Source organism: Halopseudomonas sp. MFKK-1 (assembly GCF_027474385.1).
Classification (GTDB): Bacteria; Pseudomonadota; Gammaproteobacteria; order Pseudomonadales; family Pseudomonadaceae; genus Halopseudomonas; species Halopseudomonas aestusnigri.
On sequence record NZ_CP114836.1, the window covers coordinates 2,912,561 to 2,970,231 of the forward strand.

The window sequence follows — 57,671 nt, forward strand, 5'->3', positions numbered from 1 at the left end:
TCGACCCTCAGGAAGAGGCGCAGGAACAGGAGCTGCAGCCGCAGGCTTCAAAGGGGCTGAACAGTCTTCTGGTCCACGTCAATCCCATTGACCGGGAAATTCTGGTGTTGCGCTTTGTAGCGGAGCTGGAATTTCAGGAAATTGCAGACATTATGCACATGGGATTGAGCGCGACTAAAATGCGTTATAAACGCGCGCTGGAAAAACTGCGAAACCAGATTGACAGTCCTTTTATATAGGGCTTGTATAGTTGTTAGCAGGATTCAGTTATACTGTCGCGGAGTTTTGCGCAAGCTTAACGTCTTAATGGATTTGATGGGGATTCAAAGATGAAATTGAAAAACACTGTGGGTCTCGTTGTTGGTGCTGCTATTGCTGCGTCCAGCTTTTCTGCCATGGCTGCCGGCAAAGCCGGGTCGGTCGAGGTTGAAGCCTTTGCTGACCGTTACTTCACCGACAGCATGTATGGTCTGAACGATGGCACCCTGGTGGGTGGCAGCATTGGCTATTTCGTCACCGAGAACGTACTGCTCAACGCTGGTCTGGGTAAGTACCGGAACCTGGAAGTCGATGACGTCGCCAATGAAGATGTCGACGGCAAGCTGGCTCAGATCGAAGCGGTTTACCACTTCGGTACCGGCAATGTCCTCCCCTATATCTCTGCCGGTCTGGCTCACCAGGAGCTCAAGGCTGACAGCGACAACACTGATGATCGCACTACCATGGCCATGGCCGGTGTCGGTATCAAGAACTACCTGAACGAAAACTTCTTCGTCAAGGCTGGCGTTGATGCGCTTTACGGTTTTGACCACGGCAATACCGAATGGCAGGCAGGTGTAGGCCTGGGTATCAACTTCGGTGCCAAGTCCGCACCGGTTGCCGAGCCGGCTCCGGCGCCTGCTCCGGTAGTGGCTCCGGCTCCTGCTCCGGCTCCCGAGATGCAATCTGTTCGTGTTGAGCTCGATGTGCTGTTCGACTTCGACAAGGACACCATCCGTCCTGAATACCGTCAGGATATTCAGAGCCTGGCCGAGTTCATGAAGACCTATCCGTCGGTTACTACTACCGTTGAGGGTCACACTGACTCCGTCGGTAGCGATGCCTACAACCAGAACCTGTCCGAGCGTCGCGCCAATGCGGTCCGCGAAGCACTGATCAGCGAAGGTGTTGATGGCTCTCGCGTCAGCTCTGTCGGTTACGGTGAAGCCCGTCCGATCGCAGACAACAGCACTGACGAAGGTCGTTCGATGAACCGCCGCGTTGAAGCTGAAGTTGAAGCCCAGGTTGAAGTGAAGTAATTCACTTTCCAGGGAACAAAAAACCCGGCCATCGGCCGGGTTTTTTATTGTCTGAAATATCAGGTTTCGCTGCTTTCCGGTTCGATTGAATTGACGCCGGGGAAGCGCAGACGGAAATCTTCCGGCATTGGACGAACCTTGCCGGTCGCAAAATGGAAAAACACAAAACCGGATTTTGCCAGTGCAACGAGTTCGCCGTTGCTGGCCTTGCTGATGCGAAAGATGATGTCGCCGCCGTACTTGTTCAGGTCCATCAGGCCGACTTCAAAAATCAGTGCGTCGCGGGCGAAGGCTTCACGAAGATAGGTGGTGGCAAGGTCGGTAACGATAATGCCAACGCCTTTCTCGCTCACTTCTTCGATACCGAACTGATACAGAAACCGCGCTCTGGCCTCGGAGATCATCGAGATCATCGAATCATTGGCCAGGTGGTTGGCGCCGTTGATGTCGGTGATACGAACTGTGAGCTGCGTGGTGAAGTAAAACTGGTTCTCGGGAAAGTCGAGTTGCAGACGTGCCATAACTGATAAAGCCTTGTTGCGTGAACCATAGGGCAGAAGTGGTGCGCATTCTACCTGAGAGGGTTGCTGCTTGATAGAAAAAAGGGGCTGCCCATGGCAGCCCCTTTCTCACACCGGAGTCTTGCGACTCTGAATCAGTGGCCTATCAGCCGAACTGGTTCATGGTGTTGTCTTTACCGCCGGCTTTCAGAGCAGCTTCACCAGCGAAGTACTCTTTATGGTTGTCGCCGATGTCGGAGCCAGCCATGTTCTGGTGCTTGACGCAGGCGATACCCTGACGGATTTCCTGACGCTGAACGCCCTTGACGTAAGCCAGCATGCCTTCCTTGTCGAAGTAGCCTTTTGCCAGGTTGTCGGTGGACAGCGCAGCAGTGTGGTAAGTCGGCAGGGTGATCAGGTGGTGGAAGATACCTGCTTCACGGGACGCATCGGCCTGGAAGGTACGGATCTTCTCGTCAGCCAGTTGAGCCAGTTCGGTCTCATCGTACTCAACGCTCATCAGCTTGGCGCGGTCGTATGCAGAAACGTCCTTGCCTTCTTCAACCATGGCATCGAATACCTGCTGGCGGAAGTTCAGAGTCCAGTTGAAGGACGGGCTGTTGTTGTAAACCAGCTTGGCGTTCGGTACGACTTCGCGGATACGGTTAACCATTTCGGCGATCTGACCAACGTGCGGCTTCTCGGTTTCGATCCACAGCAGGTCGGCACCGTTTTGCAGGCTGGTGATACAGTCCAGAACAACGCGGTCAACACCGGTGTCCTTGCGGAACTGGAACAGGCCGGAAGCCAGACGCTTGGGCTTGAGCAGTTTGCCATTGGACTTGATTACAACGTCGCCGTTCTGGATGTCGTCAGCGCTGGTGATGTAGTCACCGTCCAGGAAGCTGTTGTACTGGTCGCCCAGGTCGCCCGGCTCGTTGGTGACGGCGATCTGCTTGGTCAGGCCGGCGCCCAGGGAGTCGGTACGGGCAACGATGACACCGTCGTCAACGCCCAGCTCGAGGAAGGCGTAGCGAACAGCGTTGATCTTGGCGAGGAAGTCGGAGTGCGGAACGGTTACTTTGCCGTCCTGGTGACCGCACTGCTTCTCGTCGGAAACCTGGTTTTCGATCTGGATGCAGCAGGCACCAGCTTCGATCATCTTCTTGGCCAGCAGGTAGGTCGCTTCGGCGTTACCGAAACCAGCGTCGATGTCGGCGATGATCGGCACTACGTGAGTTTCGTAGTTGTCGATCTGGGACTGGATTTCAGCAGCCTTGGCCTGGTCGCCAGCTTCGCGAGCAGCGTCCAGAGCGGTGAACAGCAGGTCCAGTTCACGGGCATCAGCTTGACGCAGGAAGGTGTACAGCTCTTCGATCAGAGCGGCAACGGAAGTCTTCTCGTGCATGGACTGGTCAGGCAGCGGGCCGAACTCGGAACGCAGGGCAGCAACCATCCAGCCGGACAGGTACAGGTAGCGCTTGTTGGTGGTCTTCAGGTGCTTCTTGATGGAGATCAGCTTCTGCTGACCGATGAAGCCGTGCCAGCAACCCAGGGACTGGGTGTAGACAGAAGAGTCGGCGTCGTACTCAGCCATGTCTTTGCGCATGATGGCCGCGGTGTACTTGGCGACGTCCAGACCGGTCTTGAAACGGTTCTGCGCGCGCATGCGAGCGACGGACTCAGGGTTGATAGCGCTCCAGCCACTACCTGCTTTTTCTTTCAGCTCGGCAGCTGCTTTGATGTCGTTTTGATAAGCTGACATGGTCAATCCTTCAAAGTTTTCGTTAGGTTCAGCACGATTTGTCGACCCAATGCTCCGCTGCTGCGGTTACGCTCAAAGGACAGTATGAAAAGGAGGAGACTGGCATGGTGCCAAGAGGAGAGGAGGTGACAGTCTTGCGAGCGCTAAGCCATCGATAATGGCGTTTGCCTGCTGGCGTAAACTGTTCAGCTTTAATTGCTTCCCCGTCCCTCAGGACAACTTGGTTCCAGTCGCCACCTCGTCATTCGGCCTTGTGGGCTGTAAAGACACGCATCGAACCGTTGGTATGGGTGCGAAGCGGAGACCTTGAGGTCTCTGGCTAGCGGGAGCGACGCAATGATGGGACTTCGAACCTGATAAGTCAATGCCGTTTGTAGTGATTTTTAATCGGCACTACAAGGTTCAGGGCGTGACGCATCAGTCAAGTCGGTCTACTTTCAGGCGCAGCGTTCCGCTCTCCACTCGCTGGGTGCTGATCCGGCGGCCGAGGTCACTGTCATTGCCACCGTTCGACTCGTCGATTCCGCCAATGGATACCCACTCTCCCAGCCGAGCGGTGACTACGGTATCGGCTTGCTGCACGTCTATTACGCCGCTGTGCTGCGGATTGAGCCGATTATTGTTGGCGCTGATGGTGATGGTCGCGAGGTCGCCGCTGAGGCGAACGGTGGCATAGAAGCCCTGCGTCACGTCGCGGTACTGGGTCTGTTGAACAAGCTGGCCGTAGACGTTGGTGGTCGTGGTTGTGATCGGTACGCTCTGGCCGCCCTGAATCAGAACCGGGTAGCCTTCATTGGCGGTGATCTGGCGTACACCGTCGTTAGCGCCTGTGGTGCGACGGTTGATGATACGGGCGGTATTACCGTTGCCATCCGGCTGGCCGACAATGATCTCGACCGGTCCGGTATCTGCACTGCCGTCGACGCGGTAACCGCGCTGGCTGCCACTGCTGCTGCCGCTGCTGGCAACGCTGATCAGCAGGCGGGAGGGTTGCTTGTCCAGCTGGGCGATCAGCGCTTTGATCTCGCTGATGCGATTTGGCTCGGCTCTTATCAGGAGCTGGTTGCCGTAGGCCGAAACGCGCTCATTGGATTGCAGCATCGGCTGCAGGGCAGGGATGAGGTTTTCCGCAAGGTTGTATCCCAGCGGAACGATCTCGGTCGTGGGGGCCGCCTGCAGCGGGCTGGCTGCCAGACAAAGCAGGCAGAGCAAGGTTGCCAGGATGCGATGTTTCATAGCAGAAAACTCCTGATGGCCGGATCGGTCTGGCTGCTGTTCCAGCGCTCATCAAAGGTATCGCTCCAGCGCTTGACCTGATCCCGCGAAGTCTGGCGGACAAAGCCCTCGCGCTGGCGTGCTACGGGCAGCATCAGAAACCCCTGTTGGTCAATCATGGCCTGCGCATAGCTTTGTCTGGGCAGGTCAGGATGCTGCTTGCGTACCTGGCAGAGGCTCGGGAAGCGACGGGCAAGGCCCAGCAGGGTATGACCGCTGAGGAAGTCGTTACTGACTTCCTGCAGCAAGACCTGAATGCGTGCCTTGGGATTGCGGGCAATCAGACGCCCGCAGGCCTGCAGTATGGCCTTGCGGTTGAACAGCCACAGCGCCTGCTCGGGAGCGAAGATGCGCACGCTCTGCAGGCAGCCGTCAAGCAGTTCGATCAGTTGCTCCTGCGCGTTCTGCTCGGTGATCGGGATCATATCCGGATCGCTGTAGTCCGGTTTCGCTGGGGGCTCTTCGTCTGGATTGTGGATGGTGAAGCGACCCGGCGACACAAACTCGATGTGGGGCAGGTGGTCGGATTTCTGTGTGTCATCGCTCCAGCGCATGTCCTGATGTTCGATGCCGGCATCAAGATAGATGTCCGAGCAGACTTCAAAGCCCAGGCGCTGATAAAAGGGAACGGCGTGGGTTTGCGCTGACAGGAGCAGCGTGTGCATGCCCTTGTCGATGGCGTGCGCCATGATGGCCCGCATCAGGCGCTCGCCGAGGCCAAGGCCCCGGTGTTGCGGCAAAATGGCGATACGGCCAATATGGCCGTCCTTCAGCAGTCTGCCGGTGCCGACCGGGTGGCCGGCACGCAGCAGCAGGAAGTGGGTTGCGCCTTCATCCTGCGCGTCCCACTCCAGGTCTTCCGGGACCTGTTGCTCATCGATGAATACCCGTTGACGAATGTCGCGCAGGGCCTTGCCTGCCTGCCAGTCAACGGTTGTCACGACGACATCACTCATCCTGCCTCTCCATTAGCAAAAAGCCTTTCTCCACCAGCTGTTCAAGCAGCTCCTGGGCGTCTTCCTCGCTGGTCCAGCCGAGCAGTAACTCGGCCGGCAGTGAACGCTGATTACAGATTAGCTGAACCAGCGGAAGCAGCGAGCTGCCAACGACGCAGTGTTCGCCGTTGGCAAACAGTCGCAGGCTGCCATCGTTGGCCTGCCAGTAAGCCAGGCGGACTGCCGGGTTGGTGCACAGGCCAATGCCGTCATTGAGCGCGTCCATCAATGGTTCCGGCTCTCCAGCATAGGCCTGGGCCAGCTCCGGATACTTTGCTTCGGTCATGTGTCGACCGAACCAGGTTGCCAGTGCCTCTTTATCTGAGACCAGTTCCAGTACGCTTTGTTGCAAGCGGTCGATCGCTGCCTGATCGATGGCGGCCGGGTCCTGGGGCTGGCTGATACCAGCATCGGTGTAGCGCTCGTCGTCACTGAGCAGGTGGGCAAGATAATCCGTGAAGTGCACCAGCACTTCCTGATGGCTCGGGGCGCGGAAGCCGACGGAGATAGTCATGCAGCCGGTTTCGGCGATGCCATCGTGGGCAACCCCCGGGGGAATATAGAGCATGTCACCGGGTTCCAGCACCCACTCGTCCTGGCAGTCGAAGTCGGCGAGGATGCGCAGATCCGGGTGGTCGAGCAGCGGACTGTCGACGGTGCAGTGCTGACCAACCCGCCAGCGGCGCTTGCCGTACCCTTGCAGCAGGAACACATCGTAGTTGTCGTAGTGCGGGCCCACGCCACCGCCGGGTGCGGCGTAGCTGATCATGATGTCGTCAATCCGCCAGGTCGGCAGGAAGCGGAACCGGTCGAGCAGGTCCGCGACCTCCGGAACGAACTGATCCACGGCCTGGACCAGTAGTGTCCAATCCCGTTCAGGCAGCCTGGAGTAGGTGTCATCAGGGAAGGGGCCGCGCTGCAGTTCCCACGGGTGAGCACCGTCCTTGATGATCAGCCTGGACTCAACTTCCTCTTCCAGCGACAGGCCAGCAAGTTCGTTTGGCTCAATGGGGCTTTCAAAGTTGGGGAAGGCCTGGCGGATCAGCAGCGGTTTGCGTTGCCAATACTCGGCGAGGAAGCGTTCTACGCCAATGTCGCCAAACAGCGAGTCGAATTCAGTTGTCATCATTCTGGCTCCAGAATAGACAACGCCCGGTCAATCCGGGCGCTGGGGAAGGTTTGCCGGCCCCCACGGGGCTGGCAGATCAGATGCGTTTTGCTTGTGCCACGGCATTGCCGATGTAGCTGGCCGGGGTCATCGCCTTGAGCTCGACCTTGGCTTGCTCCGGAATCTCCAGGCTATCAACGAAGGCTAGCAGGGCGTCGGGGGTAATGCCTTTGCCGCGGGTCAGGTCCTTGAGTTTTTCATAGGCGTTTTCAACGCCGAAACGGCGCATGACGGTCTGAATCGGCTCGGCCAGGACTTCCCAGCAGTTGTTCAGATCCTCAGCCATGCGGGCCTCGTTCAGCTCCAGCTTGCCGATGCCCTTGAGTGACGATTCATAGGCGATGACGCTGTGGGCAAAGCCGACGCCCAGGTTACGCAGTACGGTCGAGTCGGTCAGGTCGCGCTGCCAGCGGGAGATCGGCAGTTTGCTTGCCAGATGCTGCATGATGGCGTTGGCGATGCCCAGGTTGCCTTCGGAGTTTTCGAAGTCGATCGGGTTGACCTTGTGCGGCATGGTCGAGGAGCCGATTTCGCCGGCAACGGTCTTCTGCTTGAAGTAGCCCAGCGAGATGTAGCCCCAGATGTCGCGGTCGAAGTCGATCAGGATGGTGTTGAAGCGAACGACCGCGTCGAACAGCTCGGCGATGTAATCGTGCGGCTCGATCTGGGTGGTATAGGGGTTGAACTGCAGGCCCAGCGTCTGCTCGATGAATTGCTTGGCGTTGGCTTCCCAGTCCAGCTCGGGGTAAGCCGACAGATGAGCGTTGTAGTTGCCGACGGCACCATTGATCTTGCCCAGCAGCGGGATGCTCTCGATTTGGGCGATCTGGCGCTCCAGACGGTAAACCACGTTGGCCAGTTCCTTGCCGAGCGTGGTCGGGGAGGCAGGCTGGCCGTGGGTGCGCGACAGCATCGGTACGGCGGCATGCTCAATGGCCAGGGCGCGAATGGCGGCGGCAATCTGGCGCATCAGCGGCAGCAGCACTTCATCGCGGCCGGCACGCAGCATCAGTGCGTGGGACAGGTTGTTGATGTCCTCAGAAGTGCAGGCGAAGTGAATGAATTCGCTGACTTTTTCCAGCTCCGGAAGCTGCTTGGCCTGCTCCTTGAGCAGGTACTCAACGGCTTTCACGTCGTGGTTGGTGGTGCGCTCAAACTCCTTGACGCGTTCGGCGTGGGCCATGTCGAAGTCTTCAGCCAGGCGATTCAGGATCGCATTGGCTTCGGCGGAGAAGGGCGCGACTTCGCTGATGCCCGGGTGAGCGGCGAGGCACTGCAGCCAGCGCACTTCGACCTGTACACGGAAGCGAATCAGACCATATTCGCTGAAAATAGAACGCAGGCTGGCGGTCTTGCTGCCATAGCGGCCATCAACCGGGGATACGGCGGTCAGGGAAGAAAGTTGCATAGTTCTCTCGTCGAGCTGCTGGCGGAAAAGGGCCAAATCATACACCAGCCGGGCGGGTTTTGCCCGACTTGGAGGGCAGATACACGCTGATCAGGCTGGCGGCGAAGATCAGGCCGGCACCGGCCCATGATGACCAGCCCGGCACCTCACCCCACAGTGCCCAGGCAAACAGACCGGAAAACACGATAGCCAGGTAGCTCAATGGCCCGATTTTGCCGGGCGGAGCGAGGGCGTAGGCCTTGGACATCACCAACTGGCTGACGGTCGCAACCAGCCCGACAGCAATCAGCAGGCCGACTTGTTTCAGCGTCAGCGGTTGCCAGGCCCAGGTCATCGGGATGGCGGACAGCAGCGCCGAAAACGTCGAAAAATAAAACACGATACGGGTCGCAGGTTCACTGTTGCTCATCGCCCTGATGGAGACGAATGCGCAGGCCGCAAGCAGGCTGGCGGCGACGCCGGCGAGGGCCTTGGGGTCAAACAGCGCGCCGCTGGGCTTGGCGACCAGGATAACGCCAACGAAGCCGATGGACACCGCCAGCAGCATGCGCCCGGTCAGGCTTTCCTTCAGCCACCACCAGGCCAGTACGGGAGTAAAGACCGGTGCTGCGTAGGTGAACACCATGGCATCGGCCAGCGGCAGATGGGCAATGGCGTAGAAGAAGCAGTACATCGCCCCCAGGCCATAGAAGGTACGCAGGAAGTGGTTACCAAGGCGGCTGGTACGAAAAGGGCCAAAGCCGCGCACCAGAATGATGGGGATGAAGAACAGTACGCCGATCAGGTTGCGGGCGAAGACGACGGTTTCGTTATTGACGCCCTCTGACACTTCGCGGATCAGCACCCCCATGCAGGCGAACAGCAGAGCCGACAGCGCCAGCAGCATGGCGCCGGCGCGGGGCTGGTCCTGGCGGACCAGTTCAACCACGCAGCACCGCGCGAGTGGCGTCCAGCAGCTTCTTGCGTTGAAACAGCAACTGCCAGCGATGACCGCCAACCTGGCGCCAGAGCGTCGCAGAGCGAATGCCGGCCAGCAGCAGCGTGCGCACCCGGTTGGCGACCTCCGGCTGCTGCAAAAAACGCATGTCACCATGGACCTGAATGCGCAGGCGCAGCGTGCTGATGGTGTCCTGGTAGGTGCTTCCGAGCGACGCCATGACGTTGTCGTGCAGCAGGCCAAAGTGCTCGACCTGGTTTTCGGCCTGGGCAATACGCTGGCCGAGTACCTGCAACATGTCCTCGCGCTTGGCCAGCTGACGCTCAAGGGAGAGCAGGTTCATGACGTAGCGCAGGGCATCGCGCTGGAGGGCTCCGGTATCGCGCTCGAGCATGGCCTCCAGTGCTTGCAGGCCGCTGCGAATCTGGTGCGGGCTGCCGCCGTAGACATCAATGACGTTATCCGGTGAGCGCTTGAGGATGCTGGCTACCAGGCAGGAGCCCGGGCCCTCAGCCAGCTTTCCGCTGCGCGCCAGGCGGTCGACCTGAATGCCGGCCTCAAAGGTGGCGCCTAACGCAATGACCTGATCGGTGGCGCGGCTCACGGTGCTTCTCCGCTGGCAATGGCGGTCTCGATCACGCCACCACCCAGGCAGATGTCGCCGCTGTACAAGACCAGCGACTGGCCGGGCGTTACCGCGCGTTGTGGTTCGTCAAAGCGAACCAGATAGCCGTCTTGGGTCTTCTCCAGCGTGCAGGCCTGGTCGGCCTGCCGGTAGCGGACCTTGGCAGTCAGGCGCAGAGGTTCGGTGATCTCGATCGGGTTTACCCAGTAGATTGAGGAGCAGGTGAGGGCGTCGGAGAACAGCCATGGGTGGTTGTTGCCCTGGCCGACAATCAGCACGTTGTTGGTCAGATCCTTGCGCAGCACGTACCAGGGTTCATCACTGGCACCCTGAAGGCCGCCAATGCCCAGTCCCTGACGCTGGCCGATGGTGTGGTACATCAACCCGTGATGCCGACCGATCACGGTGCCGTCGGTGGTTTCGATATCGCCCGGCTGCGCTGGCAGATATTGCTTGAGGAAGTCGCTGAAGCGGCGCTCGCCGATAAAGCAGATGCCCGTCGAGTCTTTCTTGCGGGCGGTGGCCAGCTCGTAGCGTTCGGCGATGCGACGCACTTCGGGCTTTTCCAGTTCGCCAACCGGGAACAGGGTGCGGGCAATCTGCTCGGCACCGACGGCATGCAGGAAGTAGCTTTGGTCCTTGTTGTTGTCGATCCCGCGCAGCAGAACGGTCTGACCATCGCGCTCTGCACGGCGTACGTAATGACCGGTTGCGATCAGGTCGGCGCCCAGCGACAGGGCATAGTCCAGAAACGCCTTGAACTTGATCTCGCGGTTGCAGAGGATGTCCGGGTTGGGAGTGCGGCCGGCCTTGTATTCTTCCAGGAAGTGCTCGAAGACGTTATCCCAGTACTCTGCGGCAAAGTTGGCGGTATGCAGCTTGATGCCCAGTTTGTCGCTTACAGCCTGGGCGTCTGCCAGGTCTTCCATCGCAGTGCAGTACTCGGTGCCGTCGTCTTCGTCCCAGTTTTTCATGAACAGGCCTTCGACCTGATAGCCCTGTTCCAGCAGCAGTGCGGCTGAAACGGACGAGTCGACACCGCCGGACATGCCGACGATGACGCGAGTTTCGGAGTTGGGCGTGTTTGGCTGGGTAGACATGTCAGCGAATCAAATCCAGTGAATAGTGCGGTTTATTCAGATAATCCTGCACGCAGCCCAGAACCAGATGGCTGCGCAGATGTTCAGTATTGTCGACAAGTTCGTCGAGCGACATCCAGCGCGCGCGAATAATACCTTCGTCCAGCGTTCGTCCGGCGTCATGACTGATAGGCTTGGCACTGAAACAAACGCGCTGATAGGTCTCGCCGTTGGCCGCCTGGAACAGATAGATGCCGACGACAGTGGTAAGCTCGACGTGCCAGCCCGTTTCTTCCAGGGTTTCCCTCAGGGCGGCCTGGAGCAGGGTTTCGTCGGCCTCAAGGTGGCCAGCGGGTTGATTCAGGACAATACGCCCATCGCGCTTTTCCTCGACCATCAAAAAACGCGACTGATGTTCGATAATGGTGGCGACGGTGACGTGGGGTAGAAATCGCATCGCGGCTCCTCGGCAGGTGCGATAGGGTAGCGCAAACCACCGATTCGGTGAACCTCCGCTGCCGGCTTTGGTAAAGCGGAGGAAAACGGCTAGGATTCTGAGTGGTCGTGTTTTGTAGTGTGGTTGTAGTGTTACTACATATTGTCGACTGATCATCCCTCATTGATAGCTCAAATGGCGGTGGAGGGCGGCAGGTCACGAGATTGTAGACAAAAGTGCGTGACATTCTGTAGGAAAACTACAACAATAGCGCGGCTGAAAATCCGTATTCATGGGATGTTGGGGGTTACCCGCCTGCCGGCATCGCCTGTGGCAACGACAACATAAACGGAGTCAAAGATGGGATACCAAAAGATCAAGGTGCCGGCCAGCGGCGACAAAATTACCGTTAACGCCGACCTTTCCCTGAACGTACCCGACAACCCGATCATCCCCTTCATCGAGGGTGACGGCATCGGTTTCGATATTTCCCCTGTCATGATCAAGGTCGTCGACGCTGCTGTTGAAAAAGCGTACGCCGGCAAGCGCAAGATTTCCTGGATGGAAGTCTATGCGGGCGAGAAAGCCACTCAAGTCTATGATCAGGACACCTGGCTGCCGGCTGAAACGCTGGACGCCATCAAAGAGTATGTTGTTTCCATCAAAGGCCCGCTGACTACTCCGGTAGGCGGTGGTATCCGCTCCCTGAACGTTGCCCTGCGTCAGGAACTCGACCTCTATGTCTGCCAGCGTCCTGTTCGCTGGTTCGAAGGTGTGCCGAGCCCGGTCAAGAAGCCGGGTGATGTTGACATGGTCATCTTCCGCGAGAACTCCGAAGACATCTACGCGGGTGTCGAGTGGAAAGCCGGCAGCCCGGAAGCTGAAAAGATCATCAAGTTCCTGACCGAAGAAATGGGCGTCAAGAAGATCCGCTTCACCGACATGTGCGGTATCGGTATCAAGCCGGTTTCCGAAGCAGGCACCAAGCGTCTGGTTCGCCAGGCTCTGCAATACACCGTCGACAACGACCGTGACTCCCTGACCCTGGTTCACAAGGGCAACATCATGAAGTTCACCGAAGGTGCCTTCAAGGACTGGGGTTACGAAGTTGCTCGCGATGAATTCGGTGCCGAGCTGCTGGACGGCGGTCCGTGGATGCAGTTCAAGAACCCGAACACCGGTAAGAACATCGTAGTCAAGGACGTCATCGCTGACGCCATGCTGCAGCAGATCCTGCTGCGTCCGGCCGAGTACGACGTTATCGCTACCCTGAACCTGAACGGTGACTACCTGTCCGACGCGCTGGCCGCTGAAGTAGGCGGTATCGGTATTGCTCCGGGTGCCAACCTGTCCGACTCCGTTGCCATGTTCGAAGCGACCCACGGTACTGCGCCGAAGTACGCTGGTCAGGACAAGGTCAACCCGGGTTCGGTGATCCTGTCTGCTGAAATGATGCTCCGCCACATGGGCTGGGTTGAAGCGGCCGACCTGATCATCAAGGGCGTTAACGGTGCCATCGCCAACAAGACAGTGACTTACGATTTCGAGCGTCTGATGGACGGTGCGAAGCTGCGCAAGTGCTCCGAGTTTGGTGACGACGTCATCGGCGCCATGTAAGCGCAAAGATGCGGGTCGTGTTGAGCGATCCGCATTGGCTGAAAACAACAAAGCCGGCGAAAGCCGGCTTTGTTGTTTGCGTGATCTGAATGGTCACTCAGTCATGCATGAGGCTCGTTGCGCCTTCATTTTCCACCTGTTTCTTGCTAGGTTGCTCAACGGTGGACTGGATGTTGATGGCGTGCAAGCCCTTGGGGCCCTGGATAATGTCAAACTGAACCGGCTGACCGGCCTTGAGCGTTTTGTAGCCGTCCATGTGGATGGCGGAATAGTGCGCAAAGAGGTCTTCGTCCCGCCCGTTCGCTACGATAAATCCGTAGCCCTTGGCATTGTTGAACCATTTGACCTTACCGTTCTCCATACTACGTCCCTCTGATAGCTTGTCACATCATGTGAGTGGTGTGGTTCTTGCTGACCAACTGGGTGTTCGGGATGTAAATGGTGACTGGTCAGTCAAGCACTATTACACTTTTAACATCGAATCGGGGCAAGTCAAGCAGCCCCCAAAGTAAGCTGTGTACCAGTACGCAGTTTTGCGATGAGCGGCATCTTTTCTGGCTTCCAGCGGTGATACGGCAAATGTTTTCAATGACAGATTTTCAACTAACCTTAAATCACGGGTCGGGTGAGCCCGAACATGAGGATGATCACGGCCTGGCGGTCGAGACCAGCAAGCCTCAGCTCAAGCCCCCGTCCCGCTATAAGGTCATCATGCTGAACGATGACTACACACCGATGGATTTTGTTGTGGAGGTTCTGGAGCGTTTCTTTGCCCATAACCGGGAAAGTGCCACACAGATCATGCTCAAGGTGCATACTGAAGGTAGAGCGGTCTGCGGCATCTATACCCGGGATATAGCCGAAACCAAGGCCGCGGACGTCAACGACTACGCGAGGGAATGCCAGCACCCGTTGATGTGTCAGATTGAACGGGAAGCGTAACAAGGCGAATAGCATCGCATACGAGGTGGCAACATGCTCAATAGAGATCTCGAGATCACCCTGAACCTGGCGTTCAAGGATGCGCGCAACAAGCGGCATGAATTCATGACCGTTGAACACCTGTTGCTGGCGCTGCTGGACAACCAGGCCGCGATCGAAGTGCTCAACGCCTGTGGTGCGGATCTGGAACGCCTGCGGCGAGAGCTAACCGAATTTATTGACTCCACCACGCCGCTGATCCCGAAGCAGGATCAGGAGCGTGAGACCCAGCCAACGCTGGGCTTTCAGCGCGTGCTGCAGCGCGCGGTATTCCACGTACAGAGCTCCGGCAAGGGCGAGGTGAGCGGAGCAAATGTTCTGGTCGCGATTTTCAGCGAGCAGGAAAGTCAGGCTGTGTTTTTCCTCAAGCAGCAGCAGATTGCGCGTATCGACATCGTCAACTTCATCTCGCACGGCATTTCCAAGGTTCAGAGTGATGCCGAGCAGCTCGGTGACGAGCAGGAGTCCATGGATGAAGAAACTGCAGAGGGCGCTACCGCCAGCAATCCGCTGGAGGCCTACGCCAGCAATCTGAATGAGATGGCGCGCAAGGGCCGGATCGATCCGCTGGTTGGGCGTGCCTCGGAAGTCGAGCGCGTTGCGCAGATTCTCATGCGTCGCCGCAAGAATAACCCGCTGCTGGTTGGTGAGGCAGGTGTTGGCAAAACGGCGATCGCTGAAGGGCTCGCCAAGCGTATCGTTGACGGCGAAGTGCCGGATACGCTTTCCGAAGCAGTGGTCTACTCGCTGGACCTGGGGGCGCTGTTGGCCGGTACCAAATATCGCGGTGACTTTGAGAAGCGTTTTAAGGCGCTGCTCAAAGCGCTGAAAAAACGCCCGCATGCGATTTTGTTTATTGATGAAATCCACACCATCATCGGTGCTGGCGCCGCTTCAGGTGGCGTGATGGATGCCTCAAACCTGCTCAAGCCGCTGCTGTCGTCCGGTGAGATTCGCTGCATCGGGTCGACCACGTTCCAGGAATTTCGCGGCATTTTCGAGAAGGATCGTGCGCTGGCGCGCCGCTTCCAGAAAGTTGACGTGGTCGAGCCGTCGGTCACTGACACCATTCAGATTCTCAAGGGGCTCAAGAGCCGCTTCGAGGAGCACCACGGTATTCGCTATACCGATGAGGCGTTGAAAGCGGCAGCTGAATTAGCCAGTCGCTATATCAATGACCGCCACATGCCGGACAAGGCGATTGACGTTATCGACGAGGCTGGCGCCTATCAGCGCCTGCAGCTGCCGGAAAATCGTCCGGAGTTCATCGACGTTGCCGAGGTCGAGGCGATTGTTGCCAAGATCGCGAGGATTCCGCCCAAGCACGTGTCCTCCAATGACAAGGAACTGCTGAAGAATCTGGAGCGCGACCTCAAGCTGGTGGTATTCGGTCAGGACAGCGCTATCGATGCTCTGGCGACCGCGATCAAGCTATCGCGGGCAGGGCTGAAGTCGGCGGATAAACCGATTGGTTCCTTCCTGTTTGCCGGTCCAACCGGGGTGGGCAAGACCGAGGTGACCCGTCAGTTGGCCAAGAGCCTTGGAGTAGAACTGCTGCGCTTTGACATGTCAGAGTACATGGAGCGGCATACCGTCTCCCGTCTGATCGGTGCGCCGCCGGGCTACGTCGGTTTCGATCAGGGCGGTCTGCTGACCGAAGCGGTTACCAAGAGCCCGCATTGCGTATTGCTGCTTGATGAAATCGAGAAGGCGCATCCTGAAGTCTTCAACCTGCTTTTGCAGGTGATGGACCACGGCACCTTGACCGACAACAACGGGCGCAAGGCGGATTTCCGCAATGTGATCATCGTGATGACCACCAACGCCGGTGCCGAAACCATGTCGCGCGCCTCGATCGGCTTTACCAAGCAGGATCACAGCACCGATGGCATGGAGATCATCAAGAAAGCCTTTACACCGGAGTTTCGTAACCGTCTGGATGCCATCATCCAGTTTGGCCGCCTGACCCACGAAAGTATCAAGTTCGTGGTCGACAAGTTCCTCACCGAACTGCAGGCCCAGCTGGAAGACAAGCACGTACTGCTGGATGTGGACGAAGATGCCCGCAACTGGCTGGCCGAGCATGGCTATGACCCGCTGATGGGCGCGCGGCCGATGGCACGTTTGATTCAGGACAAGATCAAGCGTCCGCTGGCCGAGCAGATTCTGTTTGGCGAACTGGCCGAGCAGGGCGGTACGGTGCATGTCACGCTGCGCGACGGCGAGCTGGAAATCGAGGTGCCGGAGGCGGAAGTCGCCTGAAGGCATCCGCTATGAAAAAGACCGGCATGTGCCGGTCTTTTTTTGTCTCGATCAGACGCTGAAGCGGGCCCAGATTGGTGCGTGGTCGGAGGGTTTTTCCATGCCGCGTATGTCGTAGTCGATGTCGCTTTCCACGCAGTGCTCGGCCAGCGCCCGGCTTGCCAGCACCATATCAATGCGCAAGCCGCGCTTGGGCGTGTCTTCAAAGCCGCGGCTGCGATAGTCGAACCAGCTGTAGCGATCCGACTCGGGATTCAGGTGGCGGAAGGTGTCGATCAGCCCCCAGCCCTTGAGGCGCGCCATCCAGTCGCGCTCTTCCGGCAGGAAGCTGCATTTGCCGGTACGCAGCCAACGCTTGGCGTTGTCCGGGCCAATGCCGATATCGGCGTCGGTATCGGAAATGTTCATGTCGCCGATGATGGCAATGCGTTGATCCGGCGTGAACTCGCCCTCCAGGTGGCTCTGCAGATCGGCGTAGAACTTCTCCTTGGCCGGAAACTTGACTGGATGATCGCGGCTTTCCCCTTGCGGGAAGTAGCCATTGAGCACAATCAGTGGCTCGCCATCGGCGCAGGGGATGGCGGCGCTGATCATCCGGCGCTGGGCATCATCTTGATCAGTTGGAAACCCCTTGCGCACCCACAGCGGTTTCTGGCGGGTCAGCAGGGCAACACCGTAGTGACCCTTCTGGCCGTGAAAGGCAACGTGGTAACCCAGCGCTTCGACATCGGCCAGCGGAAACTGCGGATCGTCAACCTTGGTTTCCTGCAGCCCGATGACATCCGGGTTGTGGCGGCTCACCAGTTCCTGCAATTGGTGCGGTCGAGCCCGCAGGCCATTGATGTTGAACGAGACGATCTTCATGGGCGTGTCCTGGCAAGTCGGTAATCGGCTGCTCGGTTTCAGAGCAGTCAGTGGCCGCTAGGGTAGCCTAAACAGAGCGGATTTGGGACCCGCCAATAGGCCTGGCATGTTAGCATTCGGGTTGCGAAAACCTGCCGGGATGGAGCTCATGCGTCGCGCCTTTTCACTGTTGTCTCTTGTCTTTGCCGTGTCTGCAGCGCAGGCCGGGGTCAAGGTCACAGTCGAGCCTGCAAAAAGGGCCCTGCGTGAAAATATCGAAGCCTATATCGGTCCGGTTGAAGCCGACAGCCATGCCGAAATGGCGCGCCAGTTACGTTATCTCGATCAGCAGGCAACACTCGCAGCCCAGGCGCTGGGCTACTATCAGACCCGTAACGAGTTGACTATCAGCGGCCCCGAAGACGACCCCGTGCTGAATGTGCGCGTCGAATCGGGCGAGCCGGTGCGGCTGGACCGGGTGGATGTTCAGGTACTCGGCGCTGGTGCTTCAACGCCGGCCTTTGCGCTGGGTGTCAGTGATCTGCTGCGCGAAGGGCAGGTGCTCAATCATGGGCAATACGAAACACTCAAGACACGCATAAGCAATCGTGCACTGCGCTACGGTTACTTCAAGGGGCAGTACCTCAAGCGCGAGCTTCGCGTCGACCCAGAGCAGGGCAAGGCAGACGTCGATATCCGTTACGACACTGGCCCGCGTTACAGCTTCGGGCCTGTTCACTTTTCCGAAACCCAGTTCAGTGACGACCTGCTGACGCGCATGGTGCCCTTCGAGGCCGGCGCACCTTATGACGCGGATCTGGTCGGCAAGCTGAATCAGGATTTGCTCTCCAGCGGTTACTTCAGGGGCGTGCTGGTGACCGCCCCGGCCGACCGGGCGGTTGGCGAGCAGGTACCGGTCGAGGTGGAAATCACCGAGCGTGATCCCAACTCGCTCGGCTTTGGTGGCGGTTATTCCACGGATGTCGGCGCCCGGGCGCGAATGACCTGGGACCAGCACTGGATCAACCCGCAGGGCCACAGTCGCGGGGCCAGCATGGAGCTGTCGCTGCCGCGTCAGGAGCTCAGTGCCTTCTACCAGGTGCCGCTGGATGACCCGATCACCCACCAGCTGCGCTATTTCGTCGGCTGGCAGAAGGAAGATATTGACGACGTTCAGACCCACAGCTTTGCGCTCGGTGCCGAGGTCAACAAGCGTCTTGAAAGCGGCTGGCAGCGCAGTGTCGGCCTGCGCTTGCAGCAGGAGGTCTTCTCGCTAGGTGATGACAGCGGAACCGCCACCATGCTGATTCCCAGTCTGGTGCTGCAGCGCACGCACTCCACCGGCGGGATGGACCCGCAGAGCGGCTACAGCATGTTACTGGATGTTCAGGGGGCCAAGGAGGGGGTGCTGTCGACCGTGGACTTCGCCCGTGTCATGGGCCAGCTCAAGGGGCTCCATACGGTGTTTGAGCGGCATCGCTTTCTGGGCCGGATCGCGCTTGGGGCTGTTGCTACCAACGACTTTGCCAGTATCCCGCCGTCACTGAGATTTTTTGCCGGCGGTGACCAGAGCATTCGCGGCTATGACTACCAGAGCCTGTCGCCGGTCGACAGCACCGGTGAAACCATTGGTGCGCGCTATCTGATGGCCTCCAGCGCCGAGTACCAGTATGAGTTCATCCGCAATTGGCGCGCGGCAACCTTTGTCGACCACGGCAACGCGGTCGATTCACTGACAGACCCGCTGAAAACCAGCGTGGGTGTCGGCATCCGCTGGGCGTCGCCCATCGGTCCCATCCGCTTCGATCTGGCACGCTCACTGTCGGACCCGGACGTGGGTTTCAAGATTCACTTTTCGATGGGGCCTGAGTTGTGATGCGCTTTCTGCTTAAGGCCTTGCTGCGTGGGCTGGTTATCCTGCTGGCGCTGCCGTTGCTGCTGGGCCTGCTGCTGGCCAGTGACTCGGTAAACCGCTGGCTGTTCGAGCAGGCAGACAACCAGCTGCCACAGTTGTCACTGGCCTTCGAGCAGGGCAACCTCTGGCGTGGCTGGTCGTTCGGCAGCGTGCGCTGGCAGGACGATAGCCTCGACATCGGCATTGATCGGCTGGCAATGCAATGGAGCCCCTCCTGCCTGTTCGGTGCGACGCTGTGTATTGATAGTCTGTCTGCAGACAAGGTCAGCATCATAACCCGTGCCAGTGAAGCGACCGAGGGGGCGTCCGTTCTGACCCTGCCCGAGGTGCAGCTGCCTGTCGCGCTGGAGGTCGGTCGGCTCCATCTGGGCACCCTGTCGCTGGATGGCGAGACGGCCTTGTTGCGGGATCTCGACCTGGTTGCCTTTGCACGCGATGACAAATTGGTCGTGCAGACGTTCAGCGGTCAAGGGCCGGATCTGCGCTGGCGACTGGACGGGTATGTGCGGATGCAGGATGACTGGCCGCTTGAGCTGAATGCGGAGCTGACGCTGCCTGCGGTCGATGAGCGTGACTGGCGTATGCGGCTCAGGGCGGGCGGCGATCTGCGTGAGTTGCAGTTGCAGGCCGATAGCCGTGGCTATCTCGCGGGTCAGTTGAATCTCGAGGCAAACCTGTTTGAGGCAGGTTATCCGGTCCGCTTGCACTGGCGTGGCGAGGACTTCCTGCCGCTGCGCAGCTTTCCGGAGACGCTGACGCTTCAGGGGCTCACGCTTGAGCTGGAGGGCAGCCTGGAAAACGGTTACGCGCTGCAGGCCGATGCCCGCTTGCCCGCCGCGAACGGCGAGGTTGACCTGACCCTGAGCGCACTGGCGACAACCGTCGGTATCGATCAACTGGCGCTGGTGCTGGCGGTTGCCGACGAGCCGGCCCGTCAACTCTCCCTCAGCGGCACAGCGAACTGGCGCGATGAACTTGAGGCAGACGTCAAGCTGGCGCTGGACCGGTTTCCCTGGCAATCGCTTTACCCGGTCGACACCGGCGAGGTGGTACTTCAGCAGTTGGCTGCTGCCGCCAGCCTGCGCTCGGGGAAAATTGATGCCCGGCTGGACGGCGAGCTGACCGGAGTCGCCGGGCAGCAGGTCATGGTTGGGGCGCAGGTCAGCGGGGATCAGCAGGCTCTGCAGATCAGTCCGCTCAGTCTGTCGACGGCAGCAGGCAACGCTACCGGGACTCTGCAGCTGGGGTTGCAGCCCGTGCTCAGGTGGAACGGTCGGTTCGAGCTGGATGGTATCGACCCGGGTATCTTTGTTGCCGCCTTGCCAGGGCGCTTGAACGGCCAACTGAATAGCACTGGCACCCTTGAGAACCAGCAGCTGCAACTGGCGTCAGACTGGAGCGTGCAGGGCGAGGTGCGAAATGAGCCGCTGCAATTTGCCGGCGCCCTGAACAAGCGTGCGGAGGTGTGGTCGATCTCCGGGCTGCGTCTATCGCAGGGCAGCAACCGGATAGCCGGCCAGGGACAGTGGGGCCCTGAGGTCAATGGCCAGCTGAGTCTGCAGCTCAACGAGATGAAAACACTTTGGCCCGGTCTGAGAGGCATGGCCAAGGGCGAGTTGCAGCTTGCCGGCAGTCGTGATGCTCCGCAGATCACGGTAGCCGTCAATGGCGAGCAGCTGGGCTATGACGACCTTCGTGTCGACAGGCTTGCCGTACAGGCTGACACTACCTTGAGCGAGCGCCTGCCGCTGTCCCTGAACCTGTCGGCGGATCAACTGCGCAGCGCTGATACTGCGCTCGGCAACCTGCAACTGACCGCGAGTGGCGAGCGGGCCGGGCATGAGTTGCAGCTACGCCTGCTGGGCGGCGTCGCCGAGGCTGAACTGTCAGTGTCGGGCAGCCTGTCGGATGTCGCCTGGCGGGGGGAGTTGAGCCGGGGTGTGCTGCGTTTCGAGCATCTTGAGCTGTTGCAGGCAACACCAGCAGCGCTTCGCTACCAACTGGCCGCAGGGCGGCTTCAGCTGGCCGGGCACTGCTGGCGTCAGTCCGATGCAGAGCTCTGTTTCAGAGGCGAGCAGACGCTGATGCCGGATCGCCAGCTGGACGTTGAGTTGAGCGCGTTCAATCTGGCGGATCTTGCCGCCTGGCTGCCGGAGGACTTTGACTGGGAGGGCCTGCTTGACGGCCAGCTTACGCTGCAGCAGAACGCGGGCAGAGCGCCCGTGGCGGATATTCGGTTGGGTTCGGACGACGGCGTTATTACCGTTGATGATGGCCGTGAGACCCTGGCCTTTCCTTACCAGCGTCTGCAGCTGACCAGCGAACTGCAAGCAAAAACTGCCACTGCACAATTCGAATTGCGCAGCGATGTGATCGGCCGGCTGGCGATCGGCGCTGACGTGCGCGACCCTGCGGGCAACCAGCAGTTGAGCGGTCGCTATCAGCTAGAAGGTCTGAAGCTCGACTTTCTGCGCCCCTTCCTGCCGAATGTCGAGCAATTGCGGGCGACCCTCAATGGTGACGGCCAACTGTCCGGCGTGTTGCGCGCTCCGGTGGCGACTGGTCTTTTGACAATGCGCGATGGGCTGGTAAGCGGGCCGAACCTGCCCATCAGTCTGGAGCAGCTTGAGGCCGACATAGCCATTGATGGGCAACGGCTGAATATCGACGGGCGCTGGCGCAGCGGTGAGAAGGGCGAAGGGGCACTGCAAGGGACCGTCGGCTGGGCACCGCTGGACGTTGCCCTGCAGTTGAACGGGCACGATCTGCCGGTCACCGTTGAGCCCTATGCCCGCGTGCTGGTGGCTCCTGCGCTCGACATCAGCCTGAGTGGCGGTAATCTGCATGTTGGCGGTGAGCTGGCGGTTCCGGAGGGGGATATTGTGGTGCGCGAGTTGCCAGCCAGCGCGGTGCGGGTTTCACCTGATACGGTTATTGTTGGCCAGCAAGCGCCCGCCGTCACCGAGGAGCTGGGTATTACCGCCAGGGTCAGGTTGATCATTGGTGATCAGCTCAGGCTCAATGCCTTCGGCCTCAAGGGTCGTCTGAAAGGTCAGCTGGAAGTGCAGGAAAACCTGAATGCCAATGGTGATCTGCAGATACTGGATGGCGAGTTCCGTCGCCTGGGTCAGGACCTCAGGCTGCGTCGCGCACTGTTGCTGTTCTCCGGGCCACTCAGTCAGCCCTATCTGAATATCGAAGCGATTCGCCGGGTGGACGACGTCATCGCCGGCCTGCGCGTGACCGGTAACGCCCGGGCGCCCACCACTCGGGTATTCTCGGAGCCCGGCATGTCACAGCAGGAAGCCATGGCATATCTGATGCTGGGGCGTCCATTGGGGCAGGAAGGGGACAGCAACATGCTGGGGCAGGCAGCTCTGGGTCTTGGGCTTGCAGGCGCGGCGCCAATCACCCGGCATATCGGTGACGCTCTGGGGCTGGAGGATTTTGTTGTCGAGTCCGAAGGGCAGGGCGTTGATACCCAGGTCGTTGCCAGCGGCAGTCTCACCGACAAGCTCAGTGTGCGCTATGGTGTGGGCGTGTTTGAGCCGTCCAACAATCTGGCGCTGCGCTATGAGCTGTCACGACGGTTATACCTTGAAGCGGTCAGCGGCTTTGCCAGCTCGCTGGATTTCTTCTATCGTATCGACTTCTGATTTCCGGGCGGGTGGCGCTCAGCGGCCCGTTCATTTGAACACCCATGCTGTGCCACGGCACATTGAAGGAGTCATTATGTCCAGCGTTACTCTGCGCGGTAATCCCATCTCCATCGGCGGCACCTTCCCGGTCAAGGGCGACAAGGCTCCGGCCTTTACGCTGGTTGCCAAGGACCTGTCCGACGTCAGCCTGTCCAGCCTGACCGGCAAGCGCAAGATCCTCAACATCTTTCCCAGCGTCGACACCCCGGTTTGCGCGACCTCCATCCGCACCTTCAACGCCAAGGCCAGCAGCCTGGAAAATACCGTTGTGCTGTGCATCTCAGCTGACCTGCCGTTTGCGCAGGCACGTTTCTGCGGTGCCGAAGGTCTGGACAACGTCATCAACCTGTCCACCCTGCGTGGTCGCGAGTTTATCCGCAACTACGGCGTCGACATCGAAAATGGTCCGCTGGCCGGCCTGACCGCGCGCGCTGTTGTGGTTCTGGATGAAGACGACAACGTACTGTACAGCGAGCTGGTCAGCGAAATTGGCCAGGAGCCAGACTACGAAGCCGCACTGGCAGCGCTGTAAGCGCCGGGCGGGCAATGGAATTATCTGAACTCTGTGCGTCTACCCCATTGACTCAGCAGGGATTTCCAGTAACATTGCCGGCCGTGGAGGGATGGCAGAGCGGTTGAATGCACCGGTCTTGAAAACCGGCGAAGGTGAAAGCCTTCCCAGGGTTCGAATCCCTGTCCCTCCGCCATACAATCAAAGAACCCGGCCTTGTGCCGGGTTTTTTGTTTTTCACGAGAGTTCGCGCTGAGATATCTGGCATGATCGACTCCGTGTTACAGGCGAGGAGCGTTATTACTCTGCCATGGCGGCCGCGCAGTGGGGGGCATCGTGCACCGAATTACCCGGTCTGTTCCTCTGCCACCTTTGCCATCTTCCGTCCTGAAGCCCCGTATACAGGGGCTTTGTTGTATCCAGATCTGCCTATCCGTTATTTCGATACGGTATGGGTGGCGCTGTATGTGATTTGTTCCTGTCTTCTGATAGCTTGGCGTGGACCAGCGGGCGTTCGTGTGCCGGATGATGCAGGCACGTGGCACGCTGGCAGGATCTGCAGTTTTGTTCGTTGTCGATAACCCTCTATTTTCTCAGCGAGTTAAATGTCTATATGACGCTGGCAATCATTGCTGTTGTTCTGGGTTTGGTTCTTCTTGTCTGGAGTGCTGATCGTTTCGTCGAAGGATCGGCTTCAACCGCTCGCCATTTCGGTATGCCGCCGCTTCTGATCGGCATGGTGATCGTGGGGTTCGGTACATCGGCCCCAGAGATGGTGGTATCGGCGCTGGCTGCCTCCCAGGGAAACCCGGGGATCGCACTGGGCAACGCGTATGGCTCAAACATAACCAATATCGCCCTGATCCTCGGTGTAACCGCGTTGATCAGTCCTATTGCCGTCCATTCGCAGGTGCTTCGCAAGGAGTTGCCGATTCTGACGGCGGTGACTGCGCTGGCTGCATGGCAGTTATGGGATGGTCATATCTCCCGACTCGACGCCGTCATATTGCTGTGCGTGTTTGCCGGCTTGATGGCCTGGACCATCTGGCAGGGGCTGCGCAAGCAGAGTGATGCGCTGGGAAGCGAAATGCAGCAGGAGCTGGACCAGAGCGTCATGCCAATTCGCCGGGCGGTTTACTGGCTGATTCTGGGGTTGGTACTGCTGATAGTCAGTTCCCGGATCCTGGTTTGGGGGGCCGTCGAGATCGCGCACGTGTTTGGCGTGAGCGACCTGATAATCGGCCTGACAATCGTTGCGGTGGGCACGTCGCTGCCTGAGCTGGCGTCTTCGGTTATCGCGGCTCGCAAAGGCGAGCACGATATCGCCCTTGGCAACATTCTGGGCTCAAATCTCTTCAATACCCTGGCTGTGGTTGGCATCGCAGGCATGATTCATCCATTGTCTGTCGGGCCGGAGGTATTCAATCGAGACATGCTGGTGATGATTGCGCTGACCGTATCGCTGTTTATTGTTGGCTACGGATTTCGCAGCGCCGGGCGTATCAACCGTGTGGAAGGGGCTGCGTTAATGACAGCCTATGTGGCCTACACGACCTATCTGATCAGCACTGTATTCTAGCGCCGGAGTATGTCCGGCTTGTTCTGACTGGCAGCCTGAGATGCCGCGGTGGCCACAATCAGCTGCCGCCCGCCCGACTTTGCTGAAGCCGGGCGGGACTTCGCCGGGTTCTTGTGGCTCTGAGCATGGGAGAGCCTTGGCCGGTCACGCTTCCTGGGCTGCCTGCTGGAGCAGCTCGTCCAGGATACGCAGCCTGAATTGGCGCTCCAGGGTGACCGCAAAGAATTGCTCGGCAACGTCGGGTACCTCGGCGTAGAGTTGCAGCGCGCCGCTGCGCAGTTCGTCCTGCACGACGACCGCCGGCAGCAGGGCAACGTCACCGGAATCCCTGGCAAGCAGGCGCAGCATGGCCATGTCATCCACTTCTGCACATATGGTCGGTTTGAGGCCGTTGCTGTTGCAGTACACCTCGAATTGGCTGCGCACATCGCTGCTGGGGCCTGGAACGATCAAGCGCACCCGTTGCAGATCGCGCTGCAGATCAAACGGGGTTGCATGCTTGCGGGGCGGGCCGATCAGGCACACTGCCTGACGGGCGAGCCGGCGACATTGCCAGCTGCGCTGGTTATCTGCACTCACCGCCTTGTTGGTAAGCACGACGTCCAGTTTATGCACGGTGAGGCGCTCGAGCAGGTCATCGATGCTGCCGGATTCCAGCGTGATGCGCAGATCGTCACGACCGAGAAAGGGTCGCAGCAGGTTTTCCTGGAAGTTCCGCGACAGCGTGGCCACCGCACCAATACGCAGTATCCTGCTGGCCTGCCGGCTGCTTTGCAGTGTGGTTTGCAGTTCGCTGCCAAGGGCAAAGATGTTTTCGGCGTAATCAAGCACCAGCTGGCCTGCTTCGGTGAGCTGCAGGCTCCGCCCGGCGCGCAGGAAGAGTGCATGGCCCAACTGATCTTCCAGCGCGCGGATCTGGGTCGACAGGGCTGACTGGGATACATGCAGGCTTTCGGCAGCACGTGTCAGATTGCCTTCTTTGGCGACGGCCCAAAAGTAGTGCAGGTGGTGGAAATTCAGTCGACGCATCAAGTTCATTCTCTTTTAGCTAACAATCTATTCTTATCTATCTATTTTTATTATTTCAAGCACTCCCCGACACTTGGCCAGTCACGTTGTTGCGGAGTGCCTTTCATGCCGAGTTTGTCCATTTCCCTGCTTCAGTTGCTGCCGATGATCTATGCGGCGGCGCTGCTGCCGGTTGTCCTCGCACGCTCCGTGCGGGCTTTATGGTTGCCTGCACGCGTTGCGACTTTTCTGGCCCTGCTGTTTGTCGTCATGGGCGGATTTGAGGCAGCCTCTGATGGGCTACGCAATGATCGCCTGGGGTTATTGATGGCAGGTCTGATTGGTCTGCTGGCCATGGTGATCGTCGAGTATTCCCATCGCTACCTGGAGGGTGAGGCAGGGCAGCGAAGCTACGTACTCTCGTTGCTGGGGACCCTGGCCTGCGTAGCTACAGTGGTGACCAGCACCGACCTTTATGTGCTGGTGGGTGCCTGGATCCTGTCCAGTCTGTGCCTGCATCAGTTGTTGACCTTCTATCGCGATCGGCCACAGGCAATTGTGGTCGCGCACAAGAAATTTCTCGCCAGCCGGCTTGCCGATATTTGCATGCTGATGGCGACTGTTCTGCTTGTGCGAGCAGCGGGCGACAGCAATATCGTCGTCATCCTGCAGGTGCTTGACGTGCGCTTGCAGGCCGATGGTCAGCCAGGCTGGGACATGCAGTTGGCCGCACTGCTGCTTGCCATGGCGGTGATTCTCAAGTCGGCACAGCTGCCGGTGCATGGCTGGCTGATTCAGGTAATGGAGGCGCCGACGCCGGTATCAGCTCTGCTGCATGCAGGCGTAGTCAATCTGGGTGGTTTTCTTCTGCTGCGCTTCGCACCGCTGTTTTCCGTAACGGTACCGGCGCAGACCCTGCTGGTAGTGGTCGGCGGTTTAACCGCAATGCTGGCGGCACTGGTCATGATGACGCGGGTAAGCATCAAGGTACGCCTGGCCTGGTCCACCTGTGCGCAGATGGGGCTGATGCTGCTCGAATGCGGGCTTGGGCTGTGGGAACTGGCGCTGGTGCACTTGCTGGCCCACTCGCTCTATAAAGCCTATGCCTTCCTGGCAGCCGGAGAAACGGTAGCTCATGCGCGTCATCACGCGCTGCATCCGAAGGTCCCGGTTCCAGCGCTGAGCAGCCTGCTTGTGGCCATTGTGTTGGCTGGCGGCGTGCTGATTGTACTGCAGGCGTTCGTGACGAACCTGTTGCCGGGACATCAATTGCCCCTGGTAGCGTTGGCTATCCTGGCCGTTGGTCTCGCACCCTGGTGCCTGCGTCGCGGCCAACTCGGGTACGGCCTGCTGATGTTTTGCCTGCTGCTTGGCACTTATCTGCTCTGGCATGAGATCGCCGGATGGATACTGGCGCAGCAGTTGAGCCCGGCCCCTGCCGCATTGAACATCTTCGCCGTTGCGCTGTTTCTGACGTTGTATCTGATTCAGGCCCAGATTCTGGCCAATCCTGCGGGTGCTTTGGCCAAGCGTCTGTATCCGCTGGCATTCGCCGGTTTCTCCCTTGATGAACACTTCACCCGCCTGACCTTCCGGGTATGGCCTCCGCGCCCGCAGCACCCTGTTGCCCCGACTCATGGAGATCGCCAATGACCGCGTTTGAATCTTTCACCGGCCTCGACCGGGACGCACTGCACGATGCCGTTCGTCAGTCTTGTGCGAAGATAGCGCCGACCTGGCCGCTGGACCGCATGATCGCCGTCAACCCGCTTTGGGAGCGCAGGGAGCAGGCGTGGCATAGCGTCGCCGAGCAGCTCTGGCAGCGCGCAGGTATCAGCCTGACCCTCAAGCCCGACGACTACCGCAGGGCCTGGCATGACGGGGTCATTGCCGAACGTCATCTTCTGCAAGCGCAAACTGAGCAGGGGGGATCACTCAGCGTCGAGCAATTGTTGCGGGCGCTGGATGAGTCGCCGGCCGACCTCAACGGGCTGCCGCTGCTGGAGGATATGGCCGATCCCAGTATTACGCTGCCGGGATGGCCGGTACTGATCAATCAGCAGATTGGTCAGTGCTGTGCGGCCTGGTTCGACCACGAACAGGCGGACTGGCGGCCAGGCGAAAGCGCCGGTCTTTACCAGGCCTGGCGCGCCAGCATGCTGGAGGACAGGGGATTGAGTGTGCTCAGTGCCTGCCCGCAACTGCATCAGCGTATTGAAGAGCTGCCTTGCGAACCGCTTGCCGCGCTGGCGTTTGCGGTGGAGCGTCTTGGGCTCAAGCCGGATGAGTGGCACCTGTGGTTCGATTGTTTGCTGTTGCGCAGTCTGGGCTGGGCGTCCTGGTGTGCCTATCTGCGCTGGCAGGCCCGATTGCAGGGGGAGGACGATCACTCCGTCATGGCGCTGCTGGCAATCCGCGCGGCCTGGGAGTCGTTGGTCGATGATCGTCAGCGCGGCAACGGCAGCCGTTGGCAACAGTGGCGTGCGGACTGGCAGGCCCGTCTGCACCAGCCGCCATCGGCTGCCTGGCGCGCTTTGCAGTTGTGGCAGCGGGCCGAGGAACTGTCGTGGCAGGAGCAGTTGCATAACCGGCTGTGTCAGACGCAGCCGTCAGCGACGCCCGAGGTTCCGGTAGCCAAGCTGTTCTTCTGTATCGACGTGCGTTCCGAGCCGATGCGGCGGGCGCTGGAGCAGACCTGTCCGGCAATCGAAACGGCGGGCTTTGCCGGCTTTTTCGGGCTGCCGATTGCTTACACGCCGCTGGGAACAGGAGCGACACGCCCGCAGCTACCCGGTCTGCTGGCGCCTCAGCTCCAGGTCAGTGACAGCAGTGGCGATGCGGCAAGGGATCAGCGTCTGACCCTGCTGCGTCAGAGCCGTTTGACCCGCCGGGACCGCTGGCGACTTTTCGAACGACTGCCCGCTTCAACCTTTACCATGGTTGAGAGTATCGGACTGGGATACGCCGGTGCCTTGCTGGGGCGTACCTTCGGGATAACAGGCAACGACGTTGAGCCGCACCGCAGCGCCCTGCAGCTGCGCGAGTGGGCCCAGCTGGCACCGCAGCTACCGGCCATGACAGCAGCGCAGAAGGGTGATCTGGCCGAGCGTATTCTCAAGGCCATGGGGATTTACGGAGCGGTGCCGGCACTGGTTGTGTTACTCGGACACGGCAGTCAGAGCAGTAACAACCCGCAGGCAGCGGGCCTGGATTGCGGCGCCTGTTGCGGGCAAAGCGGCGAGGTCAATGCGCGTCTGCTGGCCAGACTGTTCAACGAACCGGCTGTGCAGGCACAGCTGCGCGAGCGGGGCGTCGACCTGCCACCCCAGTTTCATGCTCTGGCCGGGTTGCACAATACAACCACGGACGAAATTCGGATTTTCGATCCTGAGGCGATTCCGGCGGCCCTTCAGGCCAATTGGCAGCAATTGCGTCAGGCGCTGGATACGGCCACAGCCAAGGTGCGTCAGCAGCGAGCCGCCGGACTTGGAATGGAAGCACTGCAGGACCAGCCTGACAGGTTGTTGAGCCGCCTGCGCCGGCGTGCGCGCGACTGGGCCCAGACCCGGCCGGAGTGGGGGCTGGCCGGCAATGCGGCATTTATTGCCGCGCCGCGTTCCAGAACCCGTGGTATCGATCTGCAGGGGCGTGCCTTTTTGCATGACTATGACTGGCGTCAGGACGAAGGCGGCGGGGTGCTGGAGCTGATCATGACCGCGCCGATGGTGGTAGCCCACTGGATCAACCTTCAGTACTTCACGTCCACTACGGACAACCTGCGGTTCGGCAGTGGCAACAAGCTGCTTCACAACGTGGTGGGGGGGCATATCGGCGTGTTCGAGGGGAACGGCGGCGATCTGCGGATCGGCCTCGCCAAACAATCGCTGCACGATGGCAAGCAGTGGATGCATCGGCCGCTGCGGCTGCAGGCCGTGATTGAAGCGCCCCGGGCGATGATCGATGAGGTGATCTCCACTCATCAGGCGGTGCGTGACCTCGTCCACAATGGCTGGCTTGAATTGCTGCGCATGGATGGCACGCCGCTGCGGCTGGAGCGTCGCACGGCCGGGGGCTGGCAGCCGCTGCCCGGGTTTGAATAGAGTGGGTGGTCGCGCTGTACCGCCAAGCGGTGCAGCGCGCCTGGAATTCGGGCGGTTGGTTATCTGTCCGGGTGCGACATGATGTTGGCTGCAGCTTATGCAGGAAGGGTATGGCCGAGCGCCCGGTCGGCCATTGTCGTTACGGATTGCAGCGTTCGCAGTGCCCGGGGTCGGCGAGTTGGTTGGTAGCGATGCGTTCCTGGTACTCGCACGCGGGGCATTCCCAGATATAGGCCGCCGCCAGGGGAGTGCTCAGGTCGCAATCGGCACATGACAGGCCAGGCTCGCTGCGTGCGATGGCGTAGCCCGGCGCACTGCAGCGAGGGCAAAGACTGCCCAGCTGTTTTGCCAGTTGCTCGCCTGCCTCGCGGATCATCTGCTGGCGCAGGGGGTTGAGGTGGGCCCGCATGTCGGTTTCGAGCCAGACCGCTGGGTGCTGACTGAGCAGGGTAGCGATCTTGTCCAGCAACCAGTCGCGGTCGCGGATGCCTTTCTGGAACCAGGGTTCATCCGGTCGCCCGAGAATCAGTGCATGTGAAGGGAAGCGTGTCCTTTGCATGAAGGATTCTGCGGCCTGCAGGCTGTCGATCTCGCCCTGCGCATAATTTGTAGCCCCCGAGCTGGCCATGACGTAGACGGCATACTGGCGTTCGTCGTCCCACAGGCAAAGGATCTCGTAATTCCATGGCATCCAGCCAAGATGCGGATCGGGGCCGAAGCTGCCCTCGCTGCCCAGACCGTAGCGCGTTGCTGCCAGAGAACAGGCCAGTTTGGCCTTGCGAAGTGCGGTGTCGTGGGCACTGCCCTGGCGCGGTATTTCCCGGCTGAAGGTGCCGAAATTATCGGTGTCGTAGCTGCTGATCGGCTGGACATCCAGACCCAGCGGAGCCAGGGCATCGGAGACCAGATGCGCCTTGTCGTGGCAGGTCAGGAAAGCGACGCAATGCGCCGGAGATTGGGCCGCTTGATGCGCTGGACGGGCGAAAGTGATGTTCATGAGCAAGGTCTCCTTGCAGGGATCTTGCATGCAGTTTGAACAGTAATGGCTATAGTAAAAAATAGATTATTTGGCAGGAAACCATAGTCAAGAAGCTATGAAAAGACAGCATTTCCACACGCGCCAAACGACCTTCAGACAGCTGGAAACCTTTCTGGTGGTTGCCGAGCGTCTCAGCGTAACGGAGGCGGCACGCGTGCTGCATCTGGCCCAGCCGTCGGTATCGACACAGATTGCCAAACTGGAACAATCGCTCGGTTTGAAGCTGTTCGAGCAGATTGGCAAGCGCCTGCATCTGACCGATGCCGGTAAAGAAGTGCAGGCTGGCGCCCGGCAGATTTTTGCCGCGCTGGATCACCTTGATATGCGCCTGGCCCACCTTAACGGCCTGACTGCAGGCCAGTTGCGTCTGGGCGCCGTTACCACGGCAAAGTATCTGGTACCGCGCCTGCTGGGACCGTTCTGCCGCCAGTATCCCCAGGTCGAGGTGGAGTTGAATATCGCCAACCGCTCCGAGGTGATTCGCCGCCTCGAACGCAATCTGGATGATCTGTATGTGTTCAGCCAGCCACCCAGACACCTTGATCTGGATGTCATTCCCCTCGCTGACAACCCGCTGGTAGTTATTGCGCCTGCAGGGCATCGGTATGCCGGCAAACGCCTGCGCTGGGAGCAGCTTGTTGATGAGCCCTTCCTCAGCCGAGAACCCGGATCGGGCACAAGGCTGGCTGTCGAGGAGCACTTTGCCCGTTTTGGCTGGACTGTGCGTCCGCAGATGACGATCGAAAGTAATGAGGCGATCAAGGAGTCTGTCGCCGCAGGGTTGGGCATCGCCATTCTGTCACGGCATACCCTTATTCATACCGCGCCTGGCAATCTCGTCGAGCTTGATGTGGAGGGGTTTCCGATTCCGAATCGCTGGTACCTGGTGCGCTGGCGAACCAAGAACCCGTCTCCCGCAGCGCAGGCATTCAGCCGTTTTGCCGAGATACCATCCGATACGCCAGCTCTGCCGCAATAGCCACTCAGTTCAGGCGCTGGCTGGCACGCGCCAGTCGGTCGTGCACTGCCGCCCAGGCCTCGTCCGACGGCGGCAATTGAATATACAGGCGCCTCAGGTCAAGTGCGTCCAGCTCATAGAGTGCTGCATACAGGTTGGCAGCATAAACGTGGGGATCTGCGCCGAGATCCAGTGCCGGGCCATGGGTGGGTTGCGCGTTTGTGCACCATAGCCAGCCACTATCCGCCGACCCAAGCGCTTCAGTTGGCGTCTCCCGGAACGTCAGCGTGGTGGTTGTCGGTGCATAGTGCCGGTGGTGCTGACCCGGTGCACGAGGGCCACCGTCCCGGTCCGCCAGCGGCTGACCCAGAACAGCCTCCAGTGCAGACTGGCCCAGCATGCCGGTGCGCAACAGGCGAGGGCGATCACCCGGAAGAACGCTGACAATGGTCGATTCCAGGCCTACCTGGCAGCTTCCTCCGTCGAGAATCAGCAGGTCACTGCCGGCAAACTGCTGCGCCACATGGGCTGCACAGGTCGGGCTGATGGACATGTAACGGTTGGCCGACGGCGCAACCAGAGCACCGCCAAATGCGCTCAGCAGCGCCCGTGCTGTGGGATGAGCCGGAACCCGCAGGGCGACGCTGTCCTGGCCGGCGGTGACCAGACGTGATACCTCGTCGCGTGCGGGCAGGACCAGTGTCAGCGGTCCCGGCCAGCACGCGGCCATCAGCTCTTTGGCTGCAGTCGGTACGACAGATGCCCACTCAGTGGCCTGTGCGGCGTTTTCCAGATGCACGATTAACGGATTGTTGCCAGGGCGGCCCTTGAGTGCGAATACCTGTTGCACCGCCGTGTCCTGACGGGCATCGGCGGCGAGTCCGTAGACGGTTTCGGTGGGCATCGCGACCAGTTGGCCGGCGCGCAACCGGGCAGCGCAGTCGTTGAGGTTCTCGGTAATCCGGGGCATTGGAGCAGCGTTTCTGTGGTGGCGGAAAGCTCGGCATTATACGCCTTTGGCTGCGTCAGCGGATCTTTGCGCGGCGCTTGTGCGAAGAGCTGGGGCTGATAATGGCGTATTCATAAATGCCCGGGAGAACAGGGTTGCTGATATGCTTGCCCGGTTGGGTTCGCGTTACGCGCACTCGCCGGTTTCTAGGGGTGAATAATGGCCGCTGAAGTAGTAGTCGAGCGAGTAGGGAATGCAGGCGAAGGTGCCACTGACGGCTTCTTTCGTGCGGTACTGGACGGTCTGGAAGACCAGATTGCCGTGCTTAATGAACTGGGCGTAATCGTTTTTGTTAATCACACCTGGCGCACTGTGGCACAGTCCAATGGCGTGGCTCCGGAGTTTGACTGGACTGGGCTGAATTATCTCAGTGTCTGCCGTTCGGCCATCCGTTGCGGAGACGCCGATGCCTCATCCGTCGCGGATGCACTGGAAGATCTTATATCCGGTCGCGCGGAGACCTTCTATCACGAATATCCGTGCCATACCCCTGAAGCGAAACAGTGGTTCATTCTCAGGGGCGCACGTACCCTTTTTTCAGGCAAGGTTTACGTCGTCCTCAGTCATCACAATATCACCCGTCGCAAGCTGAGCGAGCAGGCAGCCGAACACTCAGCTCACCACGACCCTCTGACCGCACTGGCCAACCGCCGCGGTTTTCAGACCTTCCTGGCCAAGGCGTGGCGTCGTGCCCGGCGTGCGATCAGCCCCATCAGCGTGCTGATCATCGATCTGGACAACTTCAAGTCTTTCAATGACAGCCTGGGCCATCTTGAAGGAGATCAGGCACTGGTGAAAGTCGGCGCAGTGCTGGCGGCGTGCGCGCGCCGGGAAACAGATATGGCGGCGCGCTTTGGCGGCGACGAATTCGTGCTGGTGATGCCGGATACCGATGCCGCCGGGGCCGAGACAGTTGCGCGAAAAATCGTTGACGAGGTTAATCGTCTGCACCTTGTTTGCGCTGATGGGGTTCAGGTCAGAGCCAGCGTCGGTTTGGCAAGTCGCATTCCCGAGCAGGCGCAGGACTGTCCTGATCGCTATGCGCTGCTGCAGCTGGCCGACGATGCCCTCTACAAGGTCAAGGACAGTGGCGGTGGGGCTGTGCGCCAGGGCTAGCGAGAGGGAGGTGCGCAGCAAACCCGACTCTCCAGCCATGCAGCAGCCCTCGACTGCCGGTTACCACTCGATGCGCTCGCCGTTGTAAGTGAAAAAACCGCCGCTATCGGCTGGCGTGCCGTTGTCGATAACGGCCAGCAGCTCCCGGGCCGCCTGTGCGGCGGGACGCGCTGCAGCGGCGCCACGAAACGGCTGGGACAGCGCTGACTGGACGGTGCCCGGATGCAGACTCAGCAGCCGCGCCCTGGGCGCACGTCGAGCCAGCTCGATGGAGGCGGTTTTGATCAGCATGTTCAACGCCGCCTTGGACGCGCGATAGGCATACCAGCCACCCAGCCGGTTATCACCAATGCTGCCGACTTTGGCAGAGAGCAAGGCCATGGCGCCCTGAGGATCCAGCAGCGGCAGGAAATCGCGCAGCAACAGCGCCGGCCCCAGCGTATTGACCTGAAAAACCGCCTGCAGGGCGTCTGCATCCAGTGCTGACAGGCTCTTTTCCGGCCGGATGCCCGGGCGATGGAGCAAGCCGCTGCTGACGATGATCAGGTGGTACGGCGCGTGCTGTGCAACGGCCTCAGCAGCCCGGGGAATGGAGGCTGCATCTTCCAAATCCAGCGGGGGCGCGCTGTTGCGGCTCAAGCGCGTCACCAGCGCACACCCCGGATCAGCTTCAAGCGCATCACAGAAGGCCTGACCCAGCGCGCCGCTGGCGCCGATGACCAGTGCGCGATACCCGTTGCCGAATGATTTAAGCGCTGTCATCAGTTCTGGCGACGGAAGAACAGGGTTACCTGGCCCAGCTCGACGCCGAACTTCAGCATGCTTGATCGGTTGATCAGGGTATCTTCGTCCATCAGGTACATCCAGTCGTCAAAGGTCACCACATAGGTAGTGTCGTCGACCGGCAGGTTGAGCTGGTATTGCCAACGCAGGGCGTTACCCGCCAGTTCACCGATGGCTTCGCCGACCACGTCATCGGCGGTACCGCGCCAGCGGTCGGTGCCATCCGGGGTCAGGGTCCAGACCCGCTGCTGGGTGGTGCCGTCGCTGTAGAGAAAGCGCTCATCGAGAATCAGGCGATCGCCGTCGCGTTGGCTGGTGATGTCGACATGGAAGCGCTTGATGACCTGACCGCTGCGGTCCTGGAAGATACCCCAGGCTTCGACCGGGCGGTCGAAGAAGCTGATCAGATCCAGTTTCGGTTGTTCGCCTGCATAATCCTGCACCGTGACGCTGCCGCAGCTGGCAAGCCACAGACAGCAAAAAAGCACCAGAAGCCGTTTCATGTTCCACCTCGTATTCGGGGTCAAGATTGCCTGATACCGTTAACTACGCCAACGCACCAGGGCGTGGCCGGACGAGCACCGGGCGCTAACGACAAATCCTATACGTAATATTTGTGATGTACAGCATTTGAATAACTTTTACCTGTACCTTTATCGGCACAAACCCGCGCGATGGTTGTTTTACCGGGGATGGCGTGAAGGCAGGAAAGCCGTAGAGGCGAGGTTGTACAACGGCCTGGCAGCGAGCTGAAAGCGAGGAGCGGGGTGACCGTCAGCGAGGCTGACGGTCGGGAGTGGCAACGACAGGGCTTACTGGCGTTCGAGGTGCTTGGCGTGCATCTGGCGCAGACGTTCGCTGCCATCTTCGGCGTGGGCAGACAGGGTGGTCATGAACAGGGCAGACAAGGTCAGGGCAATCAGGTATTTCATCGGGGATTCTCTCCGGGCTGTGCGCGGTGACCGTCACCGCATTGCCTGGCCACGATAGGGCACCGCCGGGAACCGCCGGATGACCCGGGGATTACAGTGTTGTCATGTTGTGGTGTGCGGGAACACCAGTTCAAACCGTACGCCGTCGTCCTCGTTGGTGACGCTGGCGTAGCCACCATGCTGGCGCATGATTGCCTGCACTATGGCCAGCCCCAGCCCGCCGGTGCTGCCCGGCGCGCTGCGCGAAGGGTCAGCCCGATAAAAGCGGTCGAACAGGTGGGCCAGATGGGGCTGTTCAATGTGGGCGCCCCGGTTGGTTACCGCAAGCACACACTGGCCTTCGCTGTGGGCGCTGCTGATGGTAATGTCGCTGCCGGTATCGGCGTGACGGATGGCGTTGGCAATCAGGTTGGCAAGGGCCCTGGTCAGCATCTCCGGGTCGGCCTGCAGGCTTCCCTGACAGTGGTTTTGCAGCCTCAGACCGTGCTCCTCGGCCATGTCCTCGAAGTAGTCGCACAGCCGTGCAGTCAGATCGTGCAGATCGACCGTTTGACGTTGCACTGCGGTGGTCGGGTGCTCACTGCGGGCCAGAAACAGCAGGCTATCGATCATTCTCGCCAGGCGTTCAAACTCCTCCAGGTTGGACTCCAGCACCTGCTCATAGCGGTTGACCGAACGGGCCTTGCTCAGCACCTGCTGGGTCTGGCCTATCAGGTTGTTCAGCGGGGTTCGCATCTCGTGGGCCAGATCGGCCGAGAAGCGCATCAGCTGTTGATAGGCAGCGTCGATACGTGTCAGCGCCTGATTCAGGTTGTGCTCAAGCCCATCGAGTTCGGCGTAGGTACTGCCGGTGTGCAGGCGGGTGTGCAGCCGAGCGGCATCCAGCTCGGCGGCCTGTGCCGCGAGTTGGCGCAGCGGGCGCAGACCGCGACGGCTGATCAGGGCGGCAAGCACAAAGCTGAGCAGGCCCGCGCAGAGCAGGGCGATGAACAGATTGTTGCGGTAGGCCGCCAGCATGTTCTCGCGCTCGCTGAGCAGATGCCCGGCCACCAGCGTCAGCGTCTGGCCGTGGATACGGCTTTGCTGGGTAACCAGTCGATAGGATGGCTCACCCGAGCCCTCGTGAAAATGCGGCTCCGGGCCGGCGTGCAGATCCGGTAATGGCAGTTCGCGGGGATTGATGCTGATCAGTACCGTGCCGCTGCTATCGAGCACCCAAAGGAAATGTTCGGTATTGCCGAGCATGTTGGCGTACAGCTCGGGTCGTGCACGCAACGCCTGTATATCCGCTGCGTCGCGCAGCAGGTTCGCCATGCGGTCGAGCCGTCCGAGCAGGGTCTGGTCATCGCGCCAGGCAATTTCCTGCTGCAGCGAGCGGTACAGATACAGACCGATGCCCCCGAGCACCAGCAGGCTGACCAGTGCGAAGGCCAGCGCAAGGCGCAGGCTGAGTGAGCGCCGCCAACGGTTCATGGGGCCTCGTCCAGCTTGTAACCCATGCCGCGTACGGTGTGAATCAGCTTGAGATCAAACGGGTCATCAAGCTTGGCGCGCAGACGGCGCACGGCAACGTCAACCACATTGGTGTCGCTCTCGAAATTGATATTCCAGACCTCCGAGGCGATGCGGCTGCGCGACATGACTTCACCGGGGTGGCTGACCAGCAACTGCAACAGTGCAAATTCGCGGTTGGTCAGATGAATGCGCTGGCCCTGGCGGTGTACCTGTCGCCGCAGAAGGTCGACCTGCAGGTCCGCCAGCCGGTAGAACTCGACCTCACGCAGGGGTGCCCGGCGCAGCAGGCTGCGCACGCGGGCCAGCAGTTCGGCGTAGGAGAACGGTTTGACCAGATAGTCGTCGGCCCCCAATTCCAGACCCTTTACCCGGTCCTCAACGCTGTCGCGGGCGGTCAGGAACAGCACTGGCGTGTCGGCGCGGCTGCGGATCAGACGCAGCAACTGCCAGCCGTCCATACCGGGCAGCATGACGTCGAGTATCACCAGATCAAAACGGTCTTCTTCCATCAGATGGCGCGCATCAAGGCCGTTGAGCGCGATGTCGACCTGAAAGCCGGACTCGCTCAGTCCGCGTTGCAGGTACTCGGCTGCCTTGGGTTCATCTTCTGCCACCAGAATGCGCATCGTGTTCTCCTCGTTCAGGCTGACAGAGTAGAGCCAAGCGCGCCGGATGCCCATTACAAAAGCGTAATCTGCCGGCAATGCTACCGATGGCCTGGGCGCTGCAGCATGCGGCTGTGCTTGAGCAACCCAGGAGATTCCGCAGATGCACATATCCAAACCAGTCCTTGCGCTGGCCGTCGGCCTTGGCGCCGGTGCCGTGCAGGCCGACACCGTTGCCATTGCCAGCCGCCCCGACCTCACGCTGTCACTGGCCAATCAACTGGCCGATGCCACGCTCGCGGCCTGCCACGCCCGGCAGCGAACCGCTGTGGTGGCCGTGGTCGACCGGTCCGGCCAACTGGTCAGCCTGCAGCGTGACGACAACGTAGGTCCGCACAACACCGTTGCTGCCCAGCGCAAGGCCTTTACCGCGCTGTCGACCAAGACACCAACGCTGCTGCTCGCCGAGCGAGCCCGAAGTAATGCTGATGCTGCCAACCTCACGACCCTTGATGAGCTGTTGCTGCTGGGTGGGGGTGTGCCCGTGCTGGTCGACGGCGCAGTCATCGGCGCGGTGGGCGTGGCCGGTGCTGGCGGCGCCGAAACCGATCAGGCCTGCGCCCAGAGCGCTATTTCACAGGTATTCCCGGCGCAATAACGCGCATTTATCTCACTGTCTGGAGTTATGTTGATGAATCGTATCCTTGTTACCGCTGGCGCTGTGCTGCTGGCAACCATGAGCAGCCTGGCCGCCGCCGCGAACAACCCGCTCAGCGTGCACGTACTCAATCTTGAGAGCGGCTTGCCGTCACCGGACGTTCAGGTAACGCTGGAGCGTCTGCAGGGTGAGCAATGGCAGGCACTCAGCGAAGGTGTGACCAACGCACAGGGCCGCATTACCGGGCTGTATCCGGACGATCAGACGCTCACGGACGGCACCTACCGCGTGACCTTCAAAACCGGTGACTGGTTTGCGAAGCAGCAGGCCAAGACCTTCTTCCCGGAAGTGCCGGTGATCTTCGAGGTGGATGCCTCTGTACCCCATTACCACATCCCGCTGCTGCTCAGCCCCTATGGGTTCTCAACCTATCGCGGCAACTGAGCGATTGGTGCCCCCTGGGGCGCTGCCCGCCGGTAGCGCCCCAATCATTTGTTCTCTGAATAGCCCCTCAACAGCAGACTGACCAGTCCGGTAATTGGCAGGATCGTCCGCCTTGTGCCCCTTATCAGGGGAGCCAGCCTCTCTACAATGGGGTATCGCCGCGCTGCGCTTGGCGCGGTCATCGCATCGTTCACGTCCACCGATGCCGACAGGTGCCTCGCATCTGCGCGTCGGCCAACAACGACAACAGGGGGCGGGCATGAGTCAGCGTGTGTTATCCGGTGACAGTGAGTACCTTAAAAGCGGCTACGCCAAGGCTTACCAGTCGACTGCCGGCAGTCAGGAGGCGGTCGATGCCGCCGAGCTTGAGCGGCTGCATTCAGCACTGTTGCGCGACGGCTATGTGATTCTGGAGCGAATTGTCCCCGAGGCACAGGTCGAGCAGATCAGCGCCGAGTTGCGCAGCCTGTTGCCCGCGCACTGCGGGCGCAACGATTTCGAGGGCACGCTGACCCAGCGGCTCTACGCGGTGATTACCAAGACCCTGGCCTGCAACCCGCTGGTGGAACATCCGCTGGTGCTGGGGTTGCTGGATCGAGTACTGGCGCCGAATTATCTGCTGTCGCAGTTGCAGGTGATCAACATTCTGCCCGGCGAGCAGGCGCAACCGCTGCATCACGACGATGCCTTCTACCCGGTGCCGCGTCCACGTCCGCATTTCGGCGCGGCGACCATTATCGCGATGGACGACTTTACCGCCGACAACGGCGCAACCGTGGTGATCCCCGGCAGCCATACCTGGGACGGTCATGCGCCAACGCCCGACGACTGCGCCAGGTCGATCCCGGTGATCATGCCCAAGGGTTCGATGGTGCTGTTTCTCGGCACCCTCTGGCATGGCGGTGGCGCCAACCAGAGCGCCGCACCGCGTCTTGCCGTGACCGCGCAGTACTGCGAGCCCTGGGTACGTCAGCAGGAGAACTTCAGCCTGTCTGTTCCGCTGCCGCGCGCCCGCGAATGCAGTCCGCATATTCAGCGGATGCTGGGATATTCGATCCACCCGCCGTTCATGGGCATGGTCAACGGCATGCATCCCAGGCGGCTGCTGGAAGACAAGCCCAGCTGACCCACTCCTCACTCACTCCTGATCAAGAAGCAGTAACGCTATGGCTACAGACGGTCTGATTTATCCGCTTACCACGCCTGCACTGGGCGCGACGCTGGAGGTGCAGCCGGGCGTGCTGTGGATTCGCATGCCGCTGCCGTTCAGGCTGGATCACGTGAACCTCTGGGCGCTGCGTGACCGAGATGGCTGGACGCTGGTCGATACCGGCGTCTGGACAAAGCAGGCGATGGCCGTCTGGGAACAGCTGTTTGATGAGGTATTGGCTGGCCTGCCGGTGACGCGCGTGATTTGTACTCACCGCCATGCCGATCATGCCGGTCTGGCCGGCTGGCTGGTCGAGCGTTTTGGCTGCGAGCTGTGGATGCCGCATATCGAATATCACGCCTGCAACGCGGCGCGGCTGCAGGGCCGGGAAGCCCCCGAGGTGGAGCTGGCGTTCTACCGTCGTGCCGGCTGGAATGACAGCGCGCTTGCTTACTGGCGCGACAACTACGGCGGTATCTCCAGCATGGTGCACCCGTTGCCCGAGCGCTTCCGCCGTATCGGTGACGGCGACGTTCTGAGCATTGGCGAGCACGACTGGCAGGTGATCGTCGGTCAGGGCCATACCGCCGAGCATGCCTGCCTGTATTGCGCCGAGCTTGGGTTATTCATCTCCGGCGATCAGGTATTGCCGCTGATTTCATCCAACGTATCGGTGCAGGCCCGCGAGCCGGATGGCGACCCGCTGGGCGAGTGGATGGTCTCAATGCGCCGGATTCGCGACAGGGTCAGGGACCGCGTGCTGGTGCTGCCCTCCCACAACGATTGCTTCCGCGGCCTGCACGCGCGAATCAATGATCTGGTAGACAGTCAGCAGCGCCTGCTGGAGCGGCTGCATGCCGAACTGCGCGAACCCCGCCGCAGTGTCGATATTTTCGAGTGTCTGTTTGGTCGGCCGATTGGCATGGATGACGGCATCGTGCTGGCGCTGGCGACCGGTGAAAGCCGCGCCAACCTCAACTGCCTGATTGCGCAGGGCCAGGTCGAAATGCAGCGCGATGCCCACGGTGTGGAGTGGTATCAGGCCTGCGGGCACTGAATCAGGTGGTCAACACTGGGCGAGCGTGCTTACAGCCAAGCCGCTCGCGCATCGCGTCGCTGGCGGCCGGCCCCGGCTGCAGTGTGCACTGTTGCGGCGCGAGCACGCGGCCATCCTCCGGGTCGGTAAAGGCCAACTGCAAGCGCCTGCCGATGTCACGATCCGCCACCTGCACGCTTTCGCCCTCAGCGGCATAGTGGCGATTGCCCCAGTCAACGAAGGCAAAATCTTCCCCCTTGGCCGTCGGCACGCTCTAGTAGCGCAGTGGCCGCTGGCTGTAAGGCACCCGTTCCAGCATCCCGGCCTCGACCAGTGCGCTGAGACGGCGGGTCAGCATGTTCGGTGCAATGCCTAAACTCTGAGAGAACTGGTCGAACCGGCGCAGCCCTTGCAGGGCGTCACGCATCGGCAAAATACTCCACCACTCGCGAACCTGATCCAGGCTGCGGGCAATGGGGCATTCGACGTGGGTGAGCTTGTTTCGCTGCATGAATGTGATCGTCCGGTTGCATACAAGATACCGTCTTGGGGGACTCTGTGCTTGATGAGGTACAGGGGAGGGAGTGTAGGAGGGAAAAGCAGATGGCGCGGGCGGCGGCGTGGAGCCGCCCGCAACCTTTCCGATTTCAGGCCCTGAGGCCCAAACTCAGAACCAGGCGTCCTGCATGTCGTAGGTCAGGCGGTTGCCGGTGCTCAGCAGGCGAGCCTGGCTGGCGAGGCTGGCCAGTTCCCAGTCCATGAAGTAGCGCGCAGCGTGCAGCTTGCCCTGGTAGAAGTCGGCCTCGCTGCCTTCTGCGCCAGCCTCCAGCGCGCGTTCGGCCACCAGTGCCTGACGCAGCCAGATCCAGCCGACAACCACGCGACCAAACAGGTCGAGGTAGGCGGTGGCGTTGGCCAGACCCAGGTCGACGTCAGCAGCGACCTGTTGCAGCAGATCGCTGCTCACCTGATCCAGAATGCCAACCGCGTCGTTCAGCGCCGCGGCCATGCCAGCGCACTGTTTGCTGGTGCCGGCTTCGGCAATGCTGGCGCGCGCTGCGGCGAGGAACAGGCGGTAGCCCTTGCCGCCGCGCTGGCTCAGCTTGCGGCCCAGCAGGTCGAGGCCATGGATGCCTTCGGTGCCTTCGTGGATCGGGTTCAGGCGGTTGTCGCGGTAGTACTGTTCCAGCGGATATTCGCGGATGTAACCGGAGCCACCGAGGATCTGGATGCCCAGATCGGAGGCGATCACGCCGTACTTGGACGGGTAGGACTTGACCATCGGGATCAGCAGATCGAGCAGCTCGTTGGCGTCTTCACGCTCGGCTTCGGTGGGCGCGGTGTGCGAGTCCTCGAACAGGCTGCTGGCATACAGGCACAGGCTCAGGCTGCCTTCGGCGTAGACCTTCTGCTGGAGCAACATGCGGCGTACGTCAGCGTGCTGGACGATGCGCACCTGGGTAGACAACGGGTCCTTGCTGCCCGGCAGACGGCCCTGCGGGCGTTCGCGGGCGTAGTCGAGCGCGTGAATGTAGCTCTGATAGGCCAGCACGGAGGCGCCGAGGGCAACGCCGATACGGGCTTCGTTCATCATCTGGAACATATACGACAGGCCCTTGTTGGCCTCGCCGACCAGATAGCCGACCGCACCGTCCTGCTCACCGAAGCTCAGTACGGTGGAGGTGGTGTTGCGGTAGCCCATCTTGTGCAGCAGACCGGCCAATGCGACGTCATTTCGCGCGCCCAGGCTGCCGTCCTCGTTGACCAACACCTTGGGTACCAGGAACAGCGAGATGCCCTTGACGCCAGCCGGTGCGCCTTCGATACGAGCCAGCACCATGTGGACGATATTGTCGGTCAGCTCGTGGTCGCCGCCGGAGATGAACATCTTCTGGCCGAATACGCGGTAGCTGCCATCTGCTGCCGGGCGCGCGGTGGTGCGGATGTCGCCGAGGGCAGAGCCCTGACCCGGCTCGGTCAGGGCCATGGTTCCGCTGTAGCGGCCGTCCAGCATCGGCGGCAGGAAACGCTCGCGCAGCGCATCGCTGGCGAAGCTCTTGACCAGGTTGGCGGAGCCGATGGTCAGGAAGGAGTAGCCGGAAGTAGAAATGTTGGCGGCGCTGAAATACGCAACGCAGCTGCGCAGGATGACTTCCGGCAGCTGCAGGCCGCCGTCTTCGGCGTCGTGGTGCGCGGCGTGGAAGCCGGCTTCGGCCAGAGCATCCCAGGCGGCTTTGGTTTCCGGAATCAGGGTGACCTTTTCGCCGTCGAAGGTCGGCTCGTTGGCATCGCCTTTCTGGTTGTGCGGAGCAAGAAATTCGGCAGCGATGCCGCGGGCGGTCTCCAGCGTGGCGTCGAAGACGGCGCGGTCGTGCTCGGCGTAGCGCGGGCGTTGCAGCAGCGCCTCGGTGTCGAGCATTTCGTACAGCTGGAAATTCAGCTCGCGTTCGTTCAGCAGTTTGTCGGACATGATGGCCTCGTCGGCAGGGTGGATCACAGGCAGACGTTGTAACAAGCTGGCCGTGGGTTTGCGTCAAACCACGGGTGGATTTGCAGGTTGAATTTTGGGTGGAGACGGGTGGAGATTCAGGTCAGCAAATTCAGTGTGCGGGCAATCTGAATGGCCTGCTGCCGCTCGGCGGCGCCGAGTTTGCGGAACAGGTTGTTGATGTGGGTCTTGACCGTGCTGAGGCTGACGTTGAGACCGTCGGCAATCTGCTGATTACCCTGGCCGCGGGCGATCCGTTGCAGCACGTCCTGCTCACGTCGGGTCAAGGGATCGATCAGGGTCTGCTGCGGATCGGCGTCAGCAAGCAGGGCCTGCAGTGGATTGTGCAGTTGCTTGCTGGTCGGCAGGTCGGGCAAGCCTTGCTGGCGCCGGAAGGCAGGTGACAGTAACTGACGCAGTTCGTTGCGCAGTTCCGTGCCTTCGTGCTGGAGCAATTGGCCCAGGCGGTGGCCAAGGCTCAGCTGTAAAGCCTGCTCCAGCGCCGAGTACAGTTCGGCATGCTGATGCCCGTTTCGGGCGATCCGAGCGTTGAGCAGATGCACCTGCAACGCGAGCAGTCGGTTGCCCTGTGCGCTTGCCTGCTCCTGCAGCTGGTGGGCCAGCGCCTGCGCCGTTCGAGTCTCCCCCTGATGGCAGAGCACCCAGCCGTGGGCCAGGCGTTCTTCGTAGTGCAGTGCCTCGCCGTAGTGCTCTTCACACCAGGCCCATTCATCCAGCCACTGGGCAATAGCGGGCTCGTTCTGCTGACGCACCGCCAGCCGCACCCGCCAGGCGCCGGCAATGCGATAGATACCGTACAAGCGGTATTGCCAGGCCAGTCTGCGCGACTCATCCCAGAGCTTGATTGCCTGCTCGGGCTGACCCCAAGCGTCGTACAGACAGGCCTGATGATGCAATACCCAGGGCAGGGCTGCGCTGTGCACCACCTCCAGCGCGGCTGCCTCGGCCTGGGCCAGCTGCTGGCGCGCTGCCTCGAATTTGCCTTGCTGCATCTGGACCAGCGCCTGGCCAATGTTGAGGAACAGGTCGTAGAAGGTGTTGGAAGTGGCTGCCGGGTCGTGCTGCAGCATGCTCACCAGGCGCTGGTCAGCCTGCAGGGTATCGCCGCGGGCAAGATCGATCTGGGTCAGCAGCAGGTGCAGGTTGTGGGTGTAGCCGCGGAAGGCGAACTGGGTCAGTTGCTCCAGTGCCTCATGGGCCGCCTGCTCGGCGCAATCCAGGTCGCCGAGCGCCAGCAGGCAACTGGCGCGGTTGTAGAGCAGCACAGCGCTGGCGGCAGTGCGCTGGGGCCAGTGACGCATGCAGCTGTCGGTCAGACGCAGACCATGCCGGTAGTTGCCGCCCAGCACGGCAAGTCTGCTGCGCAAAAAGGCGATGGTCTGGAACAGCCGCTCGGGGCGATCGGCGGGTACCTGCGCCTCACGCACCAGGCGTTGCAGGAGCAGCAGGCAGTGGCGCGCACGCTCGATATCATTGGTGGCGATTACGGTGCTCGCTTCGGTGATCGCCAATGTCAGGTGATCGGTGTCACGGTCGGGCAAGTCCATCAGGAAGTCGACGATGGAGTCGACCTTGCCCTCGCGCAGCAGGTCAAAACTGTGCTGTTCGACCTCGGCCAGCAAGCGGTTGTAATCGCCGCCGCGCCCCAGCTGGTAGACCGCCTCGCCATAGCAGCGATGCTGCAGCAGCCAGTCGGCAGCCTGCAGATGCAGAGCACGCAGTGACGCTGAGTCGCGGCGTTGCAGGTGACGAAGGCAGGCGCTGCGCAGGGCGGGGTGGTAGCGGTGGGTCAGCACATCATCGGGGTTGGGCTGAATGAACAGTTCGTGGCGAGTTAGCCAGCGCAGGGTACGCTCAGGCTGCTCGTGCCCGCTTAGCAGGGCGGCCAGCTCCGGGTTGAACCCACTGACCACCGCTGTTTGCTGAAGAAAGTACTGTATTTTGGGCGGCAGACCCTGCAGCAGCGATTGGCTGAGGTAGTCGGCGATATATTCGCTGGCGTCTGCGTTGTCGGTGCGTGCTGCCAGCGCAAGCAGCACGCCGCTGATCCAACCTTCGCTGCTGGTGCGCAGCTGGTAGATGCTGTCGTTATCCAGCAGGGCGCCGCGTTTACTTGCCAGTTGTGCGATCTGGGTGTTGTCGAGCGACAGCTCACTGGTGCCGATCAGCTGTAATTGCTGGTCCCGGCGCAGGTGCGCTATTTCCAGTTCGGGTAGTCCTTCGCTTGCCGCGACGATCCTTAGCTGGGGTGCGGCGAAGCCAATCAGCTCATTAAGCAGCCGTCGGGTGCCGGGCGAGCGCAGCAGATGAAGGTCATCGAGAAACAGGGTGAAAGGCCGGGAACGGGCCTCGAGTGCATTGAACAACGCGGTGCCGAGTGTCTGCTCCTGTTCAGGGGACGACGGCAGCAGGCCGAACAGGGCAGCGAGATGCTGCAGAAACACCGCTGGCTGGTTGTCTGCGCTGCAGCATCGCAGCCAGCCCCAGTCTTCGTCCATGTTGATGGCGCAGGTTGCCATCAGTGTCGTCTTGCCGTAACCGAGGGGGCTGGTCAGCAGGGTCAGACGGTTGCCTGATGCGCTCAGGCGCTGGATCAGTGCATCGCGTTCAAGCATGGCTTTGGGTAACGGCGGCGGGCGCAGGCGTGCGCGGTTGAGTATGACCGCTGGCGCTGTTATCACGTTGCCTGATTGCTGCAGCTCTGTCATTGACCTGCCCGTTACCCTGAACAAGGTGGCCATTATACGGCTGGCGCGCATTCCGCATAGACCTGGGGCATCTCTTGACCCAAGCGGCCTTGCGCCATCACTGATCAAATCTATGCTTCAAGAAACTGCAATATAATTCTAGGGCATAGCGAGTTTGACCTCCGCAAGCAGTGCTGACGCGGAGATCAGTGTGTGCACCGACTCGTTGTAAAGAGCGGATTTGAGTCAATGAGGGATGTGTGCAATGGCCAGGCACATGAGCGGCAACAAGGAAGAATTGCGCCACGACGCCGAGGTGGTCATCCACCTTGCCTCACCTTATTTGCTCGCCGAGTGGGATGGCGCGCTGGATGCGGTCGTCGGGCCTGACACCGCGATGCGGATCACGCAGGGGGCCGGGCTCGGTCTGCTGGTTTCACCGCTGTCTGCCCGGCGTCTTGATGAGCTGTTTATCCAGTTGTCGAAAGGTCGCAACAGACGTCGCCAGATGATCTTTCTGATTGGCGAGCGCTGGATACTGCTGTCATTCGACGGTGTGCGTCCGGGGCCCGGACTGGTGCGGGTGCACTTGCAGGACGTTACCCCACTGAAGCACGGAGAGCGCGCCGAGCACGAAGCTGGTCAGCGTCTGCTGACCGCACTGGAAACCGCCTGCATAGGGGTGTGGGAATGGTATCCGGGTGATTCGTTCATAGCCCTGTGCGAGCGTCTTGCGCAGTGGCTGGGGGTGGGCGCACATGCCTGCGAGCTGTCACTGGACGCATGCCTGGCGCGGGTGCATGAGGGTGATCGGCAGCGACTGATTGATCTGGTGCGAAGCAGATCGTTCAGTCGCTCTACCAGCGAAATTCACGAAGTAGAACTGCGCGTCAGCGTCGGTAGGGATAATTACCGCTGGATCGTGGTTGCAGCAGCATCACTGCCAGCGGAGGAACAGGGGGTGTATGCACGGCTGTGCGGCAGTATTCGGGATGTGACTGAACTGAGACGACTTGAGCTATTGGATCTGCGCCAGCAGCAATTGATGTCGTTGGCGGCCGAGGTTCAGCAGGCCTTTCTGGTGGATCAGAGTCTGGTGGCGGCCTGCGACCGATTGTTTGAGCCGCTGCTGGCAATAACGGACAGTCAGGTCGGCTTTATCGGCATTCTGCGTAACAGCGAAGACGGTTCGCAGTATCTGGAGGTGCCCAGCATCTCCAATATCAGCTGGGATGACGCCAGTCGCGCCTGGTATGCCTCCCACCGGGCCGAGGGGCAGTCCCTGCGCTTTCACTCGCTCAACAATCTGTTTGGCCATGTGGTAACCCACAATACAGTGGTCTGCACCGATATGGTCAGCCGTCATCCGGCCAGTCGGGGGCAGCCGTCCGGGCATCCGTCGATTGATAATTTCCTAGGTATTCCGCTGCGATTCAATGGTGAGGCTGTGGGGATGATTGCGGTTGGCAACCGGGAGGGTGGTTACAGCGGCGAACAGATTGAGTTGCTGGCACCGTTCGCGAGCGTGCTGGGCACCATGATCCGCGCCCGCCAGCTGGAAGAGCAGCGCGCTTTAGCCGAAGCTGCGCTGTTGCGTGAGGCAACCCATGATGCCCTCACAGGACTGGCCAATCGCAAATTGTTTTTCAGCATGGCCGACAGTCTGTTCGAGCAGGCATTGCGCTATGGCCAGCAGGTCTCGCTGGCGGTCATGGATATCGATTTTTTCAAGTCTGTAAACGATAAGTTCGGTCATCAGGCGGGAGACAGGGTTCTGCAGGTATTTGCCCAGACACTATCCGATGCGGTTCGGCGGTCGGATGTGCATGCGCGGGTAGGGGGAGAGGAGTTTGCGGTGTTGCTGACCCAGACGTCAGAAACAAATGCGCTCGATGTGCTGGAGCGATTTCGGCTATCGCTGCAGGCGTGCTGCATCCAGCTCGACGACGACATCGAAATCGGCATTACCGTCAGCATCGGCTACTGCGACTTTTTTGATGGTCTGCACGATGTTGATAACTGGTTCAATCTTGCGGATCGGGCGCTTTACCTTGCCAAAGCGCAGGGGCGTAATCGGGTGGTGCCATGGACGCCCGTTCAGACGGGCAGCTAGTGCCCGTTCCGAACGGCGACCGGAAGCGAGTGAGCTCCCGCTACTGCGGGTCATCGGCCTGCGGCGCCGGCTTCTGTGCCGGTGCTTCGGCCAGCGGGTTGAACTCCTCGGCAAAGATCTGCCAGAAGGCAATAAACAGCGCTGCAATCAAGGGCCCGATGACAAAGCCGTTGATGCCGAACAGGGCGAAGCCGCCGAGGGTAGACAACAGCACCAGATAGTCCGGCAGCTTGGTATCACGGCCAACCAGCAGCGGGCGCAGCAGGTTGTCGACCAGGCCGATTACCAGCGCGCCGAAGGCGATCAGGATAATGCCCTGGGTCCAGTGCCCGATTGCCAACAGATAGATCGCGACGGGGCCCCAGATCAGGCTGGCGCCGACCACCGGGATCAGCGACAACATCATCATTACCACACCCCAGAGCAGCGCACCGGGGATGCCCAAAGCCCAGAAGATCAGCCCGCCCAGTGCGCCCTGAACTGCGGCGACCACGAGGTTGCCCTTGACCGTCGCCCGGGTGACCTCGGCAAACTTCCCGAATAGCTGGTATTCGCGCTCGTCACCCAGCGGCAGGGCACGAACCAGCATGCGTACCAGCTCTGGACCGTCGCGCAGCAGGAAGAACGCCAGATAGAGCATCAGCGCCAGACTGGCGAAAAAGCTCAATGTGCCCTGGCCCAGCTGGAACGCGTTCTGGGCGAGGAAGCGGCTTGAGGTAACGGCGGCGTTGGTGGCAAGGGCCTTGACGCCTTCCAGGTCAATGTTGAGACGGTGAAACAGGCTTTCGACCAACGGGAAGCTGGTCTTCAGCTTTTCCATGATCGCTGCCGGGTCCAGCTTGCCGGTCTGTACCCGTTCATAAAGGGCATGGCCTTCCTGAACAAACGAGGTGATAACGAATACCGCTGGCAGGATGCACAACGCCATGCACACCGTCAGGGTCGCCAGGGCTGCCATGTTGTCCCGGCCGCTCCAGCGCTTGCTCAAGCGCAGCTGCAATGGGTGGAACAGCAATGCGATCACGCATGCCCAGAAGACGGCGCCGAAAAAGGGTTTGAGCAGATAGAGAAACAGCAAGGTTACAACGACCAGCATCAGCAGAAAGGATCGTTGTTCAAGTTTTGCCTGCATTGGCTCGGGCTCCTGCCATGGAAAACCCGATTTGAGCAGAAAATTGCAACTTTTACACCTCTGCGGCTGCCTCGGTTACCTTGCATCTGTGTCGCGTTCAATCCGCTACGTTGGTGGCAATGGCATGACAGTGCGGGCGAATTAAAGGGGGAATGATGGCCTGATATTTCTTCCGTATTTAAATTTAAATCAATTAATTAGAGGTTTTTTCTAACTCATCTTGTTCAATGTGAGGCTGCGGGTGCCGATCCTCCACCAGCGCGGCAGCAGCTCGCGCACCGTACGCTGGCCGAAGCGGTCGTCGAGCAGATAGACCACGCCCTGATCCTCCGTTGTACGAATGACTCGTCCGGCCGCCTGCACTACCTTTTGTAGCCCTGGATACAGGTAGGCGTATTCGTATCCGCTGCCAGCGCTGCCGTTGAACATGACCTCCAGCCGCTCGCGCATTTCTTCGTTGACCGGGTTGATCTGCGGTAGCCCGAGGGTCGCGATAAAGGCGCCGATCAAACGACGCCCCGGCAGGTCGATGCCCTCGCCAAAGGCCCCGCCGAGCACGGCGAAGCCGATGCCTTGGCCGTGCTCATGGAAACGCGCCAGGAAGGCGCTGCGCTCCCCCTCATTCATACTGCGCGACTGAGTCCAGACCGGGATATCCGGGTACAGGTGCTGGAACTTCTCCACGACCTGTTCGAGGTAGGCGTAGCTGCTGAAGAAGGCCAGATAGTTGCCGGGCTGGCGGGCAAACTGCTCGGCCATCAGTTCGCTGATCGGTTGCAGGCTGGCAGTACGGTGCTGATAGCGGGTAGACAGGTTGCGGATGACCGAGACGCTGAGCTGATCGGCATGGAACGGCGACTCGACTTCAAGCCACTGGCTGTCCTCGGGCAGCCCGAGCAGATCCCGGTAGTAATGGGCCGGGCTCAGGGTCGCAGAAAACAGCGTGGTGCTATGGGCGGTGGTGAAGCGCTGCTGCAGGAACGGAGCCGGCACCATGTTGCGCAGACACAGGGTCGACAGGGTGCGGCGGCCACTGGCGCCGGCATGGCGGGTGATGTCGAACAGTGAGTGCGGACCGTAGGCTTCGGCCAGACGACAGAACAGCATGGCGTCGAAGTAGAACAGAATCAGCGCGTTGGCATTGCCATCGGGCTGGTCTGTCAGATGTTCGGTAATGGCGCTGACGGCTTTCTGCAGGCTGAGAATGAACAGGTCGGCAATCGCCGGGTAGATCTGATAGTCCTCGGTCTGATCGCGGTGCAATGCATTCCAGTGCCGGGCGACCCGGTCCAGCGGTGCTTTCAGCGTCGCCGGGGCCTGTTTGCGCAGGGTGTTGAATACGCCCTGATCCAGTTCAGCGGTATACATGCCGCGGGCGCGATCAATCAGGTTGTGGGCTTCATCGACCAGTACGGTGACGCGCCAGTCATTGAGGACTGTCAGCCCGTAGAGCAGGGCGGTCATGTCGAAATAGTAGTTGTAGTCGCCTACCACCAGATCAGACCAGCGGCACAGCTCCTGGCTGAGGTAGTAGGGGCAGATACGGTGTTTCACGGCGATGCGGCGCACGGCGGTCTGATCGAGCCAGTGTTCGGCAACGGCCTCGGCACGGGCGGCCGGCAAGCGGTCGTAGAAGCCTTCGGCGAGCGGGCAGGATTCTCCGTGGCAGGCCTTGTCCGGGTGCTCGCAGGCCTTGTCGCGGGCGATGTGCTCCAGTACGCGCAGGTTCAGTGGTGTCTCGCTGTGCGCACGCAGGCTTTGCAGGGCGTCTAGCGCGAGCTGACGACCGGGCGTCTTGGCAGTGAGAAAAAACAGCCGATCCACCTGCTGCTCCGGCATCGCCTTGAGCTGCGGGAACAGGGTGCCGAGCGTCTTGCCGATGCCGGTGGTGGCCTGGGTCATCAGCGTCTTGCCGTCACGCGCCGCGCGGTAAACCGCCTTGGCCAGTTGGCGCTGGCCGGCACGGAAACTGGGGTAGGGGAAGGTCAGTTGCTGCAGCTGCTGGTCGCGGGCACCACGGTGATGGGTTTCCTGCCGGGCCCAGGCGATGAAGCGGTCGCACTGCTGGGCGAAGAACTGGCGTAGCGCGTCGGCGGCAAACGTCTCACGAAAGACGGTTTCCTTTTGGGTGACCACGTTGAAGTAAACCACCGCCAGATCGACCTCTTCCAATTCCAGCTCGGCACACAGTAGCCAGCCGTAGACCTTGGCCTGCGCCCAGTGCAGCACCCGATGGTTGTCCGGGATGCGGCTGATGTCGCCGCGGTGGGTCTTGATCTCTTCCAGCAGATTTTGCTCGGGGTCATAGCCGTCGGCCCGTCCTGCTACCAGCAAGCCGGGATAGCTGCCTGCGAGCGTCAGCTCGCTGAGGTAGCCTGCGCCGCGGCGTGAGACCACGGTCTGGTGCCCGGCGATGCCTTCCTGCGCGGTGGGCGCAGGGGTAAAGCGCAGGTCCAGGTCGCCCTGTTTGGCGGTAAATTCGCACAGCGCGCGCACGGCAACTTGGTAGCTCACGGCGTCTCCCACTGCACATGTACTACCTCAACCGGCATCGCGTGCTCGGCACAGAACGCCAGCCAGCGGCGCTGGTTGTCTTGCAGGCGATCGCCGGGCCCTTTGACCTCGACCATGCAATAGCGCTGCTCGGCGGGCCAGAACTGGATCAGGTCGGGCATGCCGGCGCGGTTGACGCGGATGTCTCTGAGCATGCGTTCACACCAGAGCCGCAGGTGGCGGGCAGGGATGCACTGCAAAGCCAGTTCCAGCAGTGTCTCATCGAGCAGCCCCCAGAACACAAAGGGCGACTGCAGCCCCTGTTTCTGCTGCCAGATGCCGCGAATATGCTCGCGGTAACTGCCATCGTCCAGCCGGGCCAGCGCGGCATCGAACAGCGCGGCGCGACGGTCGGCAAAGTCGGCGTCGTACAGATCGGCTGGCCCGCTCTGGAACGGGTGGAAGAAGGCGCCGGGCAGGGGCGCAAAAATCGCCTCCCAGCAGAGCAGGCCAAACAGACTGCCGATCAACGCATTCTCGACGTAGAACACCGGTGCATCCGGCGCAGCCAGATGGGCGGCAACAGCCAGCTCAACACCCTGCGGGTCCGGCCCCGGCAGTATCAGTTGCGTGGTTTTCGTTTCGGGCTCCGGCACGGGCTTGGGCACCGGTTGCTGGAGTTTGCGCCCCAGCCGCTTCAGTGCCCGCTCGACCAACTGCTGCTCGCTCGCAGTGTGCGGCGCCGCGTGAGCCGTGGTTGCCAGCGCGTAGGCCTGTTTGTATTGCTCCAGCCGTTCGTGCAGCCTGATTGCCCGCTGGCGTGCCTCGCTGTGGCTGCACTGGAGGTAGAGTGCCAGCGCCTGCTCCAGTTGCTGCTCGCGTTCCAACTGCTGGCCAAGCTGAAAGCGCAAACGCTGATGCCGGCGTTCGATCCAGGGGTTGCTGGTAGTGAAATGCGAGAGCTGGTCGACAATCGTCATGGCGTCGCCGCCGGCCTCAAGCTCCTCCCGGCAGCGCCTGAGATAGAGGTACTGGTCAACATCGCCTGGCTGATGAAAACTGCGCGAATGGGCCGGAAACGGCACCGACTCGTACTGCTGGAGGCCGAGTTCGGTCAGCACGAACTCGCTCCAGTCCTGCGCCAGATTGCCGAAAAACAGCAACCTTAAACGGTCGCACAGATCGCTGATCTGCAGGCTCAAGACATTGTCTGTCGGGATGCCTGGCCAGGCGTGCCAGGGCCTTGGTGCGTGATTGCCGGCCAGCAATGCATCGATCAGCGTCTGCTTGCCCAGCTTGCCGGCCTGTTCAACCCCCAGATCCAGTGACGCCAATTCCGTCTTGAGCAGCAGCCTGGCGAGGCTGGATACATCGATGGGGTCTTCAGCGGACAACCAGCTCAGCTCCAGCAGAGGCTGCGCCGCGGACTCAATATCGCCGATCTCGTCATAGCACAGCCGGCTGACCCGGAAATGATCGCCCTTGCGCATGATCAAGCGCACCAGCAGCGCCCGTGAGCGCTCGGGCAGAGTCGGAAAATGCTGAACAAACCGGCGCTCCTGCTCACTCAGCAGATCGTCATAGCGCGCACCCACCCACTCCAGAACAAATTCGAAGTTGCGCAGGTAGTAGAAGTCGGTCGCGAGCAAAGCGGGCATGGCTTGAATTGGATACTGGTTGAATGTCCAGCATTGTGCGCATCTGCGTGGGTGAATTCAAGCCACACTGGCCGCCAACGTTCAATGTCTGAATGATGGAACATAGTGTTCAGCAGGGGATGCTTGCTGCACTGACACCGACCTCCTAACGTGAGGGGCTGCTCAAACAACAAAAACAGGACAGCCCAATGACACACTTTCATGGTTTTCAACCGGGTATGGGGCGTCGCCTGCATGCCGCTGCCGATGTGGCACCCGATCTCCCCGCTCCGGATACCGTTCGCTATGAGCTGCTGGGTTTCATGGAGGGCTTTCCGCCGGCCCCCGAGAAGCTGGTTACCCGCGAAAACTACCTGGTCGAGTACCCGAAGCTGCGCTGGGCGTTCCAGCATATGCGCGAGCTTGTGCCCTCACGTCAGATCAGGCGTGGCAGTGGTGCTACCAGTGAGTTGCCTCGCGGTGCCGATCTGACCGCTCAGATCGACGCGCTTAGTATCACATTGAATGACGGCAGCGAAATCGACTTTAGCGAGTTTCTTTCGTGCAGCTATGCGGACGCCTGCATCATTCTGCACCGCGGCAAGGTGATCTATGAGCAGTATCCCAATCAGCCCGATCCGCTCAGCCCGCACATGCTCTGGTCGGTGACCAAGTCGTTCACCGGTCTGGTGGCGGCGATGCTGATCGCCGAGGACGTTATGGATCCGAACGCCCAGGTGACTGACCTGATTCCTGAACTGGCCAGTTCCGGTTGGCGTGGTGCCAGCGTTCAGCAGGTGCTGGATATGACAGCGGACATCAAGTACTCCGAGGTCTACGCTGACGGCACCTCGGATGTGAAGTACTACGGCCTGGCCGCGGGCATTACCCAGTCACCGCAATGGACCGGACCAACCCGTCTCTATGATTACCTGCCGACCATCGGTGCAGCCCGCGAGCACGGCCGTTATTTCGCGTATCGCACGGTTCACACCGAGGTTCTGGGCTGGCTGATTCGCCGCGACAGCGGCAAGGATGTGGCGACCCATATTGGTGAGCGCATCTGGAGCAAACTGGGGGCAGAGGAGGACGCGCTGTTGCTGCTCGACCCGACGGGTACCGAATGGGCTGGTGCGGGGCTGAATGCGACTTTGCGAGACCTCGCCCGTTTCGGCGAGATGATGCGCAATGGCGGAAAGTGGAACGGTCAGCAGATCATTCCCGCCGCAATCATCGAGGATTTGCAGCGTGGTGCGGATCGTGACGCCTTTGCCGATTTCGGACGGCGTGGCATGGACGGCTATTCCTATCACAACCAGTGGTGGATCAGTCACAACGCCGATGGCGTGTATGAAGCCATGGGGGTGCATGGGCAACTGATACATATCAATCCAGCGGTTGAGCTGACCGTTGTTCGGACTGCCTCACACCCGATTGCCAGTAATGAGTTTACCTATGAGATGACAAGCGCAGCGCTGTCTGCACTGGCTACCCTCCTGCGCTCCTGACAAGCTCAACCGGGCAGCGTTTGCTGTCCGGTTTACCCTTTCTGATCATTGGTGCATAAAAATATTTAGTCTTATCAATATCTTGCAAAGATCTTGTCAGCAGGTTTTCTGGTATCAACTAGCCATCCGCCACATCTCGTCTAGGCTTGAACTTGAAGGGATGCAGGCCAACAGTCATCAAGTCGTTCCTCTCCCAATTGATCGAAACCTGTCCAGTATCGACACAGAACGTCGACCGGACAGGACGCGCCCGTGACGGCCCCGTTGCAGATGTTGAAACAGGAAACGTTTCATGAGTACGAGATCACAATCTGCGGTTCAACGCTCCATTCTCATCTCCAGTGTTATTGCGTTCGTCGCAGGGGTGGCTGTTGCTCTGGTGGGGCCGGGGTGGTTGGCGGTTGTGGTCGCGCTGGGTGTTTCTGCGGGGCTATGCCTGTCGCTGATTGGTCGCTCCGGGCCTGATGTTAACGCGCCGGACGGCTCGATACATTCGGGTGCTCAGCCCGAGATGCGTGCGTTGAGCGAGTTGGGACGCCTGCAGCCGCCCGAGCTTGAGCTTTACCGGCAACAGTTGCAGGCGATGTCTGCAGTGATTACCGATGGTGTGGGCCTGATTAGACAGGCCTTCACCGATATTCACGAACTGCTCGCGAGCCAGCAGCGGGCTGTGCGCAAGATGCTGCCGCACGGCGCTGCCGGTGATACCCATTCCAGCCTCGACAGTTTTGCCGAGCACACCACGGAAACACTGGATACGGTGATTCGTAATGCTGCGAGCGTTGGTGAGGATCTCTCCGAACTGGTCAGCAAAGTGACTGAAATCGCTGACCAGATGCCCGAGCTGATGAAGGCGGTGCACGAGATTGACCAGATCGCTGGCCAGACCAACCTGCTGGCGCTCAATGCTGCCATTGAAGCAGCACGTGCTGGTGAGCACGGCCGAGGTTTTGCTGTGGTGGCGGATGAGGTGCGCAACCTGTCGCGGCGTTCTACGCTTTTCAGTGACGAAATCAAGAGCAAGCTGGGCGCGATCGAAAATGCAGTGGTGCACCTCAGCAAGCACATGGGCGATATCGCAAGTCAGGACATGGACTGGCTGACGCATTCTCGACATAAGGCAGAGCAATCTATAACCGCCCTTCAGCAGATGGCAGAGCGTGATCGCGCGCTCACTAACGAAATCGACAGTCTGGCGTTGCAGTTGATTGATGCGTCCGAGCGCGCCACCCGCGGTCTGCAATTTGAAGACATCACTACGCAGACAGCCGGATACGTGATCAGTCGCATGGCGCTGATGCAGGAGGTCGCCTCCGCGCTGTCCAGGCTGGAGGGCGAGGAGCTGGTCGCTGAACTTGAACGAATCGGTGCGCAATTAACTGCATTTCGTGCCAGCCCGGTCAGTCAGAACTCAATGGCCAGTGGAGAGGTAGAGCTGTTCTAACACCAATTTTGCAACCTATTGGTTATCGACATCGGGAGATAAAGCAGTATGGCAAAGCACATTCTGGTCGTCGACGATTCCGCATCGATTCGGCAGATGGTCGAGCACACGCTCAGAACCGCAGGCTATGAGGTAACGGCTGCAAACGATGGCCAGGCTGCGCTGGATCTGTGCGAGCGTAGCCGGTTTGATTGTGTCCTGACCGATCAAAATATGCCGCGTATGGACGGCCTTACACTGATCAGGAAACTACGTTCAATGGGGGCCTACAGTCGAACCCCAATCCTGGTGCTGACCACCGAAGCCAGTGATGACATGAAGAGCCAGGGCAAGGCAGCCGGAGCCACCGGCTGGATGGTCAAGCCGTTCGACCCTGCCAAGCTGCTGGCGGTCGCGTCCAAGGTTCTGCCCTGAACCTGCGCCGGCTGCGGAGATCATCATGAGTGTCGAACTGAATCAGTTTCACTCAGTGTTTTTCGAAGAGAGTCAGGAACACATCGACACGATGGAGCGCCTGCTCATGTCGATGTCGGTCGATAACCCGGAACCGGAAGACCTGCATTGCATATTTCGTGCGGCGCATTCCATCAAGGGCGCCAGCGGCATCTTCGGATTTGATGCCCTCGGTCAGATTACTCACATCATGGAAAACCTGCTGGATCAGGTGCGCAAAGGGCAGCGTCCGCTCAGTAACGATCTTGTAGATCAGTTTCTTGGCGTGATCGATTGCCTGCGACAGGTGCTAGACAGCTATCGCAACCAGCAGGACATCGACTGGCCAGAAGTCGAGCGCACTACCAGTCTGCTCGAATCGATATTGGGAGTGGCAGTAGCTGACGAACCGCAAGATGACGGCTTTGGTTTCTTTGACCAGCCGGCCACCACCGACGCAGAGGCAGACGA

Annotated in this window: 46 protein-coding genes, 1 tRNA gene and 1 pseudogene (2 of these 48 running past the window's edge); 23 read left to right on the forward strand and 25 right to left on the reverse strand. The window is 60.4% G+C overall.

The window, feature by feature from the left end; genetic code table 11:
* Positions 1–239: the end of an RNA polymerase sigma factor SigX gene (gene sigX, locus O5O48_RS13595; protein ID WP_228247523.1), read on the forward strand. Its footprint begins 346 nt before the window's first position; only the last 239 of its 585 coding nucleotides appear in the window; the start codon falls outside the window, past its left edge; its stop codon occupies positions 237–239.
* Between the two features lie 90 nt (positions 240–329).
* Positions 330–1,298 carry an OmpA family protein gene (locus O5O48_RS13600; protein ID WP_088274148.1) on the forward strand — a complete coding sequence of 323 codons (969 nt, stop codon included), beginning with the start codon at positions 330–332 and terminating at the stop codon, positions 1,296–1,298.
* A 59-nt stretch (positions 1,299–1,357) separates the two neighbouring features.
* Here the strand turns inward: O5O48_RS13600 and O5O48_RS13605 are convergent, their stop codons facing one another.
* The 10 genes from O5O48_RS13605 to O5O48_RS13650 form a co-directional block, all read right to left on the reverse strand.
* Positions 1,358–1,819 (reverse strand): acyl-CoA thioesterase, encoded by a 462-nt coding sequence (locus tag O5O48_RS13605; protein WP_233049733.1) that lies wholly within the window; start codon positions 1,817–1,819, stop codon positions 1,358–1,360.
* 145 nt (positions 1,820–1,964) lie between these two features.
* A complete protein-coding gene (locus tag O5O48_RS13610; RefSeq protein WP_228247525.1) occupies positions 1,965–3,563 on the reverse strand; it encodes an isocitrate lyase in 1,599 nt (532 codons plus the stop codon).
* A 417-nt stretch (positions 3,564–3,980) separates the two neighbouring features.
* Positions 3,981–4,799, reverse strand: a complete 819-nt coding sequence (locus O5O48_RS13615) for a secretin N-terminal domain-containing protein (protein ID WP_269687288.1) — start codon at positions 4,797–4,799, stop codon at positions 3,981–3,983.
* Positions 4,796–5,794, reverse strand: coding sequence for a GNAT family N-acetyltransferase (locus tag O5O48_RS13620; RefSeq protein ID WP_269687289.1), 999 nt, complete (start codon positions 5,792–5,794; stop codon positions 4,796–4,798). The genes O5O48_RS13615 and O5O48_RS13620 overlap by 4 nt, the downstream gene beginning before the upstream one ends.
* A complete protein-coding gene (locus tag O5O48_RS13625; RefSeq protein WP_434006965.1) occupies positions 5,787–6,959 on the reverse strand; it encodes a JmjC domain-containing protein in 1,173 nt (390 codons plus the stop codon). The genes O5O48_RS13620 and O5O48_RS13625 overlap by 8 nt, the downstream gene beginning before the upstream one ends.
* Before the next feature lie 79 nt (positions 6,960–7,038).
* A complete protein-coding gene (gene purB, locus O5O48_RS13630) occupies positions 7,039–8,409 on the reverse strand; it encodes an adenylosuccinate lyase (RefSeq protein ID WP_269687291.1) in 1,371 nt (456 codons plus the stop codon).
* Between the two features lie 37 nt (positions 8,410–8,446).
* Positions 8,447–9,295: a DMT family transporter gene (locus O5O48_RS13635; RefSeq protein ID WP_266101906.1), complete on the reverse strand. Its 849-nt coding sequence runs from the start codon at positions 9,293–9,295 to the stop codon at positions 8,447–8,449.
* Positions 9,296–9,329: 34 nt separating this feature from the next.
* Positions 9,330–9,950, reverse strand: coding sequence for a high frequency lysogenization protein HflD (hflD, locus tag O5O48_RS13640; protein ID WP_088274155.1), 621 nt, complete (start codon positions 9,948–9,950; stop codon positions 9,330–9,332).
* Complete coding sequence (gene mnmA / locus O5O48_RS13645) at positions 9,947–11,071, reverse strand: tRNA 2-thiouridine(34) synthase MnmA (protein WP_269687292.1); 1,125 nt, start codon at positions 11,069–11,071, stop codon at positions 9,947–9,949. The genes hflD and mnmA overlap by 4 nt, the downstream gene beginning before the upstream one ends.
* A gap of 1 nt (position 11,072) precedes the next feature.
* Positions 11,073–11,507: an NUDIX hydrolase gene (locus tag O5O48_RS13650; RefSeq protein ID WP_088274157.1), complete on the reverse strand. Its 435-nt coding sequence runs from the start codon at positions 11,505–11,507 to the stop codon at positions 11,073–11,075.
* Between the two features lie 339 nt (positions 11,508–11,846).
* Here O5O48_RS13650 and icd point away from each other — a divergent pair, with 339 nt between their 5' ends.
* Entirely contained in the window at positions 11,847–13,103 is a 1,257-nt protein-coding gene (gene icd / locus O5O48_RS13655; protein WP_088274158.1) for an NADP-dependent isocitrate dehydrogenase, read from the forward strand.
* Positions 13,104–13,200: 97 nt separating this feature from the next.
* Here the strand turns inward: icd and cspD are convergent, their stop codons facing one another.
* The gene (gene cspD, locus O5O48_RS13660) at positions 13,201–13,464 is read right to left on the reverse strand and encodes a cold shock domain-containing protein CspD (protein WP_088274159.1); all 264 of its coding nucleotides are present in this window, start codon (positions 13,462–13,464) and stop codon (positions 13,201–13,203) included.
* A 227-nt stretch (positions 13,465–13,691) separates the two neighbouring features.
* Here cspD and clpS point away from each other — a divergent pair, with 227 nt between their 5' ends.
* Both clpS and clpA read left to right on the forward strand, forming a co-directional pair.
* Positions 13,692–14,045, forward strand: coding sequence for an ATP-dependent Clp protease adapter ClpS (gene clpS, locus O5O48_RS13665; protein WP_373315075.1), 354 nt, complete (start codon positions 13,692–13,694; stop codon positions 14,043–14,045).
* 33 nt (positions 14,046–14,078) lie between these two features.
* Positions 14,079–16,346, forward strand: coding sequence for an ATP-dependent Clp protease ATP-binding subunit ClpA (gene clpA, locus O5O48_RS13670; RefSeq protein WP_228247534.1), 2,268 nt, complete (start codon positions 14,079–14,081; stop codon positions 16,344–16,346).
* 51 nt (positions 16,347–16,397) lie between these two features.
* Here the strand turns inward: clpA and xthA are convergent, their stop codons facing one another.
* The gene (xthA, locus tag O5O48_RS13675) at positions 16,398–17,210 is read right to left on the reverse strand and encodes an exodeoxyribonuclease III (protein WP_228247535.1); all 813 of its coding nucleotides are present in this window, start codon (positions 17,208–17,210) and stop codon (positions 16,398–16,400) included.
* A 148-nt stretch (positions 17,211–17,358) separates the two neighbouring features.
* Here xthA and O5O48_RS13680 point away from each other — a divergent pair, with 148 nt between their 5' ends.
* From O5O48_RS13680 to O5O48_RS13700, 5 genes are all read left to right on the forward strand, one after another.
* Positions 17,359–19,065, forward strand: a complete 1,707-nt coding sequence (locus O5O48_RS13680) for an autotransporter assembly complex protein TamA (protein ID WP_269687293.1) — start codon at positions 17,359–17,361, stop codon at positions 19,063–19,065.
* Positions 19,065–22,760, forward strand: a complete 3,696-nt coding sequence (locus O5O48_RS13685) for a translocation/assembly module TamB domain-containing protein (RefSeq protein WP_269687294.1) — start codon at positions 19,065–19,067, stop codon at positions 22,758–22,760. The genes O5O48_RS13680 and O5O48_RS13685 overlap by 1 nt, the downstream gene beginning before the upstream one ends.
* A 76-nt stretch (positions 22,761–22,836) precedes the next feature.
* Entirely contained in the window at positions 22,837–23,334 is a 498-nt protein-coding gene (gene tpx, locus O5O48_RS13690) for a thiol peroxidase (protein ID WP_233049727.1), read from the forward strand.
* An 85-nt stretch (positions 23,335–23,419) separates the two neighbouring features.
* A tRNA-Ser gene (locus tag O5O48_RS13695) sits at positions 23,420–23,509 on the forward strand.
* Positions 23,510–23,926: 417 nt separating this feature from the next.
* Entirely contained in the window at positions 23,927–24,892 is a 966-nt protein-coding gene (locus tag O5O48_RS13700) for a calcium/sodium antiporter (RefSeq protein WP_269688705.1), read from the forward strand.
* A gap of 144 nt (positions 24,893–25,036) precedes the next feature.
* Here O5O48_RS13700 and O5O48_RS13705 read toward each other — a convergent pair whose 3' ends face one another.
* Positions 25,037–25,921 carry a LysR family transcriptional regulator gene (locus tag O5O48_RS13705; RefSeq protein WP_088274166.1) on the reverse strand — a complete coding sequence of 295 codons (885 nt, stop codon included), beginning with the start codon at positions 25,919–25,921 and terminating at the stop codon, positions 25,037–25,039.
* 105 nt (positions 25,922–26,026) lie between these two features.
* Between O5O48_RS13705 and O5O48_RS13710 the strand changes: the two genes are divergently transcribed.
* Positions 26,027–27,553, forward strand: a complete 1,527-nt coding sequence (locus tag O5O48_RS13710; protein ID WP_269687295.1) for an NADH-quinone oxidoreductase subunit L — start codon at positions 26,027–26,029, stop codon at positions 27,551–27,553.
* Entirely contained in the window at positions 27,550–30,000 is a 2,451-nt protein-coding gene (locus tag O5O48_RS13715) for a YbcC family protein (RefSeq protein WP_269687296.1), read from the forward strand. The genes O5O48_RS13710 and O5O48_RS13715 overlap by 4 nt, the downstream gene beginning before the upstream one ends.
* A 139-nt stretch (positions 30,001–30,139) precedes the next feature.
* Here O5O48_RS13715 and O5O48_RS13720 read toward each other — a convergent pair whose 3' ends face one another.
* The gene (locus O5O48_RS13720; protein WP_269687297.1) at positions 30,140–30,997 is read right to left on the reverse strand and encodes a DUF6671 family protein; all 858 of its coding nucleotides are present in this window, start codon (positions 30,995–30,997) and stop codon (positions 30,140–30,142) included.
* A 97-nt stretch (positions 30,998–31,094) separates the two neighbouring features.
* Between O5O48_RS13720 and O5O48_RS13725 the strand changes: the two genes are divergently transcribed.
* Positions 31,095–32,018 carry a LysR family transcriptional regulator gene (locus O5O48_RS13725; RefSeq protein ID WP_269687298.1) on the forward strand — a complete coding sequence of 308 codons (924 nt, stop codon included), beginning with the start codon at positions 31,095–31,097 and terminating at the stop codon, positions 32,016–32,018.
* A 4-nt stretch (positions 32,019–32,022) separates the two neighbouring features.
* Here O5O48_RS13725 and O5O48_RS13730 read toward each other — a convergent pair whose 3' ends face one another.
* Positions 32,023–32,967: an L-threonylcarbamoyladenylate synthase gene (locus O5O48_RS13730; protein ID WP_269687299.1), complete on the reverse strand. Its 945-nt coding sequence runs from the start codon at positions 32,965–32,967 to the stop codon at positions 32,023–32,025.
* Positions 32,968–33,165: 198 nt separating this feature from the next.
* Here O5O48_RS13730 and O5O48_RS13735 point away from each other — a divergent pair, with 198 nt between their 5' ends.
* Positions 33,166–34,122 (forward strand): sensor domain-containing diguanylate cyclase, encoded by a 957-nt coding sequence (locus O5O48_RS13735; protein WP_269687300.1) that lies wholly within the window; start codon positions 33,166–33,168, stop codon positions 34,120–34,122.
* Positions 34,123–34,182: 60 nt separating this feature from the next.
* On the opposite strand, the gene O5O48_RS13740 is transcribed toward O5O48_RS13735, so the two are convergent.
* From O5O48_RS13740 to O5O48_RS13755, 4 genes are all read right to left on the reverse strand, one after another.
* Entirely contained in the window at positions 34,183–34,884 is a 702-nt protein-coding gene (locus O5O48_RS13740; RefSeq protein ID WP_228244828.1) for an SDR family NAD(P)-dependent oxidoreductase, read from the reverse strand.
* Entirely contained in the window at positions 34,884–35,408 is a 525-nt protein-coding gene (locus O5O48_RS13745; RefSeq protein ID WP_233049717.1) for a DUF3833 domain-containing protein, read from the reverse strand. The genes O5O48_RS13740 and O5O48_RS13745 overlap by 1 nt, the downstream gene beginning before the upstream one ends.
* Positions 35,409–35,939: 531 nt before the next feature.
* Positions 35,940–37,310 carry a heavy metal sensor histidine kinase gene (locus O5O48_RS13750; RefSeq protein ID WP_269687301.1) on the reverse strand — a complete coding sequence of 457 codons (1,371 nt, stop codon included), beginning with the start codon at positions 37,308–37,310 and terminating at the stop codon, positions 35,940–35,942.
* On the reverse strand, positions 37,307–37,978 hold the full coding sequence (locus O5O48_RS13755; RefSeq protein ID WP_228244831.1) for a heavy metal response regulator transcription factor: 672 nt from the start codon (positions 37,976–37,978) through the stop codon (positions 37,307–37,309). Before O5O48_RS13755 ends, O5O48_RS13750 begins: the two co-directional genes overlap by 4 nt.
* A gap of 142 nt (positions 37,979–38,120) precedes the next feature.
* Between O5O48_RS13755 and O5O48_RS13760 the strand changes: the two genes are divergently transcribed.
* The 4 genes from O5O48_RS13760 (at position 38,121) to O5O48_RS13775 (ending at position 41,266) form a co-directional block, all read left to right on the forward strand.
* Positions 38,121–38,615: a GlcG/HbpS family heme-binding protein gene (locus O5O48_RS13760; RefSeq protein WP_228244832.1), complete on the forward strand. Its 495-nt coding sequence runs from the start codon at positions 38,121–38,123 to the stop codon at positions 38,613–38,615.
* A gap of 33 nt (positions 38,616–38,648) precedes the next feature.
* On the forward strand, positions 38,649–39,059 hold the full coding sequence (gene uraH / locus O5O48_RS13765) for a hydroxyisourate hydrolase (RefSeq protein ID WP_088274177.1): 411 nt from the start codon (positions 38,649–38,651) through the stop codon (positions 39,057–39,059).
* 259 nt (positions 39,060–39,318) lie between these two features.
* Positions 39,319–40,185, forward strand: a complete 867-nt coding sequence (locus O5O48_RS13770) for a phytanoyl-CoA dioxygenase family protein (protein WP_269687302.1) — start codon at positions 39,319–39,321, stop codon at positions 40,183–40,185.
* A gap of 40 nt (positions 40,186–40,225) precedes the next feature.
* A complete protein-coding gene (locus tag O5O48_RS13775) occupies positions 40,226–41,266 on the forward strand; it encodes an MBL fold metallo-hydrolase (protein ID WP_269687303.1) in 1,041 nt (346 codons plus the stop codon).
* 1 nt (position 41,267) lies between these two features.
* On the opposite strand, the pseudogene O5O48_RS13780 reads toward O5O48_RS13775, so the two are convergent.
* The 3 genes and pseudogenes from O5O48_RS13780 to O5O48_RS13790 form a co-directional block, all read right to left on the reverse strand.
* Positions 41,268–41,756, reverse strand: a pseudogene (locus tag O5O48_RS13780) (winged helix-turn-helix transcriptional regulator).
* Between the two features lie 156 nt (positions 41,757–41,912).
* Positions 41,913–43,715: an acyl-CoA dehydrogenase gene (locus tag O5O48_RS13785; protein WP_269687304.1), complete on the reverse strand. Its 1,803-nt coding sequence runs from the start codon at positions 43,713–43,715 to the stop codon at positions 41,913–41,915.
* A gap of 116 nt (positions 43,716–43,831) precedes the next feature.
* On the reverse strand, positions 43,832–46,462 hold the full coding sequence (locus tag O5O48_RS13790; RefSeq protein WP_269687305.1) for a LuxR C-terminal-related transcriptional regulator: 2,631 nt from the start codon (positions 46,460–46,462) through the stop codon (positions 43,832–43,834).
* 244 nt (positions 46,463–46,706) lie between these two features.
* Between O5O48_RS13790 and O5O48_RS13795 the strand changes: the two genes are divergently transcribed.
* Complete coding sequence (locus O5O48_RS13795) at positions 46,707–48,554, forward strand: sensor domain-containing diguanylate cyclase (protein ID WP_269687306.1); 1,848 nt, start codon at positions 46,707–46,709, stop codon at positions 48,552–48,554.
* 40 nt (positions 48,555–48,594) lie between these two features.
* Here O5O48_RS13795 and O5O48_RS13800 read toward each other — a convergent pair whose 3' ends face one another.
* The 3 genes from O5O48_RS13800 to O5O48_RS13810 form a co-directional block, all read right to left on the reverse strand.
* The gene (locus O5O48_RS13800; RefSeq protein WP_269687307.1) at positions 48,595–49,686 is read right to left on the reverse strand and encodes an AI-2E family transporter; all 1,092 of its coding nucleotides are present in this window, start codon (positions 49,684–49,686) and stop codon (positions 48,595–48,597) included.
* Positions 49,687–49,896: 210 nt separating this feature from the next.
* Entirely contained in the window at positions 49,897–52,200 is a 2,304-nt protein-coding gene (locus tag O5O48_RS13805; protein ID WP_269687308.1) for an ATP-dependent DNA helicase, read from the reverse strand.
* Positions 52,197–53,837 (reverse strand): VRR-NUC domain-containing protein, encoded by a 1,641-nt coding sequence (locus O5O48_RS13810; protein WP_269687309.1) that lies wholly within the window; start codon positions 53,835–53,837, stop codon positions 52,197–52,199. The genes O5O48_RS13805 and O5O48_RS13810 overlap by 4 nt, the downstream gene beginning before the upstream one ends.
* Before the next feature lie 188 nt (positions 53,838–54,025).
* Between O5O48_RS13810 and O5O48_RS13815 the strand changes: the two genes are divergently transcribed.
* The 4 genes from O5O48_RS13815 to O5O48_RS13830 all read left to right on the forward strand — a co-directional run.
* A complete protein-coding gene (locus O5O48_RS13815) occupies positions 54,026–55,324 on the forward strand; it encodes a serine hydrolase domain-containing protein (RefSeq protein ID WP_269687310.1) in 1,299 nt (432 codons plus the stop codon).
* Between the two features lie 679 nt (positions 55,325–56,003).
* On the forward strand, positions 56,004–56,768 hold the full coding sequence (locus O5O48_RS13820) for a methyl-accepting chemotaxis protein (RefSeq protein ID WP_269688706.1): 765 nt from the start codon (positions 56,004–56,006) through the stop codon (positions 56,766–56,768).
* A gap of 48 nt (positions 56,769–56,816) precedes the next feature.
* Positions 56,817–57,182 (forward strand): response regulator, encoded by a 366-nt coding sequence (locus tag O5O48_RS13825; protein WP_269687311.1) that lies wholly within the window; start codon positions 56,817–56,819, stop codon positions 57,180–57,182.
* Between the two features lie 25 nt (positions 57,183–57,207).
* Positions 57,208–57,671, forward strand: partial view of a chemotaxis protein CheA gene (locus O5O48_RS13830; protein ID WP_269687312.1) — the 5' portion only. The gene runs 1,339 nt beyond the window's last position; 464 of the gene's 1,803 nt are visible here — the first part of the coding sequence; the start codon lies at positions 57,208–57,210; its stop codon lies off the right edge, out of view.

Coding starts and splice junctions, on each gene's coding strand:
- O5O48_RS13815 (WP_269687310.1), top strand. CDS start 54,026: ATGACACACTTTCATGGTTTTCAACCGGGTATGGGGCGTCGCCTGCAT.
- O5O48_RS13710 (WP_269687295.1), top strand. CDS start 26,027: ATGCCGAGTTTGTCCATTTCCCTGCTTCAGTTGCTGCCGATGATCTAT.
- O5O48_RS13810 (WP_269687309.1), bottom strand. CDS start 53,837: ATGCCCGCTTTGCTCGCGACCGACTTCTACTACCTGCGCAACTTCGAA.
- purB (WP_269687291.1), bottom strand. CDS start 8,409: ATGCAACTTTCTTCCCTGACCGCCGTATCCCCGGTTGATGGCCGCTAT.
- O5O48_RS13715 (WP_269687296.1), top strand. CDS start 27,550: ATGACCGCGTTTGAATCTTTCACCGGCCTCGACCGGGACGCACTGCAC.
- O5O48_RS13605 (WP_233049733.1), bottom strand. CDS start 1,819: ATGGCACGTCTGCAACTCGACTTTCCCGAGAACCAGTTTTACTTCACC.
- O5O48_RS13755 (WP_228244831.1), bottom strand. CDS start 37,978: ATGCGCATTCTGGTGGCAGAAGATGAACCCAAGGCAGCCGAGTACCTG.
- O5O48_RS13650 (WP_088274157.1), bottom strand. CDS start 11,507: ATGCGATTTCTACCCCACGTCACCGTCGCCACCATTATCGAACATCAG.
- O5O48_RS13620 (WP_269687289.1), bottom strand. CDS start 5,794: ATGAGTGATGTCGTCGTGACAACCGTTGACTGGCAGGCAGGCAAGGCC.
- O5O48_RS13745 (WP_233049717.1), bottom strand. CDS start 35,408: ATGAAACGGCTTCTGGTGCTTTTTTGCTGTCTGTGGCTTGCCAGCTGC.
- O5O48_RS13610 (WP_228247525.1), bottom strand. CDS start 3,563: ATGTCAGCTTATCAAAACGACATCAAAGCAGCTGCCGAGCTGAAAGAA.
- O5O48_RS13770 (WP_269687302.1), top strand. CDS start 39,319: ATGAGTCAGCGTGTGTTATCCGGTGACAGTGAGTACCTTAAAAGCGGC.
- O5O48_RS13825 (WP_269687311.1), top strand. CDS start 56,817: ATGGCAAAGCACATTCTGGTCGTCGACGATTCCGCATCGATTCGGCAG.
- O5O48_RS13790 (WP_269687305.1), bottom strand. CDS start 46,462: ATGACAGAGCTGCAGCAATCAGGCAACGTGATAACAGCGCCAGCGGTC.
- clpS (WP_373315075.1), top strand. CDS start 13,692: ATGACAGATTTTCAACTAACCTTAAATCACGGGTCGGGTGAGCCCGAA.
- O5O48_RS13680 (WP_269687293.1), top strand. CDS start 17,359: ATGCGTCGCGCCTTTTCACTGTTGTCTCTTGTCTTTGCCGTGTCTGCA.
- O5O48_RS13720 (WP_269687297.1), bottom strand. CDS start 30,997: ATGAACATCACTTTCGCCCGTCCAGCGCATCAAGCGGCCCAATCTCCG.
- cspD (WP_088274159.1), bottom strand. CDS start 13,464: ATGGAGAACGGTAAGGTCAAATGGTTCAACAATGCCAAGGGCTACGGA.
- O5O48_RS13785 (WP_269687304.1), bottom strand. CDS start 43,715: ATGTCCGACAAACTGCTGAACGAACGCGAGCTGAATTTCCAGCTGTAC.
- O5O48_RS13760 (WP_228244832.1), top strand. CDS start 38,121: ATGCACATATCCAAACCAGTCCTTGCGCTGGCCGTCGGCCTTGGCGCC.
- O5O48_RS13820 (WP_269688706.1), top strand. CDS start 56,004: ATGCTGCCGCACGGCGCTGCCGGTGATACCCATTCCAGCCTCGACAGT.
- clpA (WP_228247534.1), top strand. CDS start 14,079: ATGCTCAATAGAGATCTCGAGATCACCCTGAACCTGGCGTTCAAGGAT.
- mnmA (WP_269687292.1), bottom strand. CDS start 11,071: ATGTCTACCCAGCCAAACACGCCCAACTCCGAAACTCGCGTCATCGTC.
- O5O48_RS13750 (WP_269687301.1), bottom strand. CDS start 37,310: ATGAACCGTTGGCGGCGCTCACTCAGCCTGCGCCTTGCGCTGGCCTTC.
- icd (WP_088274158.1), top strand. CDS start 11,847: ATGGGATACCAAAAGATCAAGGTGCCGGCCAGCGGCGACAAAATTACC.
- tpx (WP_233049727.1), top strand. CDS start 22,837: ATGTCCAGCGTTACTCTGCGCGGTAATCCCATCTCCATCGGCGGCACC.
- uraH (WP_088274177.1), top strand. CDS start 38,649: ATGAATCGTATCCTTGTTACCGCTGGCGCTGTGCTGCTGGCAACCATG.
- O5O48_RS13725 (WP_269687298.1), top strand. CDS start 31,095: ATGAAAAGACAGCATTTCCACACGCGCCAAACGACCTTCAGACAGCTG.
- O5O48_RS13800 (WP_269687307.1), bottom strand. CDS start 49,686: ATGCAGGCAAAACTTGAACAACGATCCTTTCTGCTGATGCTGGTCGTT.
- O5O48_RS13615 (WP_269687288.1), bottom strand. CDS start 4,799: ATGAAACATCGCATCCTGGCAACCTTGCTCTGCCTGCTTTGTCTGGCA.
- O5O48_RS13685 (WP_269687294.1), top strand. CDS start 19,065: ATGCGCTTTCTGCTTAAGGCCTTGCTGCGTGGGCTGGTTATCCTGCTG.
- O5O48_RS13600 (WP_088274148.1), top strand. CDS start 330: ATGAAATTGAAAAACACTGTGGGTCTCGTTGTTGGTGCTGCTATTGCT.
- O5O48_RS13795 (WP_269687306.1), top strand. CDS start 46,707: ATGGCCAGGCACATGAGCGGCAACAAGGAAGAATTGCGCCACGACGCC.
- O5O48_RS13635 (WP_266101906.1), bottom strand. CDS start 9,295: ATGCTGCTGGCGCTGTCGGCTCTGCTGTTCGCCTGCATGGGGGTGCTG.
- xthA (WP_228247535.1), bottom strand. CDS start 17,210: ATGAAGATCGTCTCGTTCAACATCAATGGCCTGCGGGCTCGACCGCAC.
- O5O48_RS13700 (WP_269688705.1), top strand. CDS start 23,927: ATGACGCTGGCAATCATTGCTGTTGTTCTGGGTTTGGTTCTTCTTGTC.
- O5O48_RS13730 (WP_269687299.1), bottom strand. CDS start 32,967: ATGCCCCGGATTACCGAGAACCTCAACGACTGCGCTGCCCGGTTGCGC.
- O5O48_RS13625 (WP_434006965.1), bottom strand. CDS start 6,959: ATGACAACTGAATTCGACTCGCTGTTTGGCGACATTGGCGTAGAACGC.
- O5O48_RS13705 (WP_088274166.1), bottom strand. CDS start 25,921: ATGCGTCGACTGAATTTCCACCACCTGCACTACTTTTGGGCCGTCGCC.
- O5O48_RS13775 (WP_269687303.1), top strand. CDS start 40,226: ATGGCTACAGACGGTCTGATTTATCCGCTTACCACGCCTGCACTGGGC.
- O5O48_RS13735 (WP_269687300.1), top strand. CDS start 33,166: ATGGCCGCTGAAGTAGTAGTCGAGCGAGTAGGGAATGCAGGCGAAGGT.
- O5O48_RS13740 (WP_228244828.1), bottom strand. CDS start 34,884: ATGACAGCGCTTAAATCATTCGGCAACGGGTATCGCGCACTGGTCATC.